The sequence below is a fragment of the Stutzerimonas azotifigens DSM 17556 genome (genome assembly GCF_000425625.1).
Taxonomy (GTDB): domain Bacteria; phylum Pseudomonadota; class Gammaproteobacteria; order Pseudomonadales; family Pseudomonadaceae; genus Stutzerimonas; species Stutzerimonas azotifigens.
In genome coordinates, this window is the sequence record NZ_AUDU01000017.1 from 55,058 (window position 1) to 111,828 (window position 56,771).

The 56,771-nt window shown below is 60.8% G+C and carries 53 protein-coding genes and 3 pseudogenes (2 of these 56 running past the window's edge); 27 read left to right on the forward strand and 29 right to left on the reverse strand.

Features of this window, described 5'->3' with window-relative positions; all coding sequences use genetic code 11:
- From H610_RS0101140 to H610_RS0101185, 11 genes are all read left to right on the forward strand, one after another.
- Positions 1-615 carry the 3' portion of a PFL_4669 family integrating conjugative element protein gene (locus H610_RS0101140; RefSeq protein WP_003289341.1) on the forward strand. The gene continues 165 nt to the left of window position 1, outside the view, so only the last 615 of its 780 coding nucleotides appear in the window; its start codon lies beyond the left edge, outside the window; the stop codon is at positions 613-615.
- Positions 612-1,163 carry a DUF3158 family protein gene (locus H610_RS0101145; protein WP_003289342.1) on the forward strand — a complete coding sequence of 184 codons (552 nt, stop codon included), beginning with the start codon at positions 612-614 and terminating at the stop codon, positions 1,161-1,163. Before H610_RS0101140 ends, H610_RS0101145 begins: the two co-directional genes overlap by 4 nt.
- Positions 1,160-1,555 (forward strand): single-stranded DNA-binding protein, encoded by a 396-nt coding sequence (locus H610_RS0101150; protein ID WP_003289343.1) that lies wholly within the window; start codon positions 1,160-1,162, stop codon positions 1,553-1,555. The genes H610_RS0101145 and H610_RS0101150 overlap by 4 nt, the downstream gene beginning before the upstream one ends.
- 245 nt (positions 1,556-1,800) lie before the next feature.
- Positions 1,801-3,807, forward strand: coding sequence for a DNA topoisomerase III (locus tag H610_RS0101155; protein ID WP_003289344.1), 2,007 nt, complete (start codon positions 1,801-1,803; stop codon positions 3,805-3,807).
- A 772-nt stretch (positions 3,808-4,579) separates the two neighbouring features.
- A complete protein-coding gene (locus H610_RS25885; protein WP_080573136.1) occupies positions 4,580-4,828 on the forward strand; it encodes a hypothetical protein in 249 nt (82 codons plus the stop codon).
- A 23-nt stretch (positions 4,829-4,851) separates the two neighbouring features.
- Positions 4,852-5,244, forward strand: coding sequence for a hypothetical protein (locus H610_RS0101160; protein WP_003289345.1), 393 nt, complete (start codon positions 4,852-4,854; stop codon positions 5,242-5,244).
- Positions 5,245-5,333: 89 nt separating this feature from the next.
- Positions 5,334-6,047, forward strand: a complete 714-nt coding sequence (locus H610_RS0101165; protein WP_028238009.1) for a DUF5983 family protein — start codon at positions 5,334-5,336, stop codon at positions 6,045-6,047.
- 279 nt (positions 6,048-6,326) lie between these two features.
- Entirely contained in the window at positions 6,327-7,124 is a 798-nt protein-coding gene (locus tag H610_RS0101170; RefSeq protein ID WP_028238010.1) for a hypothetical protein, read from the forward strand.
- Between the two features lie 326 nt (positions 7,125-7,450).
- Positions 7,451-8,077: a translesion DNA synthesis-associated protein ImuA gene (gene imuA, locus H610_RS0101175; RefSeq protein WP_003289349.1), complete on the forward strand. Its 627-nt coding sequence runs from the start codon at positions 7,451-7,453 to the stop codon at positions 8,075-8,077.
- Between the two features lie 7 nt (positions 8,078-8,084).
- Positions 8,085-9,491, forward strand: coding sequence for a Y-family DNA polymerase (locus H610_RS0101180; RefSeq protein ID WP_003289350.1), 1,407 nt, complete (start codon positions 8,085-8,087; stop codon positions 9,489-9,491).
- On the forward strand, positions 9,488-12,562 hold the full coding sequence (locus tag H610_RS0101185; protein ID WP_003289352.1) for an error-prone DNA polymerase: 3,075 nt from the start codon (positions 9,488-9,490) through the stop codon (positions 12,560-12,562). The genes H610_RS0101180 and H610_RS0101185 overlap by 4 nt, the downstream gene beginning before the upstream one ends.
- Positions 12,563-12,597: 35 nt before the next feature.
- On the opposite strand, the pseudogene tnpC reads toward H610_RS0101185, so the two are convergent.
- The 5 genes and pseudogenes from tnpC to chrA form a co-directional block, all read right to left on the reverse strand.
- Positions 12,598-14,110: pseudogene (tnpC, locus tag H610_RS23010) on the reverse strand (IS66 family transposase).
- Between the two features lie 63 nt (positions 14,111-14,173).
- Positions 14,174-14,509, reverse strand: coding sequence for an IS66 family insertion sequence element accessory protein TnpB (gene tnpB, locus H610_RS0101195; RefSeq protein ID WP_003241496.1), 336 nt, complete (start codon positions 14,507-14,509; stop codon positions 14,174-14,176).
- Positions 14,506-14,841 (reverse strand): IS66-like element accessory protein TnpA, encoded by a 336-nt coding sequence (gene tnpA, locus H610_RS23015; protein WP_043237337.1) that lies wholly within the window; start codon positions 14,839-14,841, stop codon positions 14,506-14,508. Before tnpA ends, tnpB begins: the two co-directional genes overlap by 4 nt.
- Before the next feature lie 333 nt (positions 14,842-15,174).
- Positions 15,175-15,480 (reverse strand): PadR family transcriptional regulator, encoded by a 306-nt coding sequence (locus H610_RS0101205; RefSeq protein ID WP_009405714.1) that lies wholly within the window; start codon positions 15,478-15,480, stop codon positions 15,175-15,177.
- 10 nt (positions 15,481-15,490) lie between these two features.
- The gene (gene chrA / locus H610_RS0101210; RefSeq protein ID WP_028238012.1) at positions 15,491-16,696 is read right to left on the reverse strand and encodes a chromate efflux transporter; all 1,206 of its coding nucleotides are present in this window, start codon (positions 16,694-16,696) and stop codon (positions 15,491-15,493) included.
- Between the two features lie 81 nt (positions 16,697-16,777).
- On the opposite strand from chrA, the gene H610_RS0101215 reads away from it, so the two are divergent.
- Positions 16,778-17,560, forward strand: a complete 783-nt coding sequence (locus H610_RS0101215; protein WP_028238013.1) for a sulfite exporter TauE/SafE family protein — start codon at positions 16,778-16,780, stop codon at positions 17,558-17,560.
- A gap of 339 nt (positions 17,561-17,899) precedes the next feature.
- Here the strand turns inward: H610_RS0101215 and arsJ are convergent, their stop codons facing one another.
- From arsJ to H610_RS0101245, 6 genes are read right to left on the reverse strand one after another with little or no spacing between them, the layout of a single operon-like run.
- Positions 17,900-19,123, reverse strand: coding sequence for an organoarsenical effux MFS transporter ArsJ (arsJ, locus tag H610_RS0101220; protein WP_028238014.1), 1,224 nt, complete (start codon positions 19,121-19,123; stop codon positions 17,900-17,902).
- A gap of 18 nt (positions 19,124-19,141) precedes the next feature.
- A complete protein-coding gene (locus tag H610_RS0101225) occupies positions 19,142-20,146 on the reverse strand; it encodes an ArsJ-associated glyceraldehyde-3-phosphate dehydrogenase (protein ID WP_028238015.1) in 1,005 nt (334 codons plus the stop codon).
- 23 nt (positions 20,147-20,169) lie between these two features.
- Entirely contained in the window at positions 20,170-20,670 is a 501-nt protein-coding gene (locus H610_RS0101230) for a cyclin-dependent kinase inhibitor 3 family protein (protein WP_028238016.1), read from the reverse strand.
- 19 nt (positions 20,671-20,689) lie between these two features.
- Positions 20,690-21,400: an arsenical resistance protein ArsH gene (gene arsH, locus H610_RS0101235; protein WP_028238017.1), complete on the reverse strand. Its 711-nt coding sequence runs from the start codon at positions 21,398-21,400 to the stop codon at positions 20,690-20,692.
- A gap of 18 nt (positions 21,401-21,418) precedes the next feature.
- The gene (locus H610_RS0101240) at positions 21,419-21,889 is read right to left on the reverse strand and encodes an arsenate reductase ArsC (protein WP_028238018.1); all 471 of its coding nucleotides are present in this window, start codon (positions 21,887-21,889) and stop codon (positions 21,419-21,421) included.
- Between the two features lie 22 nt (positions 21,890-21,911).
- Positions 21,912-22,694, reverse strand: a complete 783-nt coding sequence (locus H610_RS0101245) for a metalloregulator ArsR/SmtB family transcription factor (protein WP_028238019.1) — start codon at positions 22,692-22,694, stop codon at positions 21,912-21,914.
- A gap of 109 nt (positions 22,695-22,803) precedes the next feature.
- Here H610_RS0101245 and arsB point away from each other — a divergent pair, with 109 nt between their 5' ends.
- Positions 22,804-23,883, forward strand: coding sequence for an ACR3 family arsenite efflux transporter (gene arsB, locus H610_RS0101250; RefSeq protein ID WP_028238020.1), 1,080 nt, complete (start codon positions 22,804-22,806; stop codon positions 23,881-23,883).
- A 9-nt stretch (positions 23,884-23,892) separates the two neighbouring features.
- Positions 23,893-25,647, forward strand: coding sequence for an arsenical pump-driving ATPase (arsA, locus tag H610_RS0101255; protein ID WP_028238021.1), 1,755 nt, complete (start codon positions 23,893-23,895; stop codon positions 25,645-25,647).
- A gap of 40 nt (positions 25,648-25,687) precedes the next feature.
- On the opposite strand, the gene H610_RS0101260 is transcribed toward arsA, so the two are convergent.
- From H610_RS0101260 to H610_RS0101270, 3 genes are all read right to left on the reverse strand, one after another.
- Positions 25,688-25,960: a hypothetical protein gene (locus H610_RS0101260; RefSeq protein WP_003118374.1), complete on the reverse strand. Its 273-nt coding sequence runs from the start codon at positions 25,958-25,960 to the stop codon at positions 25,688-25,690.
- Between the two features lie 240 nt (positions 25,961-26,200).
- A complete protein-coding gene (locus H610_RS0101265) occupies positions 26,201-27,052 on the reverse strand; it encodes a universal stress protein (protein WP_028238022.1) in 852 nt (283 codons plus the stop codon).
- A 14-nt stretch (positions 27,053-27,066) separates the two neighbouring features.
- Positions 27,067-28,554, reverse strand: coding sequence for a SulP family inorganic anion transporter (locus tag H610_RS0101270; RefSeq protein ID WP_028238023.1), 1,488 nt, complete (start codon positions 28,552-28,554; stop codon positions 27,067-27,069).
- 411 nt (positions 28,555-28,965) lie between these two features.
- On the opposite strand from H610_RS0101270, the gene H610_RS0101280 reads away from it, so the two are divergent.
- Positions 28,966-30,396, forward strand: coding sequence for an IS1182 family transposase (locus H610_RS0101280; protein WP_028238024.1), 1,431 nt, complete (start codon positions 28,966-28,968; stop codon positions 30,394-30,396).
- A 171-nt stretch (positions 30,397-30,567) separates the two neighbouring features.
- Here H610_RS0101280 and istB read toward each other — a convergent pair whose 3' ends face one another.
- The 7 genes and pseudogenes from istB to dsbD all read right to left on the reverse strand — a co-directional run bounded on the left by istB (position 30,568) and on the right by dsbD (position 36,967).
- Positions 30,568-31,323: an IS21-like element helper ATPase IstB gene (gene istB, locus H610_RS0101285; protein WP_028238025.1), complete on the reverse strand. Its 756-nt coding sequence runs from the start codon at positions 31,321-31,323 to the stop codon at positions 30,568-30,570.
- Positions 31,324-31,340: 17 nt separating this feature from the next.
- Positions 31,341-32,348, reverse strand: a pseudogene (gene istA / locus H610_RS23020) (IS21 family transposase); the annotation flags it as partial.
- Positions 32,318-32,932, reverse strand: a pseudogene (locus H610_RS23025) (c-type cytochrome); the annotation flags it as partial. The pseudogenes H610_RS23025 and istA, both read right to left, overlap by 31 nt.
- Positions 32,933-32,964: 32 nt before the next feature.
- Positions 32,965-33,576 carry a c-type cytochrome gene (locus H610_RS23030; protein ID WP_045736013.1) on the reverse strand — a complete coding sequence of 204 codons (612 nt, stop codon included), beginning with the start codon at positions 33,574-33,576 and terminating at the stop codon, positions 32,965-32,967.
- A gap of 57 nt (positions 33,577-33,633) precedes the next feature.
- The gene (gene dsbG, locus H610_RS0101305; RefSeq protein WP_028238027.1) at positions 33,634-34,410 is read right to left on the reverse strand and encodes a thiol:disulfide interchange protein DsbG; all 777 of its coding nucleotides are present in this window, start codon (positions 34,408-34,410) and stop codon (positions 33,634-33,636) included.
- Positions 34,407-35,222: a TlpA family protein disulfide reductase gene (locus H610_RS0101310; RefSeq protein WP_017940150.1), complete on the reverse strand. Its 816-nt coding sequence runs from the start codon at positions 35,220-35,222 to the stop codon at positions 34,407-34,409. Before H610_RS0101310 ends, dsbG begins: the two co-directional genes overlap by 4 nt.
- Positions 35,222-36,967: a protein-disulfide reductase DsbD gene (gene dsbD / locus H610_RS0101315; protein WP_028238028.1), complete on the reverse strand. Its 1,746-nt coding sequence runs from the start codon at positions 36,965-36,967 to the stop codon at positions 35,222-35,224. The genes H610_RS0101310 and dsbD overlap by 1 nt, the downstream gene beginning before the upstream one ends.
- A gap of 191 nt (positions 36,968-37,158) precedes the next feature.
- Here dsbD and H610_RS0101320 point away from each other — a divergent pair, with 191 nt between their 5' ends.
- From H610_RS0101320 to H610_RS0101330, 3 genes are all read left to right on the forward strand, one after another.
- Positions 37,159-37,854: a response regulator gene (locus H610_RS0101320; protein ID WP_028238029.1), complete on the forward strand. Its 696-nt coding sequence runs from the start codon at positions 37,159-37,161 to the stop codon at positions 37,852-37,854.
- On the forward strand, positions 37,851-39,179 hold the full coding sequence (locus H610_RS0101325; protein ID WP_028238030.1) for a sensor histidine kinase: 1,329 nt from the start codon (positions 37,851-37,853) through the stop codon (positions 39,177-39,179). Before H610_RS0101320 ends, H610_RS0101325 begins: the two co-directional genes overlap by 4 nt.
- Positions 39,180-39,268: 89 nt before the next feature.
- Positions 39,269-40,657: an MBL fold metallo-hydrolase gene (locus H610_RS0101330; RefSeq protein ID WP_028238031.1), complete on the forward strand. Its 1,389-nt coding sequence runs from the start codon at positions 39,269-39,271 to the stop codon at positions 40,655-40,657.
- Positions 40,658-40,712: 55 nt separating this feature from the next.
- Here H610_RS0101330 and H610_RS0101335 read toward each other — a convergent pair whose 3' ends face one another.
- The 4 genes from H610_RS0101335 to H610_RS0101350 are packed head-to-tail and all read right to left on the reverse strand — an operon-like array spanning position 40,713 to position 42,748.
- Positions 40,713-41,495 (reverse strand): sulfite exporter TauE/SafE family protein, encoded by a 783-nt coding sequence (locus tag H610_RS0101335; RefSeq protein WP_028238032.1) that lies wholly within the window; start codon positions 41,493-41,495, stop codon positions 40,713-40,715.
- Between the two features lie 51 nt (positions 41,496-41,546).
- Entirely contained in the window at positions 41,547-41,972 is a 426-nt protein-coding gene (locus tag H610_RS0101340; protein ID WP_028238033.1) for a YeeE/YedE family protein, read from the reverse strand.
- A gap of 9 nt (positions 41,973-41,981) precedes the next feature.
- Positions 41,982-42,413, reverse strand: coding sequence for a YeeE/YedE family protein (locus tag H610_RS0101345; protein ID WP_028238034.1), 432 nt, complete (start codon positions 42,411-42,413; stop codon positions 41,982-41,984).
- Positions 42,410-42,748 (reverse strand): ArsR/SmtB family transcription factor, encoded by a 339-nt coding sequence (locus H610_RS0101350; protein ID WP_028238035.1) that lies wholly within the window; start codon positions 42,746-42,748, stop codon positions 42,410-42,412. The genes H610_RS0101345 and H610_RS0101350 overlap by 4 nt, the downstream gene beginning before the upstream one ends.
- Before the next feature lie 188 nt (positions 42,749-42,936).
- Between H610_RS0101350 and H610_RS0101355 the strand changes: the two genes are divergently transcribed.
- Entirely contained in the window at positions 42,937-43,371 is a 435-nt protein-coding gene (locus H610_RS0101355; RefSeq protein WP_021207410.1) for a hypothetical protein, read from the forward strand.
- An 11-nt stretch (positions 43,372-43,382) separates the two neighbouring features.
- Complete coding sequence (locus tag H610_RS0101360; protein ID WP_028238036.1) at positions 43,383-44,132, forward strand: MBL fold metallo-hydrolase; 750 nt, start codon at positions 43,383-43,385, stop codon at positions 44,130-44,132.
- Positions 44,133-44,931: 799 nt separating this feature from the next.
- On the opposite strand, the gene H610_RS0101365 is transcribed toward H610_RS0101360, so the two are convergent.
- Genes H610_RS0101365 through H610_RS0101375 form a run of 4 tightly spaced genes read right to left on the reverse strand, consistent with a single transcriptional unit; the run spans position 44,932 to position 48,650 of the window.
- On the reverse strand, positions 44,932-45,894 hold the full coding sequence (locus tag H610_RS0101365; RefSeq protein ID WP_028238037.1) for an SdiA-regulated domain-containing protein: 963 nt from the start codon (positions 45,892-45,894) through the stop codon (positions 44,932-44,934).
- Positions 45,895-45,935: 41 nt separating this feature from the next.
- Positions 45,936-46,292 (reverse strand): TraR/DksA family transcriptional regulator, encoded by a 357-nt coding sequence (locus H610_RS24655; protein ID WP_084166340.1) that lies wholly within the window; start codon positions 46,290-46,292, stop codon positions 45,936-45,938.
- Positions 46,293-46,297: 5 nt separating this feature from the next.
- The gene (locus H610_RS0101370) at positions 46,298-47,149 is read right to left on the reverse strand and encodes a universal stress protein (protein ID WP_028238038.1); all 852 of its coding nucleotides are present in this window, start codon (positions 47,147-47,149) and stop codon (positions 46,298-46,300) included.
- A gap of 13 nt (positions 47,150-47,162) precedes the next feature.
- Positions 47,163-48,650 carry a SulP family inorganic anion transporter gene (locus H610_RS0101375; RefSeq protein ID WP_028238039.1) on the reverse strand — a complete coding sequence of 496 codons (1,488 nt, stop codon included), beginning with the start codon at positions 48,648-48,650 and terminating at the stop codon, positions 47,163-47,165.
- 574 nt (positions 48,651-49,224) lie between these two features.
- On the opposite strand from H610_RS0101375, the gene H610_RS0101380 reads away from it, so the two are divergent.
- The 7 genes from H610_RS0101380 to H610_RS0101400 form a co-directional block, all read left to right on the forward strand.
- A complete protein-coding gene (locus tag H610_RS0101380) occupies positions 49,225-50,763 on the forward strand; it encodes an MBOAT family O-acyltransferase (RefSeq protein ID WP_028238040.1) in 1,539 nt (512 codons plus the stop codon).
- Positions 50,764-50,781: 18 nt separating this feature from the next.
- On the forward strand, positions 50,782-52,701 hold the full coding sequence (locus H610_RS0101385) for an HAD-IIIC family phosphatase (RefSeq protein ID WP_028238041.1): 1,920 nt from the start codon (positions 50,782-50,784) through the stop codon (positions 52,699-52,701).
- The gene (locus H610_RS0101390) at positions 52,698-52,946 is read left to right on the forward strand and encodes an acyl carrier protein (RefSeq protein ID WP_028238042.1); all 249 of its coding nucleotides are present in this window, start codon (positions 52,698-52,700) and stop codon (positions 52,944-52,946) included. Before H610_RS0101385 ends, H610_RS0101390 begins: the two co-directional genes overlap by 4 nt.
- Positions 52,947-52,980: 34 nt before the next feature.
- On the forward strand, positions 52,981-53,997 hold the full coding sequence (locus H610_RS24660; RefSeq protein ID WP_084166341.1) for a hypothetical protein: 1,017 nt from the start codon (positions 52,981-52,983) through the stop codon (positions 53,995-53,997).
- 23 nt (positions 53,998-54,020) lie between these two features.
- Complete coding sequence (gene rfbD / locus H610_RS24665; RefSeq protein WP_084166342.1) at positions 54,021-54,971, forward strand: dTDP-4-dehydrorhamnose reductase; 951 nt, start codon at positions 54,021-54,023, stop codon at positions 54,969-54,971.
- 176 nt (positions 54,972-55,147) lie between these two features.
- On the forward strand, positions 55,148-56,212 hold the full coding sequence (locus tag H610_RS0101395) for a nitroreductase family protein (protein WP_201768339.1): 1,065 nt from the start codon (positions 55,148-55,150) through the stop codon (positions 56,210-56,212).
- An 8-nt stretch (positions 56,213-56,220) separates the two neighbouring features.
- Positions 56,221-56,771 carry the 5' end (the start) of a polysaccharide pyruvyl transferase family protein gene (locus tag H610_RS0101400; protein WP_028238044.1) on the forward strand. 634 nt of this gene lie beyond the right edge of the window, so only the first 551 of its 1,185 coding nucleotides appear in the window; the start codon lies at positions 56,221-56,223; the stop codon falls past the right edge of the window.

The following is a 56,771-nucleotide window of genomic DNA, read 5'->3' on the forward strand; positions in this document are numbered from 1 at the left end:
ATCAAGCGCGGGGCCGAGCAGGACGACCCTTACTCAGACTGGTGGATGCTGAGGATTGAGGAAAAGCTGACGCAGACCAAGGACACGTTGCAGGCCCTGCGCGAACAGGTCGACCAAGCCCTGACCGACGTGCCACCTGCGCTGTCGCTGGGCGAGAACATGAATGTACAACCGGTGAAGCTACCGCTGTTCGTGAATGCCCAGCTCGGCTTCCTGGCGGTGTATCTGCTGGCCGATTACGACGATCTGGCGCGCAAGCTGATCCTCGCCCACCACACCGCATTGATTGACCGCAGTACACTCGAACGCTGGCTCAACGAAGGAGCCCACTCCTTGCGCAGTCTGTTCTCGCTGGCCCAGCAGTACCGCTTCTCGGGCTGCATCAGGGATGACTTCGCCGCCAACAACGCCGTGGCCAGAGCGGCTATCGAGAAATTTGGCGAACTGCCGCAGGACGTGCTCGAAGGCACCCGGCGCTCTCGCTATGCGCCGCCCATCATCCGGCGCTCGGCATTGGCCGCCTCTCTGGCCCCAGCGGTGGGCGACAACTTTCCGGCTGAAGGCGCTGACGACCCGGTGACGACGGCAGAAGACAGCGGGGATGCACCGGCATGACGACGACCTCGGCATCTGCGGCAGACCGCCGTTTCCACCCCCTGGAACGGACTGACTTCCAGCGCCTGGAACACGCAGCCTCTTTAAAAGGCCTTTTAAAGCCTTTTAAAGGTAAGGGGACTCTCACCGAGTGGGCCAGCCAGTGCCATGCGCTACGCGACGATCTTATCGAACTGGCGCAGCGGCGCATCCTGGCACAGGCGGACGCTTACCCCTTCCGCCTGCTACCCGTTGAACTGGCCCAGCAGACCACTGGCGCAGGCACCGTTTTCTTGCGCTGGCGCAGGCCCGACCGCTCCGCCATGGGCGTGGCATTGTGGCAAGCGCTGATCACCAGCCCCGCCACGCCCGACACGCTGATCAACGACCTCTACGCGATGGAGCTACAGCGGGTCGTCATCAACATGCAAATCAGCTTGCTGCACACCTTGGGCCGCCAGGCCCAGGAGTGCGCCAGCAAGGTAGCCCAGGCCGAATCGACTTACCTGCAGCGTGTCCGCGGAAACGCTGCGTCCACCCGCACCACATGGTCCAAGGAGTCACTATGAGCACGCACTTTGTTGGCGAAGGCAACATCGGTTCTGCGCCAGAATTCAGGGAGTTCCAGAACGGCAACGACGAGCCACGGCGGTTGTTGCGCTTGAACATCTATTTCGACAATCCGGTTCCAACCAAAGATGGCTACGAAGATCGCGGTGGATACTGGGCACCCGTGGAGCTGTGGCATCGCGAGGCTGAGCACTGGCAAACGCTGTATCAGAAAGGCATGCGCGTACTGGTGGAGGGCCGCACGGTGCGCGATGAATGGGAGGATGCCGACGAGAATGAGCGCGTGACGTTCAAGATCGAGGCCCGGCGCGTAGGTATCCTGCCGTACCGTCTTGATGCAGTAACGCTGAGCCAGAAACAAGCTAGCGAGCCAGCCCAGTCTGCGGAGTAATGCCCACAAAAGACCTCGGTGGAACTATCCCCTGGGGATAGTTCCACCGAGTTCCACTGAATTCCAGCGCCGCTGTGAACGAAGCTGCTGGTAACTGCACAACGCCAGCCTTGTTCGCACATCACTGGAAGGACGTGTACAGCCGCACAACTGGGACTCTGTTGCTGCCACGTTGTTTGCTGCGGCCCATGCGGCTGACGGGAATGCTGATGGTCATTCGGTGACCATCACACCCCGGAGGCTGTATGCGCGTGTTCCTCTGCGAGAAACCCTCACAAGGCAAAGACATTGCCCGTGTGCTGGGTGCCGGCCAACGCGGCAACGGCTGCTACAGCGGAGCGGGCACCGTCGTAACCTGGTGCATTGGTCACCTGATCGAAGCTGCCCAACCGGAGGCCTACGGTGAGCAGTACAAGCGTTGGTCGATAGAGCAGCTCCCCATCATTCCCGAGTGCTGGCGCGTCGAGCCAAAAGCCGCAACCGCCACGCAACTCAATATCGTCAAACAACTCGTCGGCCAAGCCAACGAGCTGGTGATCGCAACCGATGCGGACCGCGAAGGCGAGATGATCGCCCGCGAGATCATCGACCTGTGCGGCTACCGAGGGCCGGTCCAACGACTGTGGCTGTCGGCGCTCAACGACGCGAGTATTCACAAGGCACTGGGCGCGCTGAAGCCGGCGAGCGAGACGCTGCCGCTGTACTACTCGGCACTCGCACGCTCCAGAGCGGACTGGCTGATCGGCATAAACCTCAGCCGCCTGTTCACGCTGCTTGGGCGTCAGGCTGGCTACGACGGCGTACTATCGGTCGGCCGGGTGCAAACGCCGACGCTGGCATTGGTGGTAGCCCGCGATCGCGAGATTGCACGCTTCGTTTCGATGCCATTCTGGAACGTCGAGATCGCGCTATCCGCAGGCGGGCAATCCTTTCTCTCCAGTTGGATCGCGCCGGACAGCTGCATCGATGCCGAAGGCCGCTGCCTGCAGCAGGCAGTAGCGCAACAAGCCGCCGATCGTATGCGCATTGCCGGCAGCGCCCAGGTGGTGTCGGTCGAAACGGAGCGCGTGCGTGAAGGTCCGCCGCTGCCATTCGATCTGGGCACGCTGCAGGAGGTGTGCTCTCGGCAAATCGCTCTGGACGTGCAGGAGACGCTGGACATCGCACAGTCGTTGTACGAGACACACAAAGCAACGACCTATCCGCGCTCGGATTCAGGCTACCTGCCCGAAAGCATGTCCGCCGAGGTGCCGACAGTTCTCGCTGCGGTGCTCGCCACCGATCCCAGCCTGCGTCCGCTGCTCGACCAGCTCGACCATACTCAGCGCTCACGCGCCTGGAACGACAGCAAAGTATCGGCCCACCACGGCATCATCCCGACGCTCGAACCGGCCAACCTGTCGGCTATGAGCGACAAGGAGTTATCGGTCTACAAGCTGATCCGCGCTCACTATCTCGCACAGTTCCTGCCGCATCACGAGTTCGACCGCACGACCGCCCACTTGCTGTGCGGCGGCCAGAACCTGCACGCCATCGGCAAGCAGGTGATCATCCCCGGCTGGCACCAGGTGTTGGCCGTACCGGCAGCGGATGATGCGAACGACGAATCGACACCGCGCAGCCAGGTATTGCCAGCCTTGCGCGAAGGCGTGTCCTGCCAGGTCGGCCAGGTTGATCTGAAGGCACTTAAGACGCAGCCGCCAAAACCTTACACCCAAGGCCATCTGATCAAGGCCATGAAAGGTGTCGCCAAACTGGTCACTGATCCGCGATTGAAGCAGAAGCTAAAAGAGACCACAGGCATCGGCACCGAGGCCACACGCGCCAGCATCATCAACGGCCTGCTCGACCGCAATTACCTGGTCAAGCAAGGTCGTACCGTTCGCGCCTCCGAAGCGGCTTGTACGCTCATTGATGCGGTGCCAGAAGCCATCACCGATCCCGGTACCACCGCCGTCTGGGAACAGGCCCTGGACATGATCGAGGCCGGCGACATGACGCTGGATGACTTCGTCGAGAAGCAATCCATGTGGATCACGCAGCTCGTGCAGCAGTATCGCGGTGCCACCCTGCCCATCAAAGTCCCTGCGGGACCCGCCTGCCCGCTGTGCGGCGGTGCCACATGGCAACGTACAGGCAAGACCGGCCCCTTCTGGTCCTGCCGTAGCTATCCCAATTGCAAAGGCACCCTTCCCATCCAGAACGGCCGGAAGGCCAGCGCAAAGCGCAGCGCGACACGCAAGTCGCAATAAATCTCGAAGTAAGGTCCCAGGCCCCGTTTCCTCATCGTATCGGCCATGGTCGATACGCATACCTCGCGCCCGCGGGGAACCCAGCACACGCCATCCTTCTGCAATGTGTGCCCGTTGCCAGCATTTCGCTGGTTCAACGAGAAGGCGAACTCATCCGCAGTTCATATCTCACGGACATCCTGATCTGTCGATTTTCGTTCCGAAGGGTCCCCTGGGGTCTTGTCTCGATAGTGGGACGAGCCTCCAGGAGACCCTTCGGGTCGAACCGTATTCAGTGCCGGTGCCCGCCGGCGAAACAACGGGTTCTTTTTGTACGCAGATGCGTGCCAAAGGATTTCGACCCCAGCCACGACACGGGTCGGGTGCAATCGCTGCAACAGCAGATGGCTTTGACGACGGCCACTCACTGCATCAGTTCACAGGTGGTTTCTTCCTCGGCAGCCGAAGGCCCAAGCCTTCGGCACCTTTCTCCTTCCTGTTCGAAACAGTCGGCTCGACGAAGCCTCGACGACCCCGCAAACAAATGCACCTTGACCTTCTCCTCGCTCAATCGGGAGCAAGCTGGTTTCCCATTTCCCACTGACGCACTCCCCACGCCACTCGATGCTGCTGCGCATGTGTCGCCGACCTCGGTCATACATGCCGCAGCACGGGTCCTCGGCTGCAGCGCGGAAGCCTCCGCGTCGACCCACCAGTCCGCTTCGCACCACCGCGCGGATGAGCGCCAGCAAGGCGTCGGTGCCTTGTTCCATTCCAGTCAGGAGACTCCTCCATGTTCCATGCACCTTCCGCGTCACTCAACGCCGCCCAAGCCCGAGCCGAGTCCATTGGTTATCTGGCTCTTACCTACGCAGGGAAGCGCCTACCTCTACAGGTACGCCACAGCGCCGCCGGCTACTTCATCGGAACCACCGAAGAAGGAGGCCCAGCCTCGCGCGAGTCCATTGAGTACTTCCGTTCGTACCAGGCAGCCGATCAAGCTCTAACCATTGGATGCTGGCAACAACGCCTCCATCCTTGAATTCCGTCCATCGGAAGAACGTCATGAACCAGTCTTTACCCCAAGACGTACTAGAACAGATCGCGCAGGAGATCCTGCACTTCGACAATGCGCCAGCAGCATTCTTGGAAGTCTGGAAACGGGGCATCCAAATTGCCGGCGTCGAATGGTTTGGCGATGGCACCCACGGAGGGCTGCAGCAAGCCACAAGCAAGTGGGAGCTACGGCCGAATGTGTCTAGGATCAACGACGCCCTGGGCGTTCTGAGCAGCGGCCAGCGGATGTTCCTTGCCGCTATGGTCAGCTTTTACAACGCTGATGAAGGCGGCGCGATGCTCAACCGCTGCCAGTTCGAGGGGCTTGCCGATCTCGGCAGTCTTGACTTGGAACGCCGCAAGGTCATCGCCGACTTGCTACTTCACTACCACGGCTGGTGAGACGGCCACCTCCGCCACTCTTCCCACAATCCCCGAGGGACATGCTGTCCCTCGGGGGCATGTCCCTTCTTTTCAACAGGAGCGTCAACATGCCCAGCCATCCCAATCCCTTCCTCCGCGGTTACCAGAATCTGCGCATCAGTCGCAGCCTATTCATCACCTACGAAAGCGACTGCCCTCCGGCCTGGCGTCCACTACATCCTAGCCAGGCACATCTGTCAGACGATCAGGTCGCACGTTTCCCCTGCATCTTCAACGACGACTTCACGCTGATCACCGAAGGTCAGGAAATACCTGACGACCTGGGGGCTCGGTGCCAGAGCGAAGGGCTGGTCCGGGCCGTTGTCTATGCCGTCCACGGCGACGACTTTGGCCAACCTGTCCATATCGGTGATACCTACTCCGAAGAGGCCGCGCGTGAAGTCGTGCAGCGGTTTCGCTTCGAGACCGGTCACTACAGTCGCTGCTGGGAGATCAGTACCGCGCATATCACGCAGGATGCGAATCGCTACCTGGAAGGTCTGGCAGACATCACCACGCCAACTGGACTCCTGTTTGTCGCCTTTCGCATACCATGCAGCCACGCAATTGGCGTAAAGCTGATCGCCACGCCTTGGACGAACACCAACCTGGAATACGTCGAAGGCATTTCCACCGAGCAGCTGTGGCAGGAACACCTGAGCAAGGGCGTGCCGGAGTCCCTCGTCGAGGTTCTGTACCTTGCTGCGCTAGCCGATGTGCGATTGCTCGTGTTCGATGCCGACGCACCGGAGCTGGATGGACTGAAACTCTACGGCGAATAGCCCTTTCGAGCCCCACGCGGGGCTCTTCTTCTTTTTGGAACACGGTAGTGGCGCGTTACCGATTCCCGGACGACTGACACCGAAGCGTACTCCACGCTGGCCTCATGTTCGCTGGCGTTGCCGGCAACATCCCAGGCAGTCGAGACCTTCAAGGCTGCGGGTGCGGTTCATCGCACTGGTTTCTCTGTCGCTCCGGTGCATATCGCGCCATCCACCCAACCCAAAAGGGACATCTTCCCTTGCGGGCAGGAGTCCCTTGTTTTCACCAAGGAGTCTCCAATGGATACCCAAGCCATCCGCGCACAAATGCCCGTTCTGGTCGCCGGCCATGTTCCCCGCAATATCCGCAGGTTCAAATTCAGCATCTTCGACGGGCAACCCAAGGTTTCGGTGTTGGGTTTCCACATCGATCCCAAACCCTTCGAGGGCAAGGTAATCGCCGACACCGGCGAGGCCATCGTTGTAAAAACCGGTCGTGCCGAATTTGCCGTGCTTGATCGCGAGTTGGTGACCGAAGTGCCTGATGAGGGCACCAAGGTGCAGATCCAGCCATATGCCCGACGCCGTTTCGACGGCCTGCGCGCAGACACACCGGAGGAACGCACCGAGCACGCTGCAGACGGCACGCCCTTTACGGTGCAAACGCACATCCTCGGTTCGGCACCAGCCAAGCTACCGCTTCCGCAGCCACGCTGCCCAGAGTTGCAGGAACTCATCAACCAGCTTGAACAGTTGCTCGCTCCCGACGGGTTCCGTCACATAACCCATCTGCTGGTGGATGCCGGAGCACGGGACTTCTCCGTCGTCGATCCACTACCCGACGACATCATCAAAACGCCTCCGGCAATCAGCTTCACCGTTGCGACAGTCAAGTTCCAAGGTCGGGTCACCGTGCTGTATGACCGTTCCGATGATCTCTATGTGATCGAGCTGAAACGCGACGGGGTACTCGTCGAACGTATCGATCAAGTGTTCTTCGACTCGCTCGGGGAAATGCTGGAGCATCTGATCGACGATGGTAGTTGGCGGCACATCCGCGTGCAGTGTCTGTCGGCAAGTAAGCCAAGTCGGCACTGACTGCCCCGCTTCGAAGACGATCTGGAGTTGTCCGCCACCGCCACACACCTGTTCCTCACGCCAGCACCAGATGGCAACTGTCCTCCCCCAAAGCCCCCGTACGCGGGGGCTTCTTCTTTTCGCAACGCCCTTTTGCGCATTTCCCGTCTCCAGGCCGACGCTGGCTGACGCTGGCCTGCCTCAGGAGACGTCCACATACGCGACCCATTCAAGATCGGATACCCAAGCGGGCGACCCGCTGATCGCAAGCACACATGATTCGGCTTGACCGAACACAGAGCCGAACCGGATACTGTTCATCCATACAGCTAAATAAGAATCTTCCTATGTCTGCCGTGGTCGCTCTCGACCGCCTGCTCGATTCGCGGCATGTCTGGCGCGGCCAGGCAATCAGCTCCCCCTCTTCTACCCAATCGACCGGGCACACCGAATTGGACTCAGCCTTGCCGGGTGGCGGTTGGCCGGGCTCGGCGCTGAGCGAGATTCTTGTTGCCACCAGCGGCATTGGTGAGCTGCGCCTGCTGTGGCCGACGCTGGCACGCTTGACCTCAGCCGGTGAACGGGTGGTGCTGGTAGGGACTCCCCATATCCCCTGCCCTCAGGCGTGGCTCGCTGCTGGCGTCGACCTGCGCCAGTTGATGATCGTCCGGGCGACGGGTCGTGATGCGCTGTGGGCCACCGAGCAATGCCTGCGTTCCGGCAGTTGTGGTGCGGTGGTGTGCTGGCCAATGCAGGCGGACGACCGTGCTCTGCGTCGCCTGCAGGTGGCTGCCGAAACGGGGAAAACGCTGGCCTTTGCCTACCGCCCTCTGGACGAGGCCGTGAACGCCTCACCCGCAGCCTTGCGCCTGACCCTCGATGCCCGCGAGCTGCGCATTCTTAAGTGCCGTGGCGGCCTGGCTCCGGCACGGCCCATCGCAACACCCGCGCTTGTAGCCGGCGGCGGGCATTGAGGTGGCAATGCTCTGGGCCTGCATCCTGTTCCCGCAACTGGCCATGGATGGTGTACTGCGTCACCGTGCCGATGCCGATTCACCACTGGCATTGCTCGCCGGACCTGCGCAGCGGCGCGTACTGCAGGCAGTCAATCCAGCGGCGCGGGCGATCGGGCTCCGCCCCGGCCAGTCCCTGATCGCCGCCCAAGCCTTGAGCCAGGACTTCGCTACTGCAGACTACAATCCGGTTGAAATCGAGCACTGGCAGCAGTTGCTCGCCGCCTGTGCCTACGGTTTCAGCTCTCAAGTCAGCCTGCACTACCCGCGCTGTTTGCTGATGGAGGTGCACTCATGCCTCAGCCTGTTCGGCCCTTGGCCGCGTTTTGAGGCACGACTGCGCGAGGAGCTCAGCGCACTGGGCTTTCGCCATCGCATTACCGTCGCGCCCAATCCCGCCGCTGCGCGGATACTGGCCAACGTTCATAATGGCCTGGTAATCACCGATGCTGACGCACTGCGCCAGGCCCTTGATCGGCTGCCCGTGCAACATCTGGGATTTTCCCGCGAGGCAGCCACGGCCTTTTCTCGCATGGGTTTGCGCAATCTGGCGCGAATACTCGCTCAGCCCCGCGACAGCCTGAGTCGGCGATTCCCCGCCGAGGTCCTGGTGCAGCTGGATCGTCTGCTCGGCATCCGCCCGCTGGCCCTGGACTTCCACCGCCCGCCCGATGTGTTCGAGCAGCGCATCGAGCTGAACTTTGATGTCAAATCGCATCAGGCGCTGCTGTTTCCCCTGCGTCGGCTGACGGCGGACCTCGCCGCTTACCTGGCCGGACGCGACAGCGGCGTGCAGCGCTTTGTCCTGCATCTGGAGCATCGCGCCATGGCCGACAGCCAGGTGCAGGTCGGGCTCTTGAGAGCCGAGCGAGACGCCAGCATGCTCTTTGAATTGACGCGTGACCGCCTCGAACAGCTGCAGCTACCCGCCCCAGTGCTGGCCGTGCGCCTGGCCGCCCGCGATCTGCCGCGTTTTGCCCCTGAACGCCGCCAGCTGTTCGATGAACGTCCGCAGCAGTCCCTGCCCTGGGAGCAACTGCGTGAACGCCTGCGCGCACGCCTGGGTGATGAGGCCGTACATGGCCTTAGTGCCTGTGCCGATCACCGGCCCGAGCGTGCCTGGTCCACTCAATCGTCCATCCCGCAACCGATCTCGCCGCTTCGTCCCGGCTGGCTATTGGCGCAGCCTCAACCACTGCGCGAGGCCTCCCTGCACATCCTTGCCGGCCCCGAACGCATCGAATCCGGCTGGTGGGATGGCGACGATGTCCGCCGCGACTACTACGTTATCCAGACGCGCAGCGGCCAGCGCGGCTGGGCCTTTCGCGAGCTCGGCAGCCAAGGCCCTCTGATGCTGCACGGCTGGTTCGCATGACGGGCTATGCCGAGCTGCACTGCCTGTCGAACTTCAGCTTCCAGCGCGGAGCCTCCAGCGCAAAGGAGCTGTTCGAGCGCGCCGCGCGCCTGGGCTATCGCGCCTTGGCCATCACCGATGAGTGCACCCTGGCCGGCACCGTGCGCGCCTGGCAGGCCTCGAAGGACGCCGGCATGCCGCTCATCGTCGGTAGCGAGATGCGTGTCGAGGATGGGCCCAAGCTGGTCCTTCTGGCTGAAGCCCGCACTGGCTACCAGGCACTCTCCCAGCTGATCACCCTGGCCCGGCGTCGGACCGATAAAGGCTGCTATCGACTGCTGGTCGAGGATTTTCCAGCTTCGACCGAAGGCCTGCTGGCGATCTGGCTGGCGGACGATGACGCCCAGCACGCCCCCTGGCTACAGAAGCTATTTGCCGGGCGCTTGTGGCTTGGCATCGAGCTGCACCGAGGTACCGATGACGCCGGCAAGTTGCGCAAGCAGCTCCAGTTGGCCCAAGCCTGCGACCTGCCAGCCTTAGCCTGCGGTGGTGTGCACATGCATGCCCGTGGACGGCGCGCCCTGCAGGACTGTATGACCGCCATCCGCCACCACCTGCCGGTGGCCGAGGCCGGTGCATACCTATTTCCCAACGGCGAACGCCACCTGCGCCGGCACGAGGAGTTGGCGGAGCTCTACCCGCCCCGGCTGCTTGCGGAAACCCTGCGCATTGCCGAGCGCTGCACCTTTGATCTGGGTCAGCTGCGCTACCAGTACCCGCATGAAGTGGTGCCGGCAGGCCATAGCGCCACATCCTGGCTGCGCCGACTGGTCGAGGACGGTGCGCGCTGGCGTTGGCCGGACGGCGTACCCGTCAGTGCCCGGAGTCTGATCGAGCATGAGCTGAGCCTGATCGCCGAGCTGCAATACGAAAGCTACTTTCTGACCGTGCATGACATCGTGCGCTGGGCGCGCGAGCAGCACATTCTGTGTCAGGGGCGCGGCTCGGCGGCCAACTCCACGGTGTGTTTTGCCTTAAGCATTACAGAGCTGGACCCGACTCGGACAGGCACGCGGATGCTGTTCGAGCGCTTTCTGTCCCGCGAGCGCAACGAGCCACCCGATATCGATGTAGATTTCGAGCACGAACGCCGTGAAGAAGTCATCCAGTACATCTTTCGCCGCTATGGGCGCGAGCGCGCCGCCCTCACCGCTGTGGTCTGCAGCTACCACGCAGCCGGCGCCGTGCGCGATGTGGCCAAAGCCCTCGGCCTGCCACCCGACCAGGTCACTGCGCTGGCCGACTGCTGCGGGCGCTGGAGTGACAAGCCGCCCAGCGCCGAGCGTCTGGCCGAAGCCGGTTTCGACCCGAACAACCCACTATTGCGGCGCGTCTTGGTGCTGACGGGCGAACTGATCGGCTTTCCTCGTCACCTGTCACAGCATCCGGGCGGCTTCGTTATCTCCGAGCAGCCTCTGAGCATGCTGGTCCCGGTGGAAAACGCCGCCATGGCCGGGCGCACCGTGATCCAGTGGGACAAGGATGACCTCGACCTGCTGGGTCTGATGAAGGTCGACGTACTCTCTTTGGGGATGCTCAGCGCGCTGCACCGCTGTTTCGATCTGATCGAGCGTTATCGCGGCACCCGCTGGACCCTGGCGAGCCTGCCAGCGGAGGACCCGGCTACTTACGCCATGATCAGCCGTGCCGACACCATCGGCGTGTTCCAGATCGAGTCGCGGGCACAGATGGTCATGCTCCCCCGCCTGCGCCCGAAAACCTTCTACGACCTCGTGATCCAGGTGGCCATCATTCGCCCTGGGCCGATTCAGGGTGACATGGTCCATCCCTACCTGCGCCGTCGCAACGGCACAGAGCCGGTGAACTACCCCTCCGAAGAGCTTGTGCCCGTGTTCGAGCGCACCTTGGGCGTGCCGCTGTTTCAGGAACAGGTCATGGAACTGGCCATCATCGCCGCCGAGTACACACCCGGCGAAGCGGACGAGCTGCGGCGCAGTATGGCCGCCTGGAAGCGCCACGGTGGCCTGGAACATCACCGCCAGCGGCTGACTACGCGCATGCTGGAAAAGGGCTATGAGCCCGCCTTTATCGAGCGCATCTTCGAGCAGATCAAGGGCTTTGGCAGTTACGGCTTTCCCGAGTCACATGCGGCCAGCTTCGCCCTGCTCACCTACGCCAGTTCCTGGCTCAAGTGCCACGAGCCGGCGGCCTTCGCCTGCGCGCTGATCAACAGCTGGCCGATGGGTTTCTACAGTCCCGACCAAGTGCTGCAGGATGTCCGTCGCCATGACATCGAGGTACGTCCAGTGGACGTCCGTTACAGCGACTGGGATTGCAGCCTGGAGCCTGGCGGCGCAGTGCAACCGGCGATCCGTATGGGATTGCGGATGATTCGCGGGATGCGTGAAGGCGATGCGAGGCGTATCGAAACGGCTCGCCGGCAGCGGACCTTTGTGCATGTCGAAGACCTGATCCTCCGCGCCGAACTGGACGCACGAGCCCGGGAGCGGTTGGCCGACGCCGGCGCCCTGCAGGGGCTTGCTGGCAATCGCCATCAGGCACGCTGGACGGTGGCCGGTATCGAGCCACAACTGCCGCTGTTTGCAGGCCAAGCCCCGATACAGGAGGCACCGCCCGCCTTGCCAGCCCCCTCGTTTGGTGAGGAACTGCACACCGATTACGCCACCCTCGGCACCACCCTGGGGCCGCATCCATTGACCCTGCTGCGCGAGCAACTGAGCACCCTGCGCTGCCGCAGCTCACGGCAGCTGCTCCATATCGAGCCGGATCGCCTGGTCAGCGTTGCCGGCCTGGTAGTGGGTCGCCAACGCCCACAGACCGCCAGCGGAGTGACCTTCGTAACGCTTGAAGATGAGTTCGGGATGATCAACGTGGTGGTCTGGCGCGACGTGGCCGAACGGCAGCGGCAGGTATTCCTGCAGTCTCAGTTGCTGCGCATTGATGGCCATCTGGAAATTGCCGATGGCATACGCCACGTGATTGCCGGGCGGCTCACAGATCTCTCTGCGCTGTTGGCTGGCCTGGATGTGCGCAGTCGGGATTTTCAATAAACAGTGGAGGACACAAGTGCGTAAGCGAACGGGCATCACACCTTGTCGGCGGATACCCAGTTGTGCGGCAGCAGCTCGGCCAGGGCGCTGGCCTTCTGCGTCGGCAGGCGCATGAGCACATCCTTCAGGTAGGCGTACGGATCGTGTCCGTTCAGGCGGGCTGATTGGATCAGCGTCATCAAGGCTGCGCCACGCTGGCCACTGCGTAGCGAGCCGGCAAACAGCCAGTTGGCGCGCCCCAGGGCCCAGGGGCGGATCTGATTCTCGATCCAGTTGTTGTCGATGGGCAGGTTGCCGTCATCCAGGTAGCGCACCAACGCTGCCCAGCGCTTGAGGCTGTAGTCGAGTGCCTTGGCGATCGCGCTGCCTTCCGGCACCTTCTGCCGCTGCCCAAGCATCCAGCTATGCAGGCCATCGATGATCGGCCTGGCTTTGTCCTGGCGCAGTTGCCGTCGCTGTGCGGCGAGCAGCTCTCGCCCTTCGCGCTCCACCTCGTACAGCTGACCGATGTACTGGAGGGCCTGCTCGGCCAGTTGACTCTGGTTGGCGGCATGCAGGTCGAAGAACTTGCGCCGTGCATGGGCCATGCAGCCGATCTCGGTCACGCCTTGCTCGAAGCTGGCCTTGTAGCCGGCGAAGTCGTCGCAGACCAGTTTGCCTTGCCAGTCACCCAGGAAGCTGCGCGCGTGCTCGCCGGCCCGGCTCGGCCTGAAGTCGTAGACCACGGCCTTGAGGTCGGCGAAGGGGCTGGGTGCATAAGCCCAGACGTAAGCCCGCTGGGTCTTCTTTGTGCCCGGGGCAAGCATCTGCACTGGGGTTTCGTCGGCGAGGATGACGTCCTGCTGAAGCAGGCAGTCGCGCAGGGCATCGACCAGGGGTTGCAGCTGGACACCGCAAGCGCCGACCCATTGCGCAAGCGTGGAACGCGCAATGGCCAGCCCGGCGCGGGTGAAGATCTTTTCCTGGCGGTACAGCGGCAGGTGATCGGCGAACTTGGCCACCATGACCTGAGCCAGTAGCCCGGCAGTCGGGATGCCCTTGTCGATCACCTGCGCCGGCACTGGGGCCTGGATCAGCGTTTCACACTGGGCGCAGACCCACTTGCCACGGATATGCCGCTCGACGGTGAAGGTGCCCGGGGTGTAGTCGAGCTTCTCGCTGACGTCTTCACCGATGCGCTTGAGCTGACAGCCGCAGGCACACTGGGTGCTGTCCGGCTCGTGGAGTATCAGCGTGCGCGGCAGTTCGGCCGGCAGCGGCGCTCGCTTGGGCTGCTGCCGTGGCTCGCGCTTGGCGGGCTCTGGTCGGGCCGTTTCAAGCTCTGCCTCGATGGCGGGCGATGTCGGCCTCGATCATCTCGTCCAGCAGATTGAGCTGGTCGGCATTGAGCTGCTCGCTGCGGCGGGCGAAGCGGTGGCGCCGCAGCACGGCGAGTTCGTGGTTCAACCGCTGGTTGAGCGTTTCCAGGTGATCGACGCGCTGACTCAACTGCGCGGCCAGTTGGCGCAGTTGCTCGGGTGTCAGGTGATCGAAAGCGGCAGGATTCATGGCGCCGAGTGTGCGGATTGTCGGCCCCCTCGGCGATAGGCCATTGGCCTAATTGCACCCCGGCTACAGGAGCCTGATCTCGGCATCCGGCCCAAGACGCTGCCAAGGCAGGCCGACCACCAGGGCCTGCAACTGCTCGGGGCTGAGTTCCAACTGCTGTCCCTGCCAATTACCCGACCAGACGAAGCGCCCTCGATTGAGCCTGCGAGCAGCCAGCCAGATGCCGAAGCCATCGTGCACCAGCACCTTCATCCGGTTGGCGCGCTTGTTGGTGAACAGGTAGGCGCAGTGCGGCTGCGCCGCACCGAACACTTGAACCACCCGGGCCAACGCGGTTTCGGTGCCGGCGCGCATGTCCAGCGGCTCGGTGGCGAGCCAGATGCGCTCGATACGGATCACTTCAGCAGCTCGCGCAGGAAGCGGGCGCAGCCTTCAGGGTCGTTGCCCGGCCACTGCACCGACAGCTTGCCGGCCCGATGGGGAATGGCGATCTGGATGGCCATGTCGGCCGCACTCGGGGTAGCCGGCAGGCTCGGGACGAGAGGAATCGGAATAAAACCTGAAGCCACAGCGGGCAGCTGTACCTGCTGGCGGCGAATCCACTTATGCACGAGATTGGCGTTGAGGCCGTGGCTCAAGGCCACGCCGGCAACCGAGGCGCCGGGCTGGGTGCACTCATCGACGACCTGGGCCTTGAAAGATTTGGGATAGGAGCGGCGTTGGCCTGGCACGGGAGATCCTCTGCAGGGGGGCTTGAAATGGTGTCCACCAAAAACAGGTGGACACCATGCCGCTAGCTGGAAGAACCGGGGAGGTGTGTTGGCCAGACGCTTACACAAGTGCTACCCCTGCCCTACATACTCCCATACGGACAATCACAAGGCGGTAAGTCCACCAGAGATCGACAAGCAATAGGAAGCGTCGGGATAGCTTGAGGGCACGAGCCTGCCGGTGATGAGGGGCAGAGATCGGCCAAAAGCGGACGTAGTTAATAGGCCATTGCTTTCGGTGAGTGCGCGATCATTAAAGCAAGTAGCTGGCCGCAGGCACTCCGGATAAGGTCATCAGCGTCCTTCGATTAACTCGCCGAACAACTCCCTGACCTTGACTTTGGCATCCGCCAACGCGACTCGGCCTTCATCGGTAATCTCGTACATGCGTCGCTCACGACGCCCGGTACGCTCATGGTGCGAGCGCAGATAACCTTTCTTTTCCAGCCCGTGCAGCATCGGATACAGCGTGCCCGCGCTGAGCTCATAGCCGTGATGTCGCAACTCCTCGATGATGGCCAGCCCGAAGATGGGGGCCTCGGCGGCGTGGTGCAGGATGTGCAGGCGGATCAACCCGCCGTAGAGGTCTTTGTCGGTCATTCGCCGCCTCTCACAGGGCAATGCTCAACAGCCCGCCCAGGACACCGCTGCCGAGCACGACCAGCCACGGCGGCAGCTTCCAGAACATCAACGCCACCAGTGCCACAAGGGCCAGGCCAAAGTCTTGCGGGCCATGAATAGCACTCGTCCACACTGGCTGGTAGAGAGCAGCCAGCAGCAGGCCGACCACTGCCGCATTGATGCCCAGCAGTGCTGCCTGCGTGCGCAGGTTACGGCGCAGGTGTTCCCAGAACGGCAAGGCACCCACCACCAGCAGGAAAGAGGGTGCAAAGATCGCCAGCAGGCAGATCAGGCCGCCAAGCCAACCGGTGGGTGCTTGGTTCATCGAGGCGCCGAGAAAGGCTGCGAAGGTGAACAGCGGCCCCGGCACGGCCTGCGCCGCGCCATAGCCCGCAAGGAATGCGTCGTTGTCGACCCAGCCTGTTGGTACGACCTCAGCTTGCAACAGCGGCAGCACTACATGTCCACCACCGAATACCAGCGAGCCGGCGCGGTAGAAGGCATCCACCATCGCCAATGTCTGGTTCGGGAACACCGCTGTCAGCAACGGCAGCCCCAGCAGAAGAGCAAAGAACAGCGCCAGCCAGAACAGGCCAACGCGACGACGCACACTGATCGGCAGTGGATCATGGGCCTCGCCTTGCTGCGGTTTGAACAGCAGCAAGCCGACGATGGCTGCAAGGATGATGACACTCACTTGCCCCCAGGCAGAGGGTACGAGCAGCACGAAGCAGGTCGCCGCCGCCATGATGGAAATACGCGGCGCATCGGGACACAGATTGCGCGCCATGCCCCAGACCGCCTGGGCAACTACCGCCACGGCCACCACCTTCAAACCGTGCAGCACGCCAGCAGGCATGGCATCACCATAACTGGCGATGCCGAGTGCGAAGAGGATCAGGGCAATTGCGGAGGGCAAGGTGAAGCCCATCCACGCGGCTAGCGCTCCAGCGTAGCCGGATCGAGACAACCCGAGCGCAATCCCGACCTGGCTACTGGCTGGCCCCGGTAAGAACTGGCAAAGGGCGACAAGATCCGCATAGCTGCGCTCGCTCAACCATTGTCGACGTACCACGAACTCATCGCGGAAATAGCCCAGGTGTGCGATTGGGCCGCCGAAGGAGGTGAGCCCCAAGCGGAGGAAGATCAAAAAAACAGCCCAAGGGCTACGGTCAGTCTTAGTGATTTCAGTCATGGTCATTACTTGATCTGTGACAGGGCTGGTCAATTATAGTCGATATACAATAGCGTAATTCGATAATTTAAGGTGCCTAGCATGGAGCTCATCCTGATTGGAATCGTGGCTCTCCTCACATCTGGGCTGACTTTGTTCTCCGGCTTCGGCCTAGGCACGATCCTGATGCCAGTGTTCGCCTTATTCTTCCCACTGCCGCTCGCTATCGCGGCAACTGCTGTGGTGCATTTCGCCAACAATATTTTCAAGTTCTCGCTGATGGCCCGGCAGGCAGATTGGTCGGTCGTGGCGAAATTCAGCATGCCGGCTGCCTTCACGGCAATCCTGGGGGCAGGCTCCCTGACGTTCTTCGACCAACTGCCGCCCCTCTGGCACTACAGCATCGCAGGCTCAGATTTCGAAATCACTGCGGTGAAAGTGGTGATCGGCAGTTTGATCGTGCTGTTCGCATTGCTTGAACTGTCCCCTCGTTTTCAATCGCTGGCTTTTTCATCACGCTGGCTCCCTGTTGGCGGGGCGCTCTCCGGCTTCTTCGGGGGGCTTTCAGGCAACCAGGGCGCATTGCGTTCTGCGTTTCTGCTGAAAGTGGGTCTGTCTAAAGAGGCATTTGTGGCAACGGGTGTAGTCTCGGCGGTAATCGTCGATGCCGTCCGCCTCGTGGTCTACGGCGGCGCTATCCTTACCAGTCAATTCTCACAAGCACAGACACTCGCACTGCCCATTACAGTTGGGACTATCTGCGCGTTCATCGGTGCTTTTGTAGGTAAGCGCATCTTGCAGAAAATCACGCTTCGCACGGTACAACTTATCGTCGCAATAGCCATGCTAGGCATAGGCACGAGCCTCGCTCTAGGGCTGCTCTAGGACAAACATCGCGAGCCAAACGCCGAAGTTTGAACGCTTGCTGGAGTCACCTCCCCCCCCTGACTATCAAGAGAGCGCCCCATGGTAGCCAAACTGACAAGACGGATCGTGCAAGCGCGCAGCTCGCCCTTGAGACTGGCTGCCCTCGTGGATAAGGTTTTGGTTCCTGAGCAAGTGAAATACCCCCTGTTCTCTAGCCATGTCCGGGTGTCCGCTTCTGACACGCTCCCACTCATTGTCAGAGGTGGAATCCGGCCATTAGCGGATATCAACGATCAGGCTCCGCCATGCAGCTATAAGCACAATCTAGCCCGCCGAGGGAGAAGCTAGCCTGTTGGCTTAGGTTGTCGGTTGCTGGTGTCTTGGCAGGCCGATGGATATCAGCGCGGCCAGCACGACAAACCCGCTGGAGACCCACAGGCAGGCTTGCAGCCCGAACTGCTGGAAGACCCAGCCGGACAACAGCGTCCCGACCAGCCGGCCAAGCGCGTTGGACATGTAGTAGAAACCGACATCCAGCGACACGCCGTCTTCCTTGGCGTAGCTGACGATCAGGTAGCTGTGCAGCGACGAGTTGATGGCAAAGACGGCACCGAAGATCAGTAGACCACCTACCAGTACCGCCTGCTTGGGTAAATCACTGTCCAGACCCAGAGCAATCGCAACCGGAATGCCGGCTAACAGCGCCGCCCAGAGAAACGCCGCACGGCCATCGGGCACATGCCCGCTGCGCTTGCCGGTCAGGGCCGGAGCGAAGGACTGCACGATGCCGTAGCCGATGATCCAGCTGGCCAAAAAGCCACCGACCATCCAGAAGTCCCAGCCGAAAACCGTGCTCAGGTAAACCGGCAAGGCAACCACAAACCAGACATCGCGGGCGCCAAAGAGGAACAGGCGCGCGGCGGAGAGGATGTTGATCGCCCGGCTTTTGGAAAGGATGTCCTTGAACTTGGGCTTGGCTTTGGCCTTGCCCAGATCCTTCTTCAACAGGAACAGACTGGCGATCCAGATCACCGCCAGCACGCCGGCCATGGTCAATACCGCGCCGGCAAAACCCAGCACGGCCAGCAGGGCGCCGCCGAGGAAGAAACCCACGCCCTTGAGCGCATTCTTCGAGCCGGTGAGGATTGCCACCCACTTGTACAGCGTGCCCTGCTGGGCATCGGGCACCAGGAGTTTGATGGAACTCTTGGCCGACATCTTGTTGAGGTCTTTGGCGATCCCCGACAGCGCCTGTGCGCCCATGACCCAAGGCACGGTTAGCCAGGCGGCGGGCACGGTGAGCATCAGCAGTGCGACCACCTGCATCGCCAGGCCGATATTCATGGTGCGATTAAGGCCCAATCGGGCGCCGAGGTAGCCGCCGACCAGGTTGGTGACTACGCCGAAGATCTCGTAAAACAGAAACAGCGCGGCAATCTGCAAGGGGCTGTAGCCCAGGCTGTGGAAGTGCAACACCACCAACATGCGCAAGGCGCCATCGGTGAGGGTGAATGCCCAGTAATTGCCGGTCACCAGCAGGTACTGTTTGACCTCCGGGGCCAGGGCTGACAACGCCTTCATGCTTGCATCCCTACTTGGTTAAACGGCCAGGCCGACCAGTTTGGCCAGCTCCACGGTGCGGTTGGCATAGCCCCATTCGTTGTCGTACCAGGCATACAGCTTCACCTGAGTGCCGTTGATGACCATGGTCGACAGCGCATCGATGATCGAGGAGCGCGGGTCAGTGCGGTAATCGATGGAGACCAACGGGCGTTCCTCGTAGCCGAGGATGCCTTTCAGCTGGCTGTCGGCAGCAGCCTTCAGCAGTTGGTTGACTTCCTCCACCGTGGTGGCCCGCTCGACTTCGAACACGCAGTCGGTCAGCGAGGCGTTGGCCAGCGGCACGCGCACGGCATGGCCGTTCAGCTTGCCGCGCAGCTCGGGGAAAATCTCGGCGATGGCGGTGGCCGAACCGGTGGTGGTCGGGATCAGGCTCATGCCGCTAGCGCGTGCACGGCGCAGATCCTTGTGCGGGGTGTCGAGGATGCTCTGGGTGTTGGTCAGGTCATGAATGGTAGTGATCGAGCCATGGCGGATGCCGAGGTTCTCGTGGATCACCTTGACCACCGGAGCCAGGCAATTGGTGGTACAGGAGGCAGCGGTAACGATGCGGTGCTCGGCTGGATTGAACAGCTGCTGGTTGACACCCATCACCACGTTCAGTGCGCCTTTCTCCTTCACGGGCGCGCAGACCACAACCCGCTTCACGCCCTGATCCAGGTAAGCCTGCAATACCGCCACGGTCTTCATCTTGCCGCTGGCTTCGATCACTAGATCGCAGTCCGACCAGTCGGTGTCGGCAATCGCCTTGTTATTGGTGACCTGGATGCGCTTGCCGCCAATCACCACACAATCGCCATCACTGCCGGCTTCGTGGTGCCAGCGACCGTGCACCGAGTCGAAGTTGATCAGGTGCGCATTGGTGGCAGCGTCGCCTGCCGGATCATTGATGCGGACAAATTCAAACTCGGGCCAGTCCCAGGAGGCGCGCAGCGCCAGGCGACCGATGCGACCGAAACCGTTGATACCAATTTTGATAGCCATGTTTTTCGACTCATCTACTGGAGTTAGTGGGCAGCATCGAACTGGGTGATCCAGTTGATGTGGGCTGGGTGTTGAATAGCCTTGGGACGCAGGGCTTGCACCAGGGCAATGGCATCGGCGCGGGGAATGCCGGCCTCAACCATGATCCGCGCCGCAATCAGCCCGGTGCGTCCCGAGCCGCCCTTGCAGTGGATGGCAATGTCCTGGCCCGCATTAAGCCGCTCAAGGATGCTCTGTTTGGAGGCTTTCCAGCCCTGACCGAAATCTTCAAGCGGCACTTGCTCATCCGCCACCGGCAGGTGGAACCAGGCCATGTCTTGCGCTTGGCATTGCTTGCCGATGTCCTCGGCACCATTGGTGGCCAGTTCGCTTGCCGGCATCAGGCTGATCACGGCAGAGGCGCCGGCCTGTTTCAGCGTGGCCAGCGAGTCGACAAGGCTGCTGTCTTTGGTGCCGGGACAGGGCGTGAAGATGAGTTTGCCTTGGATACCGGGAATGCTGAGCCGGTCGTAGGGGTGATTCATTGAGAGGGTTTCCTGGTAGTCAGATGGCGCGCTGGTTGACGCGCTTGGAGAGTTCTTCAGCGGACTCTTTACGTTCCGAGTAACGGTCGACCAAATAGCCGCTGTGGCCGCGCAGCAGCAGGGTGAACTTGACCAGTTCCTCCATGACGTCCACAACGCGGTCGTAATAGCTGGAAGGTTTCATGCGCCCGGGCTCGTCGAATTCGAGGTAGGCCTTGGGCACTGAAGACTGGTTGGGGATGGTGAACATGCGCATCCAGCGCCCCAGCACACGCATCTGGTTAACCGCATTGAAGGATTGCGAGCCTCCACAGACCTGCATCAAGGCCAGGGTCTTGCCCTGACTGGGACGGATGGCACCCATGGTCAGCGGTATCCAGTCGATCTGCGACTTGAATACGCCGGTCATAGCGCCGTGGCGCTCGGGTGAACACCACACCTGACCTTCAGACCAGAGCACCAGGTCGATGAGTTCCTTGACCTTGGGATGGCTGCTGTCGGCATCGTCCGGCATGGGCAGGCCGGAAGGATCGAATATTCGGGTTTCCGCGCCGAAGGCTTCCAGCAAGCGCGCCGCTTCCTGGGTCAGCAGACGGCTGTAGGAGCGCTCACGATTGGAGCCATAGAGCAGCAGAATGCGCGGCTTGTGCTCGCCTTCGGCGAGGCCCAGGTTTGTCGGGATAGAGCGGGCAAACAGCTCCTCGGCGACGTTGGGCAGGTTGTCGATCATGGGTTCTTACCTCTTGGGCTACAACGAGCCGATCCTGTTCAGCTCGGCCTTGAGCGCATCGCTGTCGAGTTGAGCAAAGGGCAGCGCGATAAATGCGCTCACTCGCTTCTGGATCTGCTGGATGGTGGCTGCAAATGCTGCGTTTATTTCCGCCTCAGATCCGTTAACGTCGGATGGGTCACTCAGTCCCCATTGACAACGAGTCGCCGGGCCAAAGAAAACTGGGCAGGCCTCTCCGGCTGCCTTGTCGCAGACGGTAATGACGATGTCAGGGGCGAGAGCCTGATGGGCATCGGTTGACTTGCTGTACAGGCCTTCAACATCGAATCCAGCATCAAGCAGTGCCTGCAAAGCCAACGGATTGACCTCCCCCTTGGGGTAGCTGCCTGCGCTAAAGGCCCGCATGCCCTTGGGAGCCATCGCATTGAAGATAGCCTCCGACAGGATGCTGCGGCAGCTATTGGCGGTGCAGAGAAACAAAACGTTCATGGTCATCCGCAGTGCCTGGTATTCAATCGCAGGCAGGCTTGCGCCCAGGGCGATCACGCATTTGCCAGAGGCGCTGCACATCCTGGCGCAACCACTCGGCATTGTTGTCCAGGGTCTGCTTGAGGATATCGGTCACCCATTCCGGCAGCTGCGGGTGCAGGCGGTAGTACACCCACTGACCATTGCGTCGATCCTCCAGCAGACCACAGCCGCGCAGCAGGGCCAGGTGCCGGGATATCTTGGGTTGCGCCTCTTCTAGTGCAGAGGTCAGTTCACAGACACAGAGTTCCTGTTCCAGAGTCACCAGCAAGGCGATTCGCGCCCGCGTTTCCTCGGCCAGGCATTTGAAGACCTCGGTTGGCGACATGGCATGCAGGGTGGAAGCTTCATTCGCCGGTTTACTTTTGATCAGCACGAACATCTTTATCCGTTCATGTATCTCATGCAGGGTCTTGCGATAGGCATCTTTCTGCGAGCTGGTCGCTGGGTCTTCGAAGTTCCAGGCGATGTACTCACCGGCCCCTGGAAGTGCCTGGCACTCCAGGGCGGACTTGTCACACAGGGTGATCACATAGTCGAACGGCTCGCCAGCGACCTGCTCGATGGACTTGCTGTAAAGCCCATCAGTGGGAACACCAAGCTGCTCCAATGCGTTGCGGGCTCGGGTGTCGACTTCAGTGGGGGCGGAGCCTGCGCTGTAGACTTCAAAATGTTCTGAGTCGGTGTGGCGCAGCAGGGCTTCGGCCATCTGCGAGCGTGAGGAGTTCGCGACGCAGAGGAACAGGACGCGCTTTTTCTGGCTCATGTTGATCCCTATCAAAGATGCACATGAGCAAATATATTATTTTTCGAATATGCAGTAAAGTGAATATGCGGCGCGTTGCGCGCCAAGGGAACGAGGATAGGCAGCAAAGATGACAAATGCGTGTGAAGTCGCGATGAAGCAGGCCTCTGGGGCTCCACTGGGAGTTTTTGAGCGCTACCTGACCCTGTGGGTGTTCCTGTGCATCGTGGTGGGCACCGTGCTTGGCTTGGTTGTGCCGCAAGCGGCTCAGGCCGTCGGCGCCCTGGAGGTGGCGAAGGTCAATATCCCGGTTGGCCTGCTGATCTGGGTGATGATCATTCCGATGCTGATGAAGATCGACTTCAGCGCCATCAGCGAAGTGCGCCAGCAGAAGAACGGCATGTTCGTCACGCTGTTCGTTAACTGGGCGGTCAAGCCGTTTTCCATGGCGCTGATTGGCTGGTTCTTTATCAAGCAGGTGTTTGCGCCCTGGCTGCCCGCCGAAGAGCTGGATAGCTACATGGCCGGCTTGATCCTGCTCGGTGCGGCGCCCTGCACGGCGATGGTGTTTGTCTGGAGCAACCTGTGTAAGGGTAATGCCAACTTCACTCTGACCCAGGTGGCACTGAACGATCTGGTCATGGTGTTTGCCTTTGCGCCTATCGTGGCGCTGTTGCTGGGCGTTTCTTCGATCCCGGTGCCTTGGGACACCCTGCTGCTTTCCGTGGTGATGTACATCGTCATCCCGCTGGCCATCGCCCAGTTTCTGCGGGCTCAACTGATGAAGCGCGGCGAAGCCTATTTCGAGAATTTGCTGGCGAAGATTTCGCCATTTTCCATCATCGCTCTGCTGGCCACTCTGGTTCTGTTGTTCTCCTTCCAGGGTGAGTCCATCGTCGAGCAACCTCTGATAATCGGCATCATCGCGATCCCCCTGCTGGTGCAGACGCTGTTCATCGCGGCACTGGGTTACTGGCTCTGCCATACCCTGAAAGTGCGCCACGACATAGCGGGCCCGGCCACCATGATCGGCGCCTCCAACTTCTTCGAGCTGGCCGTAGCCGTGGCCATTGTCTTGTACGGATTCAACTCGGGTGCCGCCCTGGCAACCGTGGTCGGCGTACTGATCGAAGTGCCCGTGATGCTATGGCTGGTACGCATGGTCAACAGCACACGCAACTGGTACGAGAGCAGCCTCAACAATCGCTAGGGGGTCAGAATGCGCTTTATCGACAATGCACCACGCTTCCTGTTCTTCACCGGCAAGGGCGGGGTCGGAAAGACCTCCATTGCCTGCGCGACAGCCCTGGAGCTGACCCGTCAGGGCAAGCGAGTGCTGCTGGTCAGCACCGATCCGGCCTCCAATGTGGGGCAGGTATTCGGTCTGGAGATCGGCAATCACATTACCGCCGTGCCTGCCGTGGAAAACCTGGCGGCCCTGGAGATCGACCCACAGGGCGCAGCTCAGGCCTATCGGGATCGGATTGTGGGCCCGGCGAGGGGTGTCATGCCTGCTGATGTGGTCAAAGGCATGGAGGAGCAATTATCGGGAGCCTGCACGACCGAGATCGCAGCCTTCGACGAATTCACCTCACTGCTGGTCAACGATGAACTGAAGGCCCGCTTCGATCACATCATTTTCGATACCGCCCCGACCGGGCACACGATTCGGCTGCTGCAACTGCCGGGGGCCTGGAGTGGATTCCTGGAGGCGGGGCAAGGCGATGCATCGTGTCTTGGGCCGTTGGCCGGTTTAGACAAACAACGTGACCAGTATCGCGAGGCAGTAGAGGCGCTTTCTGATCCAGCCAAGACCCGTCTGGTTCTGGTTGCCAGGGCACAGGCCGCTACCCTGCGCGAGGCTGCCCGCACACGCGAGGAGCTTGCAGCCATTGGATTGCAAGAGCAGTACCTGGTGATCAACGGCGTGCTGCCGGCGAGTGAGGCGCAGAAGGATGTCCTGGCTGCCGCCGTCTATAAGCGTGAACAGGCCGCAGTCGCCGCCATGCCGCCAGCGCTGCGAACACTGCCGCTCGATCTGTTGCCCTTGAAAGCATTCAACCTAGTGGGACTGGATGCCCTGCGACAACTTTTGCTTGAGGGCTCTGCTGACGGCACGCAGGCGCCGGCCAGTGCGCCGATTGAATTGAACGCTCCACGACTCAAGTCCCTGATCGACGAGATCGCCGCCGATGGTCATGGCCTGATCATGGTGATGGGCAAAGGTGGTGTCGGGAAAACGACTCTGGCCGCAGCGGTTGCCGTCGAGTTGGCTCGACGTGGGCTGCCCGTGCACCTGACTACTTCTGATCCTGCCGCGCACCTTGCCGAGACACTGGATGGCACGCTTGAGCACCTGACGCTGAGCCGCATTGACCCGCATACCGAGACACAGCGCTATCGTGATCACGTCATGCAAACCAAGGGCGCGGGCCTGGATGAGCAGGCTCGGGCGCTGCTGGCCGAGGATCTGCGTTCACCCTGCACCGAAGAGATCGCCGTATTCCAGGCTTTCTCGCGAATCATCCGTGAAGCCGGCAAAAAGTTCGTGGTGATGGACACCGCCCCGACCGGCCACACCTTGCTGCTACTGGATGCCACCGGGGCTTATCACCGCGACATTGCTCGGCAGATGTCGGGCAGCAACATGCGCTTTTCCACGCCGATGATGCAACTCCAGGATCCTAAGCAAACCAAGGTGCTGTTGGTGACCCTGGCCGAAACCACTCCCGTGCTGGAGGCCGCGAGCCTGCAAGCTGATCTGCGTCGTGCCGGCATTGAGCCTTGGGCATGGGTGATCAACAATAGCGTGGCAGCCGCAAAGACAGAATCACCGCTATTACATAAGCGGGCGGTCAATGAGCTGAAGGATATTGAGCATGTCGCGACCGAGCACGCGCAACGCTATGCGGTCATTCCGCTCATGGCGGAGGAGCCGGTTGGGGTTGAGCGTTTACTCGCTCTCAGCAAGTAATCTGCACCAATGAAAAGGCCCGCATTCTGCTTGAAAGCGCTTACTTCTTGATGACCTCAAGGTAATCCTTGAGGGTTTTCTCGTCAGCCGCTTTGACCGTCATGCCATTCGGGCCGGAACCGATATCGGTGAACTGCTTGGCTGGCTCGCCAGTGGCTTTGAAGTCCTTCAGTTCCTGAGAGTCTTCGCGGAAAACCCAGAGACGACCATCCTCAACCTCGGTAACAAAACCAGGCTTATCGAATTCGCTGGCCATAATGGAGCCGGTGAACAGAGACGAGAGGAGCAGGGCTGAGAGGGTGAGGTTCTTCATGGCACTACCTATTGAGTGGGGGGAGCCACTAATTTACTAAGCCAATCATTTCAGAAAAGTTACAACATGCGCGCATTCGAATGTGCGCATGTAACCAATCGTTTCGATAGAACTTAACCAGGTCATCCGGGGCCTGTGAAGTCGAACTGATCGCAATGGCTGCATGTCGCGACAGACAACAGGCAGCAGAGCTTTGCAATTAGGGCACTCCATAGAAGATGCCCTGTCCCCAGATCCGATCTAGCGCAACAAAAGTAAGGGCGTGGCGGTGGTGCGCAGCATGTGGGTTGTGTTGCTCCCAACCAGGAACTGCCGGATTCGGGAATGCCCATAGGCGCCCATGACCAGTAGGTCGATGCCATGCTCCTTCTGATAGGCATGCAGCGTGGGTTCGACTTCACCGGCTCGCATGGCGGTATGTACCTTGTAACCACCCGTGGATAAGGTTGAACAGGCGGCATCCAGCTGCGCCCAGCCCTCTTTTGTCTCGGTTCCTACCATCACCAGATGGATAGGCAGTCCTTTCAGTAAGGGGCTGGCGGCCAGCATCTCTACGCCCTTGCGCGTGGTTGCGCCGCCATCAAAGGCCAGCATCGCGCTCTCAGGCTTTTTGAATCTGGCCGGCGTCACCAGCACAGGACGGTGCATGATGCGAATGACGCTCTCCAGCTGGCTGCCAACATGGGCTTCTGCTCCACCACTGGACTCGCCCTGGCGACCGATCACTAGCAGGCGTATATCGCTTTCCAGTTCCCGCAGGCTTTCCAGCAGATCGCCATGGCGTTGCTTGGTCTCCGGTGAACTCACGCCTTCGGCCATGGCTCTCTCCTTGGCAGCGGCGAGCATGATGCGCCCCTGCTCCAAGGCCAGTTTTCCGCGTTTTTCGTCCAGCGAGGCGAGCTCATCCAGCAGATGCTCCCGACTGCCCAAACCAATGTTGCCGCTCAAATCGGCTGATACCGGATACTGGCGCTGATCCAGTACGTGCAGGAAGGTAAGCGGAGCTTCTAGGCGCTGGCTGGCCCAGGCAGCGTAGTCGCAAACAGCAGGGGCCGAGGCAGAGCCGTCAATGCAAGCGGTTACGTGGGTCATTGTTGTTCTCCTTATCAGTGGCCCATGAGTTGATCGATGGCGTCAGGTTTGTCGTGCACACCAAAGCGGTCAACGATAGTGGTGCTGGCTTCATTGAGTCCCAGTACCTCTACCTCGGTGCCTTCGCGGCGAAGCTTGACCACCACTTTGTCCAGGGCTGCGACGGCAGTGATGTCCCAGAAGTGAGCGCGACTGAGGTCGATGGTCACTTTGCTGATCGCTTCCTTGAAGTCGAACGCCGCAACGAATTTGTCGGCGGAGCTGAAGAACACCTGGCCACTCACCTTGTACGTGCGGTGGTCGGAGGCTTCATTCAGCTCGGAGGTGATCGCCATGTAGTGACCGACCTTATTGGCGAAGAACATGGCTGCCAGCAGAACCCCTACCAGAACGCCATAGGCGAGGTTATGGGTGAAGACCACCACGACCACAGTTGCCACCATCACGATGTTGGTGGAGAGCGGGAATTTGCGCAGGTTACGCAGCGAGTCCCAGCTGAAGGTGCCGATGGACACCATGATCATCACCGCAACCAGCGCAGCCATGGGAATCTGGCTGACCCAGTCGCTGAGAAACACCACCATTAACAGCAGTACGACACCCGCGATCAAGGCGGACAGGCGAGTGCGCCCTCCAGATTTCACGTTGATCACCGACTGCCCGATCATGGCGCAACCGGCCATGCCGCCCATTAGACCCGAAGCAATGTTGGCAACGCCTTGACCTTTGCACTCGCGGTTCTTGTCGCTAGTGGTATCGGTCAGGTCATCAACGATGGTCGCGGTCATCATCGACTCCAGTAAGCCGACTACAGCCAGCGCTGCTGCGTAGGGAAAAATAATCGCCAGGGTCTCGAAGGTAAGCGGCACGTCCGGCCAGAGAAACACTGGCAGGGTATCCGGCAGTTGGCCCATGTCGCCTACGGTGCGGATATCTAGCCCGAGGTAGATGGCTACTGCGGTCAAGACCAGGATGCACACCAACGGCGAGGGGATCACCTTGCCGATCTTGGGCACATAGGGGAACAGGTAGATGATGCCAAGGCCGGCAGCCGTCATGGCGTAGACGTGCCAGGTGACATTGGTCAGTTCAGGTAGCTGTGCCATGAAGATCAGGATGGCCAGGGCGTTGACGAATCCAGTCACAACCGAGCGAGACACAAAGCGCATCAACGAGCCCAGTTTCAAATAGCCGGCGATGATCTGGAGCACACCGCACAGCAGCGTGGCGGCCAGCAGGTACTCCAGGCCATGGTTCTTCACCAGGGTCACCATAAGTAGCGCCATGGCCCCGGTTGCCGCCGAAATCATGCCGGGGCGACCTCCCACGAAGGCGATCACAACAGCGATACAGAACGACGCATATAAGCCGACTTTGGGATCGACTCCCGCGATGATGGAGAAAGCGATAGCTTCCGGAATCAGTGCAAGCGCGACGACGAGGCCGGCGAGCACGTCGCCTCTCAGATTGGAAAACCAGTTCTGCTTGATTGTCTGCAACATCAATAAATCCAAGGCAATGGACGCGGCAGCACGATGCCGGGACGGCGTGCCGAAAGCGTCAGGTTCAAGTTGTAGGTATCACGTGGTGCCGTGTGAAACGGCAGGTTTGCTACAGGCGCAGCAAGACGAATCAGTCGGTAAGCCGAGCTGACTCAGGGAGGGGGCTATGCGCTATGGCGGCGTAGGCAGCCAGGCAGAGATTTTCGAGACGATCATGCTGTCAGGTATTGAGCAGTCAGAGCAGGAAAGAGCGCAGACCATACCACGGTGAGCATAGTCTTGCGACATTAGGGCAAAAGTTAGAGCCTGAAAATTGCGCTATGGCGATGACTGCTTTTGGCCCAGAGTGTGTAAAAACGCACCGGTAAACCCTTGCTATGATTTCCGAGAATCTCAGCGTATGGGACGCCCATGAAACGGTTTATCCAGGGTGAACACCGAGGTCAAAGCACCTTACTTCCCGAAAGCCTCGACGACTACGTCAGCGATACCAATCCGGTTCGGGTGGTTGACGTTTTCGTCGATGAACTCGACCTAGCCACGCTAGGTTTTGATGGCGTCATTCCAGCCGAAACCGGAAGACCGGCTTACCACCCTTCGATCCTGCTGAAGATCTATATCTACGGCTATCTAAACCGCATTCAATCGAGCCGGCGTCTTGAGCGAGAAGCTCAGCGCAACGTCGAACTCATGTGGTTAACCGGGCGATTGATGCCCGATTTCAAGACCATCGCCAACTTCCGAAAAGATAACAGCAAGGCCATTCGCGGCGTCTGCCGCCAGTTCGTTTTGCTCTGCCAGCAGTTGGGGTTGTTTGGCGAAAACTTGGTTGCCATCGACGGCAGCAAATTCAAGGCAGTGAACAACCGTGACCGCAATTTCACCAGCGCCAAACTGAAGCGGCGTATGGAAGAAATCGAGGCGAGCATCAGCCGTTATTTGGAGGTGCTCGATGCGGCTGATCGACAGATTCCTAGCGCCTCCGCGCCAGACACTGCCAGCCTGGAAGATAAGATTGCCAAGCTAAAAGCGCATATGAAAGAGCTTCAAGGGATCGAAACTCAGCTCAACGATTCCCCTGATAAACAGGTTTCGCTGACCGACCCGGATGCCCGTTCGATGATGACGCGCGGCAGCGGTATCGTCGGCTACAACGTGCAGACGGCTGTCGATACGCAGCACCACCTGATCGTTGCTCACGAGGTCACCAACAGCGGTTCAGACCGCGACCAACTCAGTTCAATGGCGAAGCAGGCTCGTGAAGCCATCGGCGCAGAAACGCTGTCCGTGGTGGCTGACCGAGGCTACTTCAAGGGTGAAGAGATCCTTGCCTGTCACGACGCAAACATCACGGCCTACGTGCCTAAGCCAATGACTTCAAGCGCCAAGGCTGATGGCCGATTCAATAAAGATGCCTTCGTGTATGACCCGACGAAAAACGAATACACCTGCCCGGCGGGAGAGGCACTGATCTGGCGATTCTCCAGCGTTGAGAAAGGCATGAATATGCACTGTTACTGGAGTTCTAAGTGCCAGAGTTGTGCGCTGAAAACCCAGTGCACACCAAGCACAAATCGTCGAGTAAGGCGCTGGGAGCATGAAGCAGTGCTGGAGGAAATGCAGCGCCGGTTGAACCAAGCACCAGAGATGATGCGGGTTCGAAAACGGACTGTTGAGCATCCCTTCGGTACGCTCAAGCAATGGATGGGCGCAACGCACTTCCTGACCCGAAAGCTGAACGGGGTGAGTGCGGAGATGAGCTTGAATGTGCTCGCCTACAACTTGAAACGGGTGATGAAAATCATCGGCACCGAAGGCCTGTTGAAGGCGATGACGGCGTAAAAGCCCCAGCTTTTGCTGCTCCAAGAGGTGCCAAAGCGCTTCATAAACGCTCTGACGCGCTATTGGTGCGGATTCCACGCCATTCGGACACTCAGCCCACGCTGATCCGGACACCTGTTCCACGGCCATTCGGACAGGCAGTCGGAGCGCAGCGACGCAGGGGTTGCATTGTTAGTCTGAGGTGCCCGGTGTCGTCAATTTCTTCACCCGCTTTCTCATCGATTCGCCCTTGAGGTTGATCCGGTAGGCGTTGTGCACCAGGCGGTCGAGGATGGCGTCGGCCAGGGTTGGATCGCCGATCAGTTCGTGCCAGTTGTCCACGGGCATTTGGCTGGTCACGAGGGTCGAGCGCTGGCCGTAGCGGTCGTCCAGTAGCTCCAGCATGTCACGGCGCTGTTCAACGGTGAACGGGGCCAAGCCCCAGTCGTCGAGGATCAGCAGGTCGGTCTTGGCATAGCCGCTCATCAGCTTGGCGAAGCGCCCGTCGCCGTGGGCCAAGCCCAACTCTTCCAGTAGGCGCGGCAGACGCAGGTAGCGCACGCTGTAGCCGTCCCGGCAGGCCTGGTGTGCCAGGGCGCAGGCCAGCCAGGTTTTACCCACGCCGGTGGGCCCGTTGATAATCAGGTTGAGCCCGTCGCGTAACCACTGGCCGCTACCCAGTTGCAGGATCAAGCCCTTGTCCAGCCCGCGCGGGGCACGGTAGTCGATGTCTTCGAGGCAGGCGCTGTGCTTGAGCCGGGCCTGACGCAGGCGGCTGCTGAGGCGCTTGTCGTCGCGTTCGGTCAGTTCGCGGTCGACCAGCAGGCCGAGGCGTTCCACGGAGCTCAAGCTGTCGATGTCGGGGGTTTTCAGTTGCTCGGCGAGTGCCTTGAGCATGCCGGTCAGGCGCAGGGTCTGGAGCTTGTCCAGGGTCGGATGGGGCAGCATGGTGGGATTCCTTGGGGTCAGTGGTAGTAGCCGGGGCCGCGCAGATTGGCGTGGTCGTCTGGCAGCAGGGGCAGGTTGGCTTGAGCCAACGGCAGGCTTTCCAGCCCCTGGCGCAGGATCGATTCGAGGCTCTTGTAGCTGCACGCACCGAGGCTGAGGGCGCGACGGCAGGCCAACTCCAAGCGCACTTCGCCATGGGTCTTGCCCAGGCGGAGGATGCCCAGGCAGGCCCGGTAGCCTTGGGTTGGGTGGATGCGCCGTTCGAGGATGTGGCTGATCACGCCGGCCGTGTTCGGCCCGGTCTGCTCAGCCCAGCGGATCAGCCGTTGTGGCGTCCACTCGGCATGCTCGCGATGGCTCTTGGGCATGTGCTCGGCCTGTGTGCTGTGCCGGCCCTTGTGCGGTGAGCGCAGGTGGCTGGCCACCCGCTGATTGGCGTGGAAGCACTCCACCGTGCGCGCTGTCAGGCGTACTTCCAGTTGTTTCTTCACCAGTTGGTACGGCACCGAGTAGTAATGACCATCGACCTCGACGTGGTAGTCGATGTGCACCCGCGCCTTCTTCCACTCGGCATAGACGTAGGGCTGCTCCGGCAGTGGGCGCAGCGCTGGACGATCCAGGGCTTCGAAGGCCGAGTGCCGGGAGCCCGGCAGCTTGCGAAACGGTCGTCGGTTGAGGCGCTCCAGCAATAAGGCGATGGCGCTGTTGAGTTCGTCCAGGGAGAAGAACTGGCGGTTCCTCAGCGCGGCGAGGATCCAGCGCTCGACCACCTGCACGCCGACCTCGGCCTTAGCCTTGTCGCGCGGCTTACGCGCCCGTGCCGGCACCACCGCCACGCCATAGTGCTCGGCCAGATCGCGGTAGCTCGGGTTGATGTCCGGCTCGTAGCGATGGCTCTTACTCACCGCGCTTCGCAGGTTGTCCGGCACCACGATCTCCGGCACGCCGCCGAGGAAGGCGAAGCAGCGGGCATGGGAGCCCAGCCAGTCAGGTAACTGCTGCGACCAGGTGGCTTCGGCCCATGACAGACGGCGCACTGTGCGTCGTAGACCTGTTCTCCCTTCGCCAGGTCGTATCCGCCTTCGGGTTGTGGCACTTCCGGATAGGCCCGACCTGACAGCTCTTGACCTGTGGGTGCTCCGGTTGCAAGCCAGTAGGAATAGGCTGAAAGCGCGGCGATAACGGGGCCGTCAGCCTCGGGTGCCTTGCCGTTCATACTGAATTGGAAACAGCCCTGAAGGCGCTCGGCATAGCTGTTCACCTTGTCGTTTTTCTTCCGGTACGCCGGATACATGGTGTAGGCAGCCCAGAGCGGTGCAGAGTTGGCTTTCCGGCCTTGTTCGAGGTGGCAGTTCGCACAGGCCAGGCCGTTGCCGACATAGTCGGGCGCATGCGTCTTGGTATCGACGAATATGGCGCGCCCCTGCTGTACCAACTGCCCGTAGGTGTTGTCAGGCAGTTCGCTTTCCTTTGGCGGTTGGAAGTACTTGCTGCTGGCGGGATCACCTGCTCCGGTCAGGATCTGCGACTGATCTTCCATCGCGATGTCGTCCGCGAGCACCGGGAAGCCCAATGACATCAACAGCAGCGCGGTTGTATGGGTCTTCATTTGGCTGCTCCTTTGTCAGTCAGGCCTGCGAATTACGTCGAGACCGCCGTTACCTCGTCCTCGGTCAAGCTACGTGCGATTTGGCCCATCAGGTCGTTGGGGTCGTTCTTGCGGGTGCCCTGACGCCACGCGGTCAACTGAGACGACAGATACTGTGCCGACTGCCCGGCCAGCGGTGGGAAGGCGTCGCCTACTCCCGTTCCGCTGGGGCCGTGGCAGGCGACGCACTCGGGGATGTTGCGATCCCAGGCGCCGCGCAGCGCAAGGCTTTCGCCAGGCCCGTCGACCAACGCGGTGCGGTCGATTCGCTCGACCTGCGGTTGCGGCTTGTCAGCCAGCATCGTCGAGACGGCGTCGGCTTCCTCATGGCTCAAGGCCGCGGCAATGGGCTGCATGATTGGATTCGCCCGCGCACCGGACGCGAAATCAGCCAGTTGCTTGCGCATGTAATTCGCCGACAAGCCGGCCAGGCGGGGGAATCCTGCAGCAGCCATGCCTTCACCCTCGGCGCCGTGGCAGGTAGCGCACGCCATCGCGGCGGGGTTGGTCCCGCCTTTGCTGTACACCGCAGCGGCATCCGCGGCGTGCGCGGACACGGAGATCGCAAGGAAGAGCCCGGCCAAGGGCCAGAGGGGGACGTTCATGTAGCCTCCAGATCGTTCTTGTTATAGGTGCCGGTGCTGACTGACCGTGTGGTGTTGCTAGCGTTTTGACAACGGCCCCATGATGCCATTCAACGCCTCGGGACGAGGCGCGCCCTGATGCTGCTGCAGACGCCCTTGCTCATCCAGGTAATAGATAGCCGGGGTCGCCGAGGCGCCCATTTCGCCCATCAGGATGAGGTTCGCCTCAAGCTGTTCATTCAACTCGGGCGCGATACGCTCGATGGGTTTGAGCGCGCTGGCCTTGCCCGCGGCCTCGTGCTCATTGAGAGCCGCTTCAGGGTCTTTCGCGGCCAACAGCGCAGCGGATTTGCCTGCGCTGTCCGGGCGCAACATGCCGACCATGACGTGACGGAGCTGAACGTCGCCTGCTTCGACCCAGGGCCGTGCCTGTTTCCAGAACATGTTGCAGAACGGGCAGTTCGGGTCGGAAAACATGTAGATCACCCGTGGCGCCTCAGCCGCGCCGTCAGCAATCCAGGTGCTGCTTTCGAGCCGCTGCCACATCTCGCTGCTCATCGGCTCATACACCAGCTTTTCCAGCGGTGCCTTGGTCAGGTCTTCGCCAGCGGCGTCCAGCAAACTGCCGATCACGACATGATCACCGTCCGGTGTCAGATACAGCGCAATGCCTTGTCCGTTGTAACGCGCCGCGTAGCCCTTTAATCCGCCCGGCGCGTCGAAACTGCCGACCACTTTGGCTCCGCGCGCTTCAATGGCCTGAACCGCGGGAGGCAGCGCTTCGGCCAGCGCCCAGGGCGTCGGCAGTAAGGCGAGCGTTGAGATAAAAAACGAAAGTGAACGTACCGGTTTCATGGCTGGGTTTTAACCTCTAGTTGCTCAAGGGCGCGCGCCAGGCTGGCACGGGACAGCTCGCCGAGGTGGCTGCCAACCTGGCGTCCCTCGGCGTCATAAAAAAGCGTGGTGGGCAGCGACGCAGACCCTACGTGCTGGCCCAGACGACCGCCGGTATCGAGCAGGACGTTTTCCAGGCCGAGCCCTTCGCCGTCGAGGAAGTCGGCAATCAATCGCTCGCCCTCGCCCTGGTTGACGAACAGAAAGGTCACGTCGGTGTTGTCTTGTTGCGCCTGCGCAAGGACTGGCATTTCTCGTCTGCAAGGAGGGCACCAGGTGGCCCACAGGTTGACTACTAGGGGCTTGCCAACGTAATCCTGCAAGGCGACGGGTTTACCCTGGTTGTCCCGCAGGCCCATCTCAGGCAGTCGCGTGCCCTGCTCGAACGCGTGCAACGCAAAGGTCCCGAACCCCCAGCTGAGCACACCCACCAGCACCGCTGCGCCCAGCGGTCGGCGCAGCCCGCTGTCGCGCCAGGCCAGCAAGGAACCCAACAGAACGGCCACCACCAAGCCCGGCCAGGCAATGAAACCGCCGTCACGTATGTCGATCACGCGCCAGGGCTCATCTCGGAAATGCTCGACGTACACCAGCACGAAGGCCAGCCGCGCGACCAGTAGCGCCACCAGCAGCAGCCTGAAGAGCTGTTGTTCCGGATTCCGCTCGCTGCGCCGCCCAACCCACCAGCCGGTCAGCATCGCTATAAACAGGCTCACCAGCATCAGCACATGTGGGACGGCAAGTGCCAGTGGCCCCAGGTTGATCGTCAGCATCAGCCACGCTCCATAGTCTGGTTCCATCTGTTCAGAAATTGATTCGCATCGACCTCGCCAGTGATGCGCTGGGTACGTCGCTCTTCCCCGTCCGGGCCGATGAAGAGCAGCGTCGGCGGCCCCATGACCTGATAGCGGTTCAGCAGCTCACGACTGGCGGGATCGGTCTGCGTCACGTCCGGCCGCAGAATCCGCACGCCAGTTAGCGCCGCCTGCACCTGCGCGTCGCCGAACACCTCCTTTTCCATGACCTTGCAGGACACGCACCAGTCGGCGTAGTAGTCCACCAGCACCCACTGGCCCGCGGCCCTGGCGGCAGCCAGCTCACGATCAAGGTCGGCCGGCTCGCTGAAGCCGACAAATACGTGTGCAGGCTCTGCACCTTGCGAGGACGCAACGCTGCCCGTGAATACACCGAGCGGCCGCAAGACGTCCTGTGCGCCGCCAGCCGCTCCGAGCAGCAACGCTACGCCCCATATACCAGCCAGCGACGCCACCGCGCGGCTGAGCGCCTGATGCCGCACCAGTTCCCGCGACAGGTGCAACAGCCCGCTGGCGCCCACGACCAGAAGCGCGCCCCACAGCCCTACCCAGAGTGGGTCGGACAACAGCGGACGCAGCACGTAGAGGGCGGCGACCAGAAACAGGAAACCGAAGGACACCTTGACGCGATCCATCCACGGCCCAGGCTTGGGCAGGAAGCGATTGCCCACTGTCACCAGCAGCACCAACGGCGTACCGATCCCCAGGCCCAGCGCGAACAACACCAGGCCACCGTTCAGGGCGTCGCCGCTTTGGGCGATGTACAGCAGCGCCGCGGCCAGCGGTGCGGTCATGCAAGGGCCCACCAGCAGCCCGGACAACACACCCAACGCGCTGGCCCCGGCGAGGCTGCCGCCCCGGCGCTGGCGGCCGGCCTGCTCCAGCCGATCACGCAGGCCGGCCGGCAGTTGCAGCTCGAAGAAGCCGAACATGGGCAGCGACAGGAGCACGAACAGGCCAGCGAAGCTTGCGATCAGCCACGGCTGCATCAGCCATCCCTGCAGATTCGCACCCAGTAGCGCCGCCACCACCCCAAGGGCGGCGTAGACCAGCGCCATGCTGAATACATAGGCGCCAGCCAGGGCCATGCCGCGGCGAGGCCCGGCCTGGCTACCCACCACGATGCCGGCCAGGATAGGCAGCATCGGCAGCGAACAGGGCGCAAAGGCAAGCAGCAGGCCGAGTCCGAAGAAGATCAGCAGGCTCCAGCCCAGCGACTGCTGCTGTAGCCCGCTGGCCAAGGCCTGGTCGTCGGCCTGAACCGGCGTGGACGGAGGCGTGCTGCTGCCGCCCAGGTCTACCGTGCGGGTTTGCGGCGGATAGCACAGGCCGGCATCGGCGCAGCCTTGCCAGCCGAGTTCAAGCGACGCGATATTCGCATCGGGGAGCTGCACTTCCAGGCTGTCGCGATAGATTCGCGAATCACCAAAATACTCGTCATGGTAGGGCTCGCCAGGCGGCAACTGGGGCTCGGTCCCCGGTGCCAGCCCTGCGAATCGTAGGCGCTCCTGGTAGAGGTAATAGCCGGGCGCAATGTCCCAGCGCAGCACGACTCCGCCAGCGTCAGGCTGCTCGACGTGCAGCGTGAACGCTTCGTCCACGGGCAGAAAGTCCTGCTGCTTCTGACCGAAGGTGAACGGCGAAGCGTTCGCCAGCTGCACGGACCATAGGCAGCAGGCCAGAAAGATAAAAAGCGCTCGCATGCACAACACCCGATTACCCGATTCGACGGCGAGCTTGCCGACTCGGGATTAAGAGGCGATTAACGAGGCTGCCCGGACACAACCTGTAAGGCCGAGCGACGTTGAGGCGCGAGCAACTCGGCGTACCATCTGCTAACGCGCCGTTAATCCAGGCGGACGATACTGACTGCTACCTATCAAGCGATTCCCACATGCACGTACTGCTGACAGAAGACAACGCACTGATCGCCAGTGGCATCGTCGCCGGGCTCGAAGCCCAGGGCTTCAGCGTGGCCCATGCCGCTACGGCCGGGCAGGCCGACTCGCTGCTGCGCACAGCCAGCTTCGACCTGATGATTCTCGATCTGGGTCTGCCTGACGAAGACGGCCTGCGCTTTCTGCAGCGCCTGCGCCGCCGCGGCCTCGAGCTGCCTGTGCTGATCCTGACCGCCCGGGATGCGGTAACCGAGCGGGTCTCCGGGCTTCAGGCGGGCGCTGACGACTACCTCGTCAAACCCTTCGACCTGCGTGAGCTCGCCGCCCGCCTGCATGCCCTGCTGCGCCGCGCTGCCGGTCGGGCGACACAGATGATCGAACACGGCCCGCTGAGCTACGATCCCGCCGCCTGTGCGGCGTTCATGGCAGGCGAACCCGTGGACCTGTCGCGCCGTGAACAGGCGCTGCTCCAGGCGCTACTGCAGAATCCCGGCCGCGTGCTATCGGCCGAGCAGCTCAAGGACGCCGTGTACGGACTGGGCGATGACGTTGAAAGCAACGCCCTGAATGTCCATATCCACCATCTCAGGCGCAAGCTGGGTAACGGCATCGTCGAAACCGTCAGGGGGATCGGTTATCGCCTGGGCCCTGCCGGCCATGCGTCGGCTCCCACCGAGGCACCCAACCCATGAGCTTGCGCCTGCGCCTGACCCTCACCCTTGGCTCGGCCTTCGTGCTGCTCTGGGCGCTGGCCGCGACCTGGATGCTCTTCGATGTTCGCAATCAGTTGATGCAGTCCCTCGATCAGCGCCTTGCTGCGTCGGCGCGGATGGTCGCGGGTCTGCTGGTGCAATTGCCGCAACCGCAACTGGGCGAAGGCACCCGTCTGAGCGCCGAACAACTGGGCATCGAGAACGGCCTGGCCTGCCAGATCAGCTCTCTACGGGGTGAAATCCTGGCGCGCAGCCATGCGACGCCAGACAGTGCCCTCGACGCTCAGCGCACCGGATTTCACGACCAGATGATCGGCGATACCGCCTGGCGTAGCTTCACCTTCATCCAGAACGGCATGCGCATCACCACGGCCGATCGCCTTGACGAGCGCAGCGCACTCCAGCGTTCGGTGCTCCTGGCCGCGGCGCTGCCGGTTTTCGTCGCGTTGCTGGGCAGCCTGATCGTGTTGTGGATCGGAATCGGCAACGGCCTTGCGCCGCTCAGACGAATACGCATGGCCCTGGCGCAACGCAGCGCCGATTCAGTGGAGCCGTTGCACATCGAACGGCTGCCGCGAGAGCTGACGCCCCTGGTCGAAACCCAGAACCAGCTGTTCGCGCGGATCGCGCACATGCTCGAACGCGAACGCCGGCTGACCGATGACGCCGCCCATGAACTGCGCAGCCCGCTGACCGCCATCAAGACCCACCTGCAGGTGGCGGCCATGACCGAGGGCGATACCGCGAAACGGGCATTGGCCCAGGCCGAGGTCGGCACGGATCGTCTGCACCGGATCCTCGAACAGCTGCTCATGCTGGCGCGAGTGGAAGGCCGCGTGTCCTTTGATGACGGGCTCAGTTGCACGGCGCTCGAAGTCGCGCAACTGGCGATCGCTGACGCCAGCCAGCAGCCTGGGCCGCACATCGAGCTGTGCGGGGCGCAAGAGGTCTCCCTTCGCCCACTGGCGATGCCGCCCACCCTGGCGGTCGCGGCATTGCGCAACCTGCTCGACAATGCCCGCCGCCATACCCAGGACGGCACGACCATCCGCTTGACGATCTCCCAGCTGGATGAAAGCCGGGTTCGCTTCAGCGTGCAGGATCACGGCTCGGCCATCCCGCCGGAAATGCTCGAGCGTCTGACGGAGCGCTTCTGGCGCAGCGGCGAAGGTGAAGGCAGTGGTCTGGGCCTGTCCATTGTCAAGGCGATCGCCGAGCGCTGTGCCTGCGATCTGCGTTTCGTACCGCAGGCGGATGGTCTCGTCGTCGAGCTGGTGGTCAGCCTGCAGGCTCCCGCTCCCTGATGACGGCATCTCGATAGCCTGAACGTCCAGCCACGCACACCGTCCGAATAGTTGACTGAGCAATCCGTTAACCATCGTCGGAGGTGGCAATGCTTGTTTTCGAACCTTTTTATACAGACGGCCTGGCGCAGATTTCCTATCTGATCGGCGACAGCAAGGCCGCGGTAGCCGCGGTCATCGACCCCCGCCGCGACATCGATATCTACCTGCAAATGGCCAAGGCGCGAGGCCTGCGAATCGCCTACGCCATCGAAACACATATCCATGCCGACTTCGTGTCCGGCGCCCAGGCGCTGGCGAAGCGCACCGGGGCACAGATCATCGGCGGTCGCGCGGATAACTACGAGTTCGAGCTTCGCCAGGTCAGCGGTGGCGAGACCATAGAGCTCGGGCAGGCCACGTTGCAAGTCATGCACACGCCCGGGCATACGCCAGAACACATCTCCCTGCAGCTGTTCGACGCCCAGCAGGGCGACCAGCCGATCGCGCTGTTTACCGGCGACACCCTGTTCAACCTGGACGTCGGGCGCCCCGACCTGCTGGGCGAAGGCAGTGAACGAAAACTCGCCGGCGCGCTGTACCACACACTTTTCGATCACTACCTGCCCCTTGGCGACCGGATCGAAATCTACCCCTGCCACGGCGCCGGCTCGGCCTGCGGCAAATCCATCGGCGACCGACGCCACTCCACGCTCGGCAGCGAGCGTCTCTTCAACCCCGCGTTGCGCGAGCAGCGGAGCGAGGACGAGTTTATCGATTGGCTACTGGCGGACATGCCGGAACCACCCCGTCACTACGCGCGCCTGAAACAGCTGAACGTGCGTTCGGCCGTACAGATGGAGGGCGCTTCCCTACCACCGCCACTCGCGCCGTCCGAGTTCGAGACACTGGCGGCGCGCGGCATGCAGGTCGTGGACGTCCGCTCGATCCTCGCGTTTGGCGGCGGGCACGTGCCCGGGGCGATCAACATTGCCCTGCGCAACGAGTTCGTGAACTGGGCTGGCTGGATGCTCGACGACGCTCGCCCGATCCTGCTGGTGGGCGAATCGGCCGACGATGTTCACCAGGCTGTCACCCAGCTCTACCGGATAGGCCTTGACGATATTCGCGGCTATCTACGCAACGGCATGACGGACTGGCAGAACGCGGCGCTACCGCTGAACAGGCTTCAGGAATGGACGGTTCATGAACTGAATGCACGTCGTGAAGCGCCCGATGTGCAGGTGCTGGATGTACGCAGCCCTCAAGAGGTCGCGGCGGGCCGGGTGCCTGGCGCTAGGCACATCTTCGTCGCGCACCTTGCTGACCGGCTCAACGAGCTGGATCCGGACAAGACCACCGCCACCTACTGCGGCTCCGGCTATCGCGCCTCCATCGCCGCCAGCATCCTCAAGAAGGCCGGCTTTCGTGATGTGGCCAATGTTCCGGGCTCCTGGATGGCCTGGAAGGCGGCAAACCTGCCGGTCCAGGAAGGCTAACGTCTTATCCGGTCGCGCGGCGCAGGTGTCTGGCTTGCTACCTGCGGGCGCGCGATCAGAAGGCGACTTGAAGCAACAAAGCCGACGCGGCAACAGCCGCTACCAACCCGAAGCCTCGCTGCAGCACGCGCCCGTCCAGGCGAGATGAAACCGTGCGGCCGGCAAACATCCCCAGCACCGCACCGGCCGAAAACGGCAGCGCCACTGCCCACTGAATGCCACCCGTCAGCGCGGCGGACAACACGCCGCTGACCGACACCAGGCCGATGACCGCTAACGACGTGGCGGCAATCGAACGCATCGGCAGATCACTGAAGCGACTGAGCGCCGGAACCAGCACGAACCCGCCGCCGACCCCCAGCAAGCCGGAGAGAAAACCCGCCAGGGTACCGGACGCGGCGACGGTCGCTGCACAGCGTGAGGTCCAGTGAAAACGGCCCGTCTGCGGGTTCAGCCGACAGGGCACGGCTCTCGGGTTCGAGTCATCGTTCGGCGGGCGCCTGAATGCCCTGAAGGCAACCCAGAACATCACCAGCGCAAACACCACGGCAAGCACATCGTGCTCTACCCGCGCGGCCAGCCAGACGCCGACGGGCGCGAGCAGCACACCGCAGCAGGCCATCAGGGCCGCCGCCTTGTACCGGACAATGCCGTCCCTCAAACCAATCACCGCCCCGACCCAGGCCGCGAGCCCGACCGCCATCAACCCGATGGGCGCGGCCTGATGCAGCTCGAGCCCGACCACGAAGATCAGCAACGGTACGGTGAGAATGCCGCCGCCGGCACCGGTCAGCGCCAGGACGAGGCCGACCAATAGCCCGAGCCCGACCTCAACCATCGTTGCGCTCCGGAAGCCTTAGATCTTTCGATTTACAGCGACCGCAACCTTTCACTGCGGCTTCCCTGAAAAGCGTGTCTGCATCTCGTAGAGCGCCATACCCGCCAACATGGCGAGGACAAAGATCAGCGGTTCGCTCCGACCACTCAAAAGCGTCGCGACCGCCGGACCCGGACAGTAGCCGGCCAGCCCCCATCCCGCTCCGAATGCCAGGCTGCCCAGCACAAGAGGGCGATCGATCCGGGTGGCGGTGGGCATTCGCATGACATCTCCCAGCACCGCCCGGGACCGTTTGGAGGCGAAATAGAACCCGACACTGCCGACCGCAATCGCACCGCCCATAACGAACGCGAGCGAGGGGTCCCACGGACCGGCCAGATCGAGAAAGGCGATCACTTTGGACGGATTGGCCATCCCTGACAGGATCAGGCCGAGGCCGAAAATCAGCCCCGCTACAAAGGCGCTCAGCAATTTCATGGCAACTCCTCAGCCCAGCAGGTGGCGGATGACGAACACGGTCAGAAAGCCGCTGGCCATGAAGGCGGCCGTCGCGACCAGCGAGCGCGGCGACCGTCGCGACAACCCGCAGACGCCATGCCCGCTCGTACAACCGGAGCCATACCGCGTGCCGATCCCGACCAACACACCAGCCGCGATTAGCGTCAAGGTGCTCGCCTCTACGTCGATGTCTGGTTGCTCGAACGCGGCCTGAAACAGCACCGGCGCGATCACCAGCCCGGTAATGAAGGCAACACGCCAGAGCACATCGCCTTTGCCTGGCCGCATCAAGCCGCCGATCACGCCGCTAATGCCCGCGATTCTTCCGCTCAACAGAATAAACAAGGTCGCAGCAAGACCGATCAGCGCGCCCCCGGCGAGCGAGGACCACGGTGTGAAATGTACCCAGTCAATCGTCATGTCGAGGGTTCCTCGCGTTCGGGATGCTGACAGTAAAGCCGGTAGAGCACCTGCATAACCTCCATCGCTTGTTGGCTGGCGATGCTGTAATGCACTTGCTTGCCCTCGCGTCGGGTGCTGACCAAGCCGTTATGGCGCAGCACCGTGAGCTGCTGCGACAGGGTCGGCTGCACAATGCCCGTCGCATTGGCGAGGTCACCCACGCAGTGCTCACCCTGGGTCAGCTGGCAGAGCAACAGCAGGCGGTCAGGGTTGCCGAGCACTTTCAGCAAGCCGCAGGCGTCCGCAGCACTGCGACGAAGCGTTTCGATATCGAGATCTGCCATGTGGGCCATTTTGTTCAGGTGGGTCAGGTGGATTTGACAATACGATTTATCAATATATATTTCAATAGATCGTATAGGCGCTACAGCGGACGCCCGGTCGGAACTCGACGTCCCGCACTCGTCCTAAAAATATGCGGCATCGCTGTGACTTTTCACCTCGCCGCGCCCACCCCGCCGGCGCGAACCAGGAGATCAACATGTCATCGATACAGCAAAACAGTACCAATCATGACCAGGCGGACCGGGTTCGCCGCTCAACGTCCCAACCTGTGAATCAGGAAATCGATCGGCAAACGGACGAGAACATTCGTCGATTCAGCGGGATGGGACGAAGCGCAATCCTTCAGCGTATCGACGCCCTGGATCGCGAGTGGGACGTGGAGCGCGTGCTTGAGGTCAATGCCTCCTCGCTCGCGCTGTCTGGCTTGCTACTTGGCCTGACAGCAAACCGAAAGTGGTTTCTGCTGCCTGGCGTCGTGCTGCCGTTTCTTCTGCAACACGGCTTGCAGGGCTGGTGCCCGCCGCTGGCGATCTTGCGCCGGCTGGGTATCCGCACGCGGGGCGAGATCGATCAGGAAAAGTATGCACTGCTCAGTGCGCTGGAACAGGCACCGCTGAACACTCACCACTAGCCGAGACCATCATGATATTTCGCCAGCTGTTCGAGCCCGTGTCGTCCACTTATACCTACGTACTCGGGTGCGAGGACACCGGCCAGGCCGTGCTCATCGACCCGGTCATTTCCGCAACGGACCGCGACCTGGCCGAGCTGGCCAGGCTGGACCTGCAGCTGGCGTTCACCTTGGATACCCACATACATGCCGACCACATCACCGCCGCGCTGGAGCTGAAGAAGCAGACCGGCTGCCGTATCGCGGGGCCGGCTATCGACAAGTTGCCCTGCACGGATGTGGGCATCGAAGAAGGTGTCCCTTTCATCGTCGGCAGCCTGCAGTTCACACCCTTGCATACCCCCGGGCACACAGACGGGCACTTTGCCTATCTCCTCGCTGATCGCCTGTTCAGCGGTGATGCATTGCTCATCGACGGCTGCGGTAGGACTGACTTTCAGAACGGCAGCGCCGACGACCTGTTTCACAGCGTTAGAAACAAGCTGTTCACGCTGCCAGACGACACCCTGGTCTATCCCAGCCATGACTACAGCGGTCGACGAGTCTCGACCATCGCCCAGGAAAAGCAGCGCAATCCCCGACTCGGTGAAGCGATAACGTTGGAGCGCTTCCGCGACATCATGGCGGAACTGAACTTGCCCTATCCCGCGTTCATCGATCACGCCGTGCCGGGGAATCGCCAGTGCGGCGTATGCCCACCCGACCTGACGGATAATTTCCGTCGCTATTGCGAACAGGTTGAGCACAGTCCTGAGGGTTGAGCACGTCATGCCAGCCCCCTTGAGGCCCGGGGAATCCATCACCGTTCGCAGCCTCCAGGCGACGTTACCAAGCATCCATTTCGCTACGTGAGGGATTGAATATGAAGACCCCTGATCGACCCCGTTTCCGCGTGAGCGCAAACCGGCAATCGGGAAGCCGCCGCGTTCGCTATGTCGAAACTAATCATCCAGATAGCCAGAACTGCACGATTTGCCAGCTGGATGAGGAAAACCCATCGTCTATCGAGGCGTCTTCCAGCGCGCAAAACTCCGACGAGCAAAAACCTGGTGCCAAACCGGAGCTATCCGGATAGATCGTTCAAACCACCAAACCCTCGGTATCTGATGGGCGGGGCTTGGCGCTCATACCCTGCGATATGAGTTTCGGTCTCGCCGATTCGCCCATCTACCACTTCGTCAGGACAAAAAAACGAGCTCCGCTAACGCGCCCTTATCTACTTTTAGCTGAAACCTGCCCTTCGCGACAGGCCGCTTTTGGCCGATTGCGGACTCCCGAGACAGGCTGCTTTCGGCCAATTGCGGCAGCCGCATTAGGGTGACTCATATCGGCCCTTGAGGAGGGCATACAACGTATCTGTCCTAGAGGGTACCGATCCGGCTCGTGATTCACGGAGCATCTTTCGACGGGTAGAGACTCAAAGGCGACAATGCTAGGACAGTCATTGGCCTGAAGCAGATCTAGCGAAGGGCTGCTTCCGGGCCCAGAGGCGAACTCAGAACACTACCCATCCGCCTAGCGCCCCAACAACCCGAGCGCAACTGTGTAGGTTGGCGCCGGTCAATCTGACTCCCGGGCGAAGCGATAGAACAGGTTCGGCTCGCTTACCACGTATAAATTGCCATCAACGTCGATGGTTACGCCTTCGGCTTGAGGTATACCCTTCTGCAGGCCCGCAAAGCCGCTCGCTAGGGAGCGGAAGCTCACAACCTTGCCCTCATCGGTCATTTCAATCAGCAACTTCGATTCGTCGCTGAGCAAAACCAAATGCCCGCTCTGTTGATCGAAGACGACAGACGAGAGGTCCGTGGCGAATACCTTATCCTTCACCGTGCTGGAAAGGTCGCGGATACGCAGCGAGAAGTCATTGCTCAGGCTCGCACGAAGACCATGCACCTCCAATAACTGTCGAGGATCACGCTCCTTAGTCACGAATAAGCGGTCGCCTTTCAAGTCGTAAGCCAGCCCTTCAAGGCCCTTGTTGTCTGCCTCGCCAAGCGACAAAGTCAACGAAGGGTATTGGTCACGGCTCAATGCTCGACCGGGGGAGAGCTTACCGTCTGCGTCTATGGGGACATCCACGATAACCAGGCTCTGCCGACGTTCCTCGGCGATTACCAGCTGACCATTGCCGGCGTAGGACACCGCTTCCACATCTTGAAAGCCAGCCAGGTTGTAACGTCGCTTCACGTCGCCGTCACGACTGAGCGCAAGCAGTTCGTTAGGGCCGTTTGTGACAGCCCACAGCAGATTTTGGTCTGGATCGAATGTCAGCCCCGAAAGGTTGGTGTCCACTCCAGAAACCGGTTTTGCGTCCAGCTTGACCCGATAGGCTGGCAGCCATACTGAGCGCTCCTGCCAATCTTCGGTGTGCCAATAGGTGTTGATCCAGTAGTACAAACGATCGTCCAGATGATGGGTACGGATTTGGAATCCAGTGATCAACACTAGGCCCACCAGCCCCCATACCCAAGCGCTTACTTTCCGGCTTCGGCTCAACAAATATTTATCCATCGAATACATTGAAAACCCCGTTCATTGCACCTGACGCGACAAGCCGACTTTCAACGCGACTCATGGCCGGTTGCGCAGGCAATGCACAGTGATGCGGCAGGGTCGAATTCCAAACGGCCCGCCGCAATCATCTCGCCGCATTGGCTACACCAGCCATACTCACCTTCTTGCCAGCTTTTTAGGGCGAGCTGAAGACGTGTACGCTCACGTAGTGCCCGACTGCGGATGGCATCGTTCATCGCTTGCTGTTGAAGTGCATCCATTCTCGACAGCCGACCTACCTTGCTCTGGTCCAGCTCTACCGATTGCGAGCGAGACTCAGCGCCCTCCAATAGCGGCTCCAGATCGGCAAGCCGCTGCTCCATTAAGATTTTGAAATATGCAAGGTTCAGGTCGCTGTCGTTCATGGCTGTTAGCGCAGCAGCAAGAGCGGGCTGGTGGTGGTCCGGAGCATGCTGGTCGTGGTACTACCAACTAGGAGCTGCCGGATGCGCGAATGGCCATAGGCACCCATCACGAGCAGATCGATTCCATGCTCCTTTTGGTAGCCGTGCAGCGTAGGCTCGATCTCACCGTTTCGAACCTCGGCAAAAACGACATAGCCGGCATTAACCAAAATGTCCTTTGCCCAGCCTAGCTGAGCGGATGATTCGTGGCTTTCTTGCCCCACCATGACCAAATGGATAGGCAGCCCCTTCAGCAGGGGGCTGGTCGCCAGCATCTCCACGCCCTTGCGGGTGGTAGCACTACCATCGAAGGCCAGCATTGCACTCTCAGGTGTCTGAAAGTCGACCGGCGCTACCAGGATTGGCCGGTGCATGATGCGTATTACGTTCTCCAGCTGGCTCCCAACGTGCTGGTTGAGACCACTGCTCGATTCGCCCTGGCGACCTATTACGAGCAAGCGCGTTTCGCCCTCTAGCTCTTGAAGACAATCCAATAGATCGCCGTGGCGTTGTTTGCATTCCGGCGCGTCTACGTCTCTCATCATCGCTCGGTCTTTCGCCGCAGCCAGCATGATTCTCCCTTGTTCAAGCGCGAGCTTACCGCGCTGCTCGTCCAGGGAGGCCAGCTCATCTAGCAGGTGCTCGCGGCTGCCGAGACCGATGGTGCCGCTCAGATCTGCTGCAACCGGGTACTGCCTCTGATCCAACACGTGCACAAACATCAGTGGGGCTTTAAGGCTAACAGCAGCCCACGCTGCATAGTCGCAAACGGCCGGGGCTGAGGCAGAACCGTCGATACAGGCGATTACTTTGGTCATGCTTATCTCCTTCTTAGTGGCCCATTAGCTGGTCGATGGCATCAGGTTTATCGTGAACACCGAAGCGGTCCACGATCGTGGCGCTTGCCTGATTGAGGCCCAACACCTCAACCTCGGTGCCTTCACGACGAAGCTTGACAACGACCTTGTCCAGCGCAGCGACAGCCGTAATGTCCCAGAAGTGGGCGCGACTGAGATCAATAGTCGCTTTGCTCAGTGCCTCCTTGAAGTCGAAGGCAGCGACGAATTTGTCCGCCGAGCTGAAGAACACCTGACCGGTGACTTTATAGGTGCGGTGCTCTCCGGCTTCGTCCAGTGAGGATTCGATCTCCATGTAATGACCGACCTTGTTGGCGAAGAACATTGCAGCCAGCAGTACGCCAGCCAATACGCCATAGGCGAGGTTGTGAGTGGCGACTACGACAACCACCGTGACCACCATGACGATATTGGTCGATAAAGGGTGCCTCTTCAGGTTGCGCAGCGAATCCCAGCTGAAAGTCCCGATGGCCACCATGATCATCACCGCGACCAGCGCGGCCATGGGAATCTGAGACAGCCACTCGCCAAGGAACACCACCATCAGCAGGAGGAACACACCAGCAGCCAGTGAGGAAAGACGCGTGCGGCCTCCGGATTTAACGTTGATGATCGACTGACCGATCATGGCGCAGCCGGCCATCCCTCCAAGAAGGCCGGAGGCGATGTTGGCGACACCCTGGCCTTTGCACTCGCGGTTCTTGTCGCTACCGGTATCGGTCAGGTCATCGACGATGGTCGCGGTCATCATCGACTCCAACAGACCGACGACGGCCAGAGCGGCTGAGTAAGGGAATATGATCGCCAACGTCTCGAATGTCAGCGGCACTTCCGGCCAGAGGAAGATCGGTAACGTATCGGGCAGGTCGCCCATGTCGCCGACCGTACGTATATCGAGCCCCAGATAGATCGCCACAGCGGTCAGCGTCAGGATGCAGACCAGAGGTGAAGGGATGACCTTGCCAATCTTCGGCACGTAGGGGAACAGGTAGATGATGCCTAGGCCCGCTGCCGTCATCGCATAGACATGCCAGGTCACGTTTGTCAGCTCTGGTAGTTGCGCCATGAAGATTAGGATCGCCAGGGCGTTGACGAAACCTGTCACGACTGAGCGCGAAACGAAGCGCATGAGCGAGCCGAGGCGTAAGTAGCCTGCGCCGATCTGTAGCACGCCGCAGAGTAGCGTCGCTGCCAGTAGATACTGCAGACCATGCTCCCGGACCAATGTCACCATCAGCAGCGCCATCGCACCAGTGGCAGCCGAGATCATGCCTGGACGACCGCCGACGAAAGCGATCACCACGGCGATACAGAAGGAGGCGTAGAGGCCGACGCGCGGATCGACCCCCGCGATAATCGAGAAGGCGATGGCTTCTGGGATCAGCGCTAATGCGACGACGATGCCAGCGAGGATGTCGCCGCGGATGTTGGAGAACCAGGTTTGTCTTAACGAGTGGAGCATTAGATTTCCCAAGGCAATAAATCGTCAGCACAACGCAACGCAGCCAGCCGCGAGAGCAGTACGATCAAAATATTTTTGAGGTTACGGCAGATCTAAAAAGATGCACGCAGGAAGAAGCGACCGCTGTAGTACAGCCGTCACGGGTAAAGCGAGGGGGCGGAGCGCTATGGCGGCGTAGGCAACCAGAGAGGTGTTTGCAGGTTCATCGTTTAAATCGATTTGGTTGAACCCCGGAAGGATACAGTACCCGACCATCGTTTTCGACCTCTTGCAAATATTGGTTCTTCGCGGAGCTGTCGACTCATGCTAGCCATAACCGGCGAATCCCTGACACATCTGAGGTCATCTTGGCCGCAGACCGTAGCCAAAAGGCTGTTACTCAGCTCCAGACCAGTCGTGAGCGGGTGCTTTGCGAATCGAAAAAAATGAGCGGGTATAGGTTGAAACTTTTCATTACGACCGGCACTCCGATTGCTTAATTGGCTCGCCCGGCCCGATAGCTAAGTCGGACTAGGTGGCGGGTTTCATAAAATCAACGGCAGTGCAGGGATTGTCACTGCGGCGGAGCAAGGAAATGCTGTTCAACTCCCTCGTATTCATCGCCGGGTTCCTTCCGGTTGTTCTCCTAGGCTTCATTCTTCTCGCAGGCACTGGCAGACAACGCTACGCAGCCATCTGGCTGACGCTGGCGTCCTTGGTCTTCTATGGCTGGTGGAACCCGAGCTACGTTCCGCTTCTGGTCGGCAGCATGGTGGTCAACTACCTCATCGGCGGCCACCTGATGCGACGACCGTCGCGAATGGTGCTGGTGCTGGGCGTCGCCTCCAACGTGGCGCTGCTCGGCTACTACAAATACACCGGCTTTCTGTTCGGGACGCTCGACGAAGCGTTCGGCCTTGGCTGGTCGGTCGGCGACATCCTACTGCCGCTGGCAATCTCATTCTTCACCTTTCAGCAGATCGCCTATCTGGTCGACGCCCATGACGGAGAGGTGACCGAACACGACTTCGTCAATTACTGCCTCTTCATTAGCTTCTTTCCACAGCTCATCGCCGGCCCGATCACTCACCACGGCGAGATGCTCAAGCAGTTCAAGGACAGCACCACCTTTCGCCCCCGGCTGGACAATATCTCGCTGGGCCTGACGGTATTCCTGCTCGGCTTGTTCAAGAAGGTGATCATCGCCGACCCCCTGGGCGCCAAGGCTTCGCCCATCTTCTCGGTGGCCGCCGACGGCACCGTTCCGGCGCTCTATGACGCCTGGCTCGGTGCCCTCTCCTATACCTTGCAGATCTACTTCGACTTCTCGGGGTACAGTGACATGGCGATCGGCCTCGGTCTGATGTTCGGGTTGCGGTTGCCGGTCAACTTCAACAGCCCATTCAAGGCCCGCAATCTCATCGACTATTGGTCGCGCTGGCACATGACGCTGACGCGTTTTCTGACTGCCTACATCTATAACCCGATCGTCATGCGCATCACGCGCTCGCGGATGGCCGCTGGCAAGCCGCTTCCACGGCGCGGCAAGATGAACCTAAGCACATTCGTAATACTCGTGGCCTACCCCACCGTCTTGACCATGTTCATTTCCGGCGTATGGCACGGCGCGGGTTGGCAGTTTGTGGTGTTCGGTCTGCTGCACGGGTTCTACCTAGTGGTCGCACACGGCTTCCGGGCGCTCAAGGCCCGACAAGGGATGCCGCTGGACAGCGACAAAATCTGGTACCACGCCGGCGCGGTGCTCTTGACCTTCCTTTGCGTAGTCGTAGCGATGGTGTTCTTCCGCGCGCAAAGCGTGACGGCTGCAATGGCGATCCTGTCAGGCATGGTCGGCTTGAGCGAGCTAAGCACCAAGTTCGACAAATCCGACTTCCTCACCGTGGCTCTGTTGCTGGCCTTCGTTTGGTTGATGCCCAACGTGCAGCAATGGATGGCGCGCTTTCAGACATCACTGGATGCCCGGCCGCGCGAGCACTGGCTGCTTCGCAGGTTGCCCATCACCGCCTGGAGCCCGACGCCTGCGGTCGGTTTCGCAATCGGCGTCCTGTCGTTCTTTGCCCTTGCCGTGGCGTTTTCCGTCGCCCCTACCGAGTTCCTTTATTTCCAGTTCTGAGAATGGAGTTAAACGCTAATGGATCAGCTTTTATGGTTAGCGCAGCACCCTGATCTTGGCGCCGCCCTCAGCGAAGCCAAGCGCGAGTCCGATGCCATCGCTCGTCTGGGTATGGCCACAAGGCTCGCCGGCTACCGACGCGACTTTACCCACACCACTCGCCTGGACCGGCTTGCGAGCGAGGGACTTGGCGCTATTGCACGTGGTGACTGCACCGCCCCCGAATTGCAGCCCATGCGCATTGCACTGCTGTCTTCACACACAGTGGATCATCTGGTCCCGTCGATCCGCGTGGCCGGGTTGCAGCGCCGCCTGGCGTGCTCCGTGTATGTCGCGCCTTATGGCATGTACCGCCAGGCACTGTTGATGGAAGACGCGGAGCTTGCGCGTTTCGCCCCACAATTGATCGTCCTTGCGCTGGACGCCCGTGATGCCCCGCTGCAGCTGCCGCTGGAAGCCTCTCAGGCTGAGGTGGACGCCGCAATCTCCGAACGTATCGACGAGCTGCGCCTGCTCTGGCGTCGAGCGCGTGAGCGATACGCCGCTCAGGTCGTGCAGCAGACGATAGTACCGGCTGATCCGCCGCTGTTCGGCTCCTTCGAAGCCCTGGTGCCGGCGGCGCCGTTCGCCCTGATCGAGCGTTTGAACGCTGCTATCCGCGAGGCCGCACGCGATGATGGCGTGCTGTTGTTGGACCTGGCCTGGGAAGCCGCACGCGGAAGCTACGGTGACGGCCTCGCCGAACCCGTACGCTGGCATCAGGCCAAACAGCTGGTCAGCCCGAACCTCGCTCCGCTGTATGGCGAACAATTGGCACGCATCGCTGCGGCCAGCGTTGGCATGTCGCGCAAATGCCTGGTGCTGGATCTCGACAATACACTGTGGGGTGGCGTCGTCGGGGACGACGGCGTTGATGGCATCAAGCTGGGCCAAGGCTCACCCTGCGGTGAGGCCTTTCTCGCCTTCCAGCGTTACGCCGCACTGCTGGCGCGGCGCGGCATCATTCTCGCGGTGTGCAGCAAGAACGACCTGAGCGTGGCCGAAGCAGCATTCAAACACCCGGAGATGGCGCTCAAGCGCAGCGACATCGCCGCGTTCGTTGCCAATTGGGAAGACAAGGCCGGCAATCTGCGGCGCATCGCCTCGATGCTCGATATCGGTCTGGACAGCCTCGTCTTCGTCGATGACAACCCGGCCGAACGCGACATTGTGCGCCGCGAATTGCCAGAAGTGGCGGTGCCCGAACTGCCTGACGACGTCGCCGACTACCCGGCCCGAGTCGCAGCCGCCGGCTACTTCGAAGCCGTCTCGTTCACCCCCGACGATGCCACGCGCGGGCGCAACTACGCCCTGAATGCCGAACGCAAAGCAGCCATGAGCCACGCCACCGACATGGAGGGCTACCTGCGCGGCCTCGAAATGGTGTTAACGGCAACCCCAATTGGCTCCGCCGAACTCGCCCGCAGCACGCAGCTGATCAACAAAACTAATCAGTTCAACCTCACCACGCGTCGCTACAGCGAAGCAGAGGTCGAGCGCATTGCCAGTGATCCTCGATCCGTGACGCTGGCGATTCGTCTGACCGACAAGTTTGGCGACAACGGTTTGATCAGCGTCCTGATGGCAAGGCCCGATGAGGCATTTCCTGAAGACGAACTACTGATCGACAGCTGGCTGATGAGCTGCCGAGTATTGGGCCGCCAGGTCGAGGAAGCCGTGCTCGACGTGCTGGCCAGCACCGCGATCCAGGCCGGCTATAAGGCTCTGATCGGCGAATACCGGCCGACGGAACGCAACGGCATGGTCGCTGAGCATTTCGCACGATTGGGTTTCACCCAGCGCCCCGCTCCGGCCGACGCGTCCAGCGAGACGACATTCTGGCGTCTGGACCTTACACACGACACCCCTTCCCGCCACTTCATCGAGGTAAAGGCATGACCGAAGCAGATGTACTCAAGGAACTTACAGCGGTTTTCCACGATGTGTTCGACGATGACAGCATCGTGCTCTCGCCAGAGATGACCGCTAACGACATCGACGGCTGGGACAGCCAGACACACGTCATGCTCACGGTCGCAGCAGAACAGCGTTTCGGCATCAAGTTCAGGACAGCGGAGCTGGAATCGCTGCGCAACGTCGGGCATTTCGCTGAAGTCATCAGCAAAAAGCTTGAGGCGCGGTAATGACAGCTAAGGAGATTTACCCAAGGAGGGGACAATGATCAACCAACCCGCAACACCCCGCCGCGTCGGGCTAGGCTATTTACTGCCGTTGCTCGGTGGCCTGACATGCGCGCTGGGTGCTTTTGGCTTGTCGCTTTTCGGGCTCGAGCGGACGGGTAACCTTCCGCCCCCTGCGTTCTCGAACAGTTTGTGCGTAGACGAGAAACTCCAGCAGCTCCGTGAACACCCAGTGAAGTCACCCGACACGCTAATCATTGGCTCATCCGTTGCCTGGAGGCACGTTGACGGTGACCAGCTGGTAAAACGCTCTCCGACCATCAAGCCTTTGAATGGCGCATTCTGCGGGCTTTCGGCTAATCAGTCGGTTTACGTAGGTAATTGGCTACTTGATCGGGAGCCCACCATTCGCAGAGTGGTGATGGTAATTGATCCGCAGGATTTCGCTGGATGCTGGAAGGCTCCTGATGCGGTTTTCAACCGAAACGATGCAGACGCCTTCGTATATGAAAAAGCGCCGCGGTTGCCCTATTACATCCGCTATTTCTCACCGGTTTCGTTGATGCGAAATGCTTTGACCGTCAAAGATCAGCGAAGCGGAAAAAATGAATGGGACCCGCTCGTTTTCGATAGCTATGGCGGCGGCCCGTTAGATACCACGAACAGCCGCAGGCTGCTTTATGGAAAGCCCGACGCCCTTGATCACAGTTGCTTCGCGGCGCTCAGTGATATGGCCGATCGGTTGAAGCGAGAAGCACGAAAGTTCACTGTAGTCTCAACCCCGCTGCATCCGGACTGGAAATCGAAATACGATCCCGATGGTACATTTCTCGCGGACTTTGATTTCAGGGTAAAGAAAAGCCTCGAATTGGCTAATGCGAAATACTGGAATGCCGATAGAGAGCTTGATACTCCTGCCGGCGACTTTGTGGATGCCATCCACCTAAGATGGTCAGCGGCTAAGCGCTTCTCGGCTGTTCTTGCAGAACGCCTGTACATGTCCAGCCCTTCGATTGAAACCAACCTAATGGTTGGTGCAGGATTAACCCCTTAGTCAGTTAGCAGTGAAAGCCTCCGATGCTCCAAGACTCCATTTCCAACCAATTTGCCACAACTTTTCTGGTGTGTGGAGGATCGGGCCAAATAGGGCAAAGCATCGTTCAGCAAGCGCCCGGTCGAGGTATAAACGCCGTCGCGCCATCTAGCCGAGCCCTCGACATCACAAATGCTGCGTCAATCGATGCTGCGCTGCGGCGCTACCAACCAGCATTAATCATTAACTCAGCAGCTTATACGGATGTCGATGGCGCGGAGCACGATGCTACACGCGCATACGCCATCAATAGAGATGGCGTCCACCGGCTCGCAGAGGCCGCGGATCGAGCGGGTATCCCGATCTTCCATATTTCAACTGATTATGTATTCAGCGGAAACGGGAACAGAGCCTATGCAGAAACGGAACCGACTGAGCCGTGCTCTGTTTACGGCGCTAGCAAACTTGCAGGGGAGCACATCCTAACGGAGCTGACCGCACGCCATTTGGTGATTCGTACTAGCTGGGTCTACAGCACCCACGGCAAGAACTTTGTAAAAACGATGCTCCGGCTGGGCCGAGAGCGCTCCGAACTCTCGATCGTAGATGACCAGATTGGTTGTCCGACATATGCAGTCAGCATCGCGCGAACGCTTCTTGAGCTTGGTAGCCGCTACGTTCAAGAGGGCGAACTGCCATGGGGGATCTACCATTACAGTGGCGGGCCAGCTTGCTCGTGGTATGAGTTTGCATCTGAGATCTTTAAACAAGCCATAGCATTTGGGCTTCTTGAAAGCGCGCCCAAATTGAATCCTATTCTGACCAGCAATTACCCTACCCCAGCATGCCGACCCGCTTGGTCCGTTTTAGACTGCCAGAAATTCGAATCTACCTTTGGCATCCCTACTAATGACTGGCGAAGTGAGCTGCACGATTTTTTTGCGGCGTTAACTGCTTGTGAAAATGTGCCCCATCTTCCGGCGGGCATGAGCTAACGCGCAGAACTGTTTGCCTTCGAATATTAGTTTCGAACGTTTGCACCTCTCGGCGAAGCATCCAGTCACATTTTTTTTGACGCCAAAAGCAACATAGAGGCATCTCTAGGGTCTTGTGTCAGGCGCAACGGTGGGCTATCGAAAGGTCCACGCCCTAAACAATCGGAGACTTGACCTTGCCAGTCAGCATTAAACGCGTCGTTCAGCTATTGCCCGAGCCAGTCAAAGATGCGCTCAAGGCTGTGCGGGACAATACCCGCTTAGGGATGGTCCGGTTGTTCTCCAGCAACGGATTTCTGTCCTCGGTCTACTACTGCCTGATCAGCCGCGAGTTCGACCGCGAGCACCGTGCGGTGCTGCTGGGTCGCCTGCAGTTCGCCCGGCTGATGCAGGGCAAGGGCGAAAACAATGCGTTCCTGCGCCGCAATGTTCACCGGCTGGAGAAAGGCCTGATCATGCGTCCCCGGCGCAGCACCTTTGCCGAGGATTACATCGGCCCGACCGTACGCTGCTTTGCCGATGCCACCCGGGGCGGCGTCATGACCGGTCAGCAACGTTGGGCCAACGATGTGCTCACCGATTACTTCTCGGCCGTTCAAAGCACCCCACGGATCGACTCGGCGCGACGTGAGTTTTCCGGCACTCAACGCGATGATGACCTCAGCCGCTGCGTGCCTTACCCGCACAGCGATCTGCCGGAATGCCCGGTCAGCTACGACGAACTCATGGTGCTTTTCCGTCGCCGCCGCTCGGTGCGCTGGTATCAGGACAAGCCCGTCAGCAATGAGCTGATCGAGCAAGCCGTGCGCGCCGCGACGCTGGCACCGTCGGCCTGTAATCGCCAGCCCTTCCGCTTCTATGTCAGCAACGACGCGGCCAAAGCAGCCGACATCGCCCAGTGCGCCGGCGGCACCGGTGGCTTCCACGACAACCTGCCCTGCGTGATCGCAGTGGTCGGTGACCTCGGCTCGTACCCTGAAGCGCGCGACCGCCATGTCATCTATATCGACGGCTCCCTGGCCGCCATGCAGCTGATGCTGGCCTTCGAAAGCCTCGGGCTGTCCACTTGCCCGATCAACTGGCCGGACATCGAAGAGGCCGAACGACAACTGGCAAAGAAATTGGGCCTGGCCTATCACGAGCGCACGGTGATGCTGCTGGCGGTGGGCTATGCCGATCCAACGGGAGGGATTCCCTATTCGGACAAGAAGACCGAGCAAGACTTGATCGTTTTTAAATGAGGTAAGCGATGATTATCGAGATCAGAAAGGCAGGATTCGTCAATAAAGGCGCCGAGCTGATGTTGCATGCAGCACTGCAGAAGCTGAAAACCCGGTATCCAGACGCTACCTTCGTCATGGCTCCAACCACCGAGAAATCGGATCACCCGTTCCGCAAGCTGGTGCAGCTGGGCTTCTACCCCAAGGCATCCCTGTGGCGCTACGGGATTCAGTGGGGCAACCTGGCCAACTTCGCGCCACGTCCACTGCGTGAGATGTACGGGGTGGTATTGGATAAGGAAGTCGACGTGGTAATCGACGCTGCCGGCTTTGCCTACAGCGATCAGTGGGGCGACGATCCGAGCATCGAACTCGCGCAGTCAGTCAAAACCTGGAAGAAGAATGGCACCCGGGTGATCCTCTTGCCGCAGGCCCTTGGCCCGTTCACCACCGAGAAGATCCAGGCCGCGATGAAGACCGTGGCCGAAAATGTCGATCTGATATTCCCCCGTGAACGGGTGTCCTACGAACTGCTGACAGACCTGACCGGCGAGCGGGCCAACATCAGACAGGCGCCAGA

What these genes read in the sequence shown, in the direction of transcription:
- H610_RS0101265 (WP_028238022.1), bottom strand. Translation starts at nt 27,052, where the DNA reads ATGACCCACGTAACCGCTTGCATTGACGGCTCTGCCTCGGCCCCTGCT.
- arsA (WP_028238021.1), top strand. Translation starts at nt 23,893, where the DNA reads ATGCGCTTTATCGACAATGCACCACGCTTCCTGTTCTTCACCGGCAAG.
- dsbD (WP_028238028.1), bottom strand. Translation starts at nt 36,967, where the DNA reads ATGCGAGCGCTTTTTATCTTTCTGGCCTGCTGCCTATGGTCCGTGCAG.
- dsbG (WP_028238027.1), bottom strand. Translation starts at nt 34,410, where the DNA reads ATGAAACCGGTACGTTCACTTTCGTTTTTTATCTCAACGCTCGCCTTA.
- H610_RS0101240 (WP_028238018.1), bottom strand. Translation starts at nt 21,889, where the DNA reads ATGAACGTTTTGTTTCTCTGCACCGCCAATAGCTGCCGCAGCATCCTG.
- H610_RS0101310 (WP_017940150.1), bottom strand. Translation starts at nt 35,222, where the DNA reads ATGCTGACGATCAACCTGGGGCCACTGGCACTTGCCGTCCCACATGTG.
- H610_RS0101145 (WP_003289342.1), top strand. Translation starts at nt 612, where the DNA reads ATGACGACGACCTCGGCATCTGCGGCAGACCGCCGTTTCCACCCCCTG.
- H610_RS0101205 (WP_009405714.1), bottom strand. Translation starts at nt 15,480, where the DNA reads ATGACCGACAAAGACCTCTACGGCGGGTTGATCCGCCTGCACATCCTG.
- H610_RS0101325 (WP_028238030.1), top strand. Translation starts at nt 37,851, where the DNA reads ATGAGCTTGCGCCTGCGCCTGACCCTCACCCTTGGCTCGGCCTTCGTG.
- H610_RS0101185 (WP_003289352.1), top strand. Translation starts at nt 9,488, where the DNA reads ATGACGGGCTATGCCGAGCTGCACTGCCTGTCGAACTTCAGCTTCCAG.
- imuA (WP_003289349.1), top strand. Translation starts at nt 7,451, where the DNA reads ATGTCTGCCGTGGTCGCTCTCGACCGCCTGCTCGATTCGCGGCATGTC.
- H610_RS0101180 (WP_003289350.1), top strand. Translation starts at nt 8,085, where the DNA reads ATGCTCTGGGCCTGCATCCTGTTCCCGCAACTGGCCATGGATGGTGTA.
- H610_RS0101280 (WP_028238024.1), top strand. Translation starts at nt 28,966, where the DNA reads ATGAAACGGTTTATCCAGGGTGAACACCGAGGTCAAAGCACCTTACTT.
- arsJ (WP_028238014.1), bottom strand. Translation starts at nt 19,123, where the DNA reads ATGAAGGCGTTGTCAGCCCTGGCCCCGGAGGTCAAACAGTACCTGCTG.
- H610_RS0101160 (WP_003289345.1), top strand. Translation starts at nt 4,852, where the DNA reads ATGAACCAGTCTTTACCCCAAGACGTACTAGAACAGATCGCGCAGGAG.
- H610_RS25885 (WP_080573136.1), top strand. Translation starts at nt 4,580, where the DNA reads ATGTTCCATGCACCTTCCGCGTCACTCAACGCCGCCCAAGCCCGAGCC.
- H610_RS0101225 (WP_028238015.1), bottom strand. Translation starts at nt 20,146, where the DNA reads ATGGCTATCAAAATTGGTATCAACGGTTTCGGTCGCATCGGTCGCCTG.
- H610_RS23030 (WP_045736013.1), bottom strand. Translation starts at nt 33,576, where the DNA reads ATGAACGTCCCCCTCTGGCCCTTGGCCGGGCTCTTCCTTGCGATCTCC.
- H610_RS0101320 (WP_028238029.1), top strand. Translation starts at nt 37,159, where the DNA reads ATGCACGTACTGCTGACAGAAGACAACGCACTGATCGCCAGTGGCATC.
- H610_RS0101385 (WP_028238041.1), top strand. Translation starts at nt 50,782, where the DNA reads ATGGATCAGCTTTTATGGTTAGCGCAGCACCCTGATCTTGGCGCCGCC.
- H610_RS0101260 (WP_003118374.1), bottom strand. Translation starts at nt 25,960, where the DNA reads ATGAAGAACCTCACCCTCTCAGCCCTGCTCCTCTCGTCTCTGTTCACC.
- istB (WP_028238025.1), bottom strand. Translation starts at nt 31,323, where the DNA reads ATGCTGCCCCATCCGACCCTGGACAAGCTCCAGACCCTGCGCCTGACC.
- H610_RS0101345 (WP_028238034.1), bottom strand. Translation starts at nt 42,413, where the DNA reads ATGACGATTGACTGGGTACATTTCACACCGTGGTCCTCGCTCGCCGGG.
- H610_RS0101155 (WP_003289344.1), top strand. Translation starts at nt 1,801, where the DNA reads ATGCGCGTGTTCCTCTGCGAGAAACCCTCACAAGGCAAAGACATTGCC.
- H610_RS0101355 (WP_021207410.1), top strand. Translation starts at nt 42,937, where the DNA reads ATGTCATCGATACAGCAAAACAGTACCAATCATGACCAGGCGGACCGG.
- H610_RS0101270 (WP_028238023.1), bottom strand. Translation starts at nt 28,554, where the DNA reads ATGTTGCAGACAATCAAGCAGAACTGGTTTTCCAATCTGAGAGGCGAC.
- H610_RS0101390 (WP_028238042.1), top strand. Translation starts at nt 52,698, where the DNA reads ATGACCGAAGCAGATGTACTCAAGGAACTTACAGCGGTTTTCCACGAT.
- H610_RS0101170 (WP_028238010.1), top strand. Translation starts at nt 6,327, where the DNA reads ATGGATACCCAAGCCATCCGCGCACAAATGCCCGTTCTGGTCGCCGGC.
- arsH (WP_028238017.1), bottom strand. Translation starts at nt 21,400, where the DNA reads ATGATCGACAACCTGCCCAACGTCGCCGAGGAGCTGTTTGCCCGCTCT.
- H610_RS0101335 (WP_028238032.1), bottom strand. Translation starts at nt 41,495, where the DNA reads ATGGTTGAGGTCGGGCTCGGGCTATTGGTCGGCCTCGTCCTGGCGCTG.
- H610_RS0101350 (WP_028238035.1), bottom strand. Translation starts at nt 42,748, where the DNA reads ATGGCCCACATGGCAGATCTCGATATCGAAACGCTTCGTCGCAGTGCT.
- H610_RS24660 (WP_084166341.1), top strand. Translation starts at nt 52,981, where the DNA reads ATGATCAACCAACCCGCAACACCCCGCCGCGTCGGGCTAGGCTATTTA.
- H610_RS0101215 (WP_028238013.1), top strand. Translation starts at nt 16,778, where the DNA reads ATGGAGCTCATCCTGATTGGAATCGTGGCTCTCCTCACATCTGGGCTG.
- H610_RS0101150 (WP_003289343.1), top strand. Translation starts at nt 1,160, where the DNA reads ATGAGCACGCACTTTGTTGGCGAAGGCAACATCGGTTCTGCGCCAGAA.
- rfbD (WP_084166342.1), top strand. Translation starts at nt 54,021, where the DNA reads ATGCTCCAAGACTCCATTTCCAACCAATTTGCCACAACTTTTCTGGTG.
- H610_RS0101360 (WP_028238036.1), top strand. Translation starts at nt 43,383, where the DNA reads ATGATATTTCGCCAGCTGTTCGAGCCCGTGTCGTCCACTTATACCTAC.
- chrA (WP_028238012.1), bottom strand. Translation starts at nt 16,696, where the DNA reads ATGACTGAAATCACTAAGACTGACCGTAGCCCTTGGGCTGTTTTTTTG.
- H610_RS0101365 (WP_028238037.1), bottom strand. Translation starts at nt 45,894, where the DNA reads ATGTATTCGATGGATAAATATTTGTTGAGCCGAAGCCGGAAAGTAAGC.
- H610_RS0101230 (WP_028238016.1), bottom strand. Translation starts at nt 20,670, where the DNA reads ATGAATCACCCCTACGACCGGCTCAGCATTCCCGGTATCCAAGGCAAA.
- H610_RS0101165 (WP_028238009.1), top strand. Translation starts at nt 5,334, where the DNA reads ATGCCCAGCCATCCCAATCCCTTCCTCCGCGGTTACCAGAATCTGCGC.
- H610_RS0101245 (WP_028238019.1), bottom strand. Translation starts at nt 22,694, where the DNA reads ATGAGCCAGAAAAAGCGCGTCCTGTTCCTCTGCGTCGCGAACTCCTCA.
- H610_RS0101375 (WP_028238039.1), bottom strand. Translation starts at nt 48,650, where the DNA reads ATGCTCCACTCGTTAAGACAAACCTGGTTCTCCAACATCCGCGGCGAC.
- arsB (WP_028238020.1), top strand. Translation starts at nt 22,804, where the DNA reads ATGACAAATGCGTGTGAAGTCGCGATGAAGCAGGCCTCTGGGGCTCCA.
- H610_RS0101330 (WP_028238031.1), top strand. Translation starts at nt 39,269, where the DNA reads ATGCTTGTTTTCGAACCTTTTTATACAGACGGCCTGGCGCAGATTTCC.
- H610_RS24655 (WP_084166340.1), bottom strand. Translation starts at nt 46,292, where the DNA reads ATGAACGACAGCGACCTGAACCTTGCATATTTCAAAATCTTAATGGAG.
- H610_RS0101340 (WP_028238033.1), bottom strand. Translation starts at nt 41,972, where the DNA reads ATGAAATTGCTGAGCGCCTTTGTAGCGGGGCTGATTTTCGGCCTCGGC.
- H610_RS0101370 (WP_028238038.1), bottom strand. Translation starts at nt 47,149, where the DNA reads ATGACCAAAGTAATCGCCTGTATCGACGGTTCTGCCTCAGCCCCGGCC.
- H610_RS0101380 (WP_028238040.1), top strand. Translation starts at nt 49,225, where the DNA reads ATGCTGTTCAACTCCCTCGTATTCATCGCCGGGTTCCTTCCGGTTGTT.